The sequence below is a fragment of the Paenibacillus sp. AN1007 genome, assembly GCF_040702995.1.
Lineage (GTDB): Bacteria > Bacillota > Bacilli > Paenibacillales > Paenibacillaceae > Paenibacillus.
Map to the genome: position 1 here is coordinate 3,821,759 of NZ_CP159992.1, position 57,671 is coordinate 3,879,429.

The 57,671-nt window shown below is 47.1% G+C and carries 44 protein-coding genes and 3 pseudogenes (1 of these 47 cut by a window edge); 10 read left to right on the plus strand and 37 right to left on the minus strand.

The genetic code is table 11. The annotated features are described in order from the left end of the window. On the minus strand, window positions 1–847 hold the 5' portion of the coding sequence (locus ABXS70_RS16940) for an MFS transporter (protein ID WP_366289362.1). 494 nt of this gene lie to the left of the window's left edge; 847 of the gene's 1,341 nt are visible here — the first part of the coding sequence; the start codon lies at window positions 845–847; its stop codon lies off the left edge, out of view. A 256-nt stretch (window positions 848–1,103) separates the two neighbouring features. Between ABXS70_RS16940 and yhbH the strand changes: the two genes are divergently transcribed. Together yhbH and ABXS70_RS16950 are read left to right on the plus strand one after the other, a co-directional pair. Continuing rightward, window positions 1,104–2,270, plus strand: coding sequence for a sporulation protein YhbH (gene yhbH, locus ABXS70_RS16945; protein WP_342555132.1), 1,167 nt, complete (start codon window positions 1,104–1,106; stop codon window positions 2,268–2,270). After that, entirely contained in the window at window positions 2,267–3,703 is a 1,437-nt protein-coding gene (locus ABXS70_RS16950; RefSeq protein ID WP_366289366.1) for a SpoVR family protein, read from the plus strand. Before yhbH ends, ABXS70_RS16950 begins: the two co-directional genes overlap by 4 nt. 96 nt (window positions 3,704–3,799) lie before the next feature. Here ABXS70_RS16950 and ABXS70_RS16955 read toward each other — a convergent pair whose 3' ends face one another. The 7 genes from ABXS70_RS16955 to ABXS70_RS16985 all read right to left on the minus strand — a co-directional run bounded on the left by ABXS70_RS16955 (window position 3,800) and on the right by ABXS70_RS16985 (window position 15,222). Next, window positions 3,800–4,081, minus strand: coding sequence for a type II toxin-antitoxin system RelE/ParE family toxin (locus tag ABXS70_RS16955; protein ID WP_342555130.1), 282 nt, complete (start codon window positions 4,079–4,081; stop codon window positions 3,800–3,802). After that, window positions 4,082–4,315, minus strand: coding sequence for a hypothetical protein (locus tag ABXS70_RS16960; protein WP_342555129.1), 234 nt, complete (start codon window positions 4,313–4,315; stop codon window positions 4,082–4,084). Window positions 4,316–4,503: 188 nt separating this feature from the next. Next, window positions 4,504–6,987 (minus strand): EAL domain-containing protein, encoded by a 2,484-nt coding sequence (locus tag ABXS70_RS16965; RefSeq protein ID WP_366289370.1) that lies wholly within the window; start codon window positions 6,985–6,987, stop codon window positions 4,504–4,506. Between the two features lie 293 nt (window positions 6,988–7,280). Then, window positions 7,281–10,541: an endo-1,4-beta-xylanase gene (locus tag ABXS70_RS16970; RefSeq protein ID WP_366289373.1), complete on the minus strand. Its 3,261-nt coding sequence runs from the start codon at window positions 10,539–10,541 to the stop codon at window positions 7,281–7,283. 374 nt (window positions 10,542–10,915) lie between these two features. Next, window positions 10,916–11,947: a LacI family DNA-binding transcriptional regulator gene (locus tag ABXS70_RS16975; protein WP_342555126.1), complete on the minus strand. Its 1,032-nt coding sequence runs from the start codon at window positions 11,945–11,947 to the stop codon at window positions 10,916–10,918. Between the two features lie 129 nt (window positions 11,948–12,076). Then, the gene (locus ABXS70_RS16980) at window positions 12,077–13,090 is read right to left on the minus strand and encodes a globin-coupled sensor protein (protein ID WP_342555125.1); all 1,014 of its coding nucleotides are present in this window, start codon (window positions 13,088–13,090) and stop codon (window positions 12,077–12,079) included. Between the two features lie 236 nt (window positions 13,091–13,326). After that, on the minus strand, window positions 13,327–15,222 hold the full coding sequence (locus ABXS70_RS16985; RefSeq protein ID WP_342555124.1) for a PrkA family serine protein kinase: 1,896 nt from the start codon (window positions 15,220–15,222) through the stop codon (window positions 13,327–13,329). Between the two features lie 359 nt (window positions 15,223–15,581). Here ABXS70_RS16985 and ABXS70_RS16990 point away from each other — a divergent pair, with 359 nt between their 5' ends. Then, window positions 15,582–16,457 (plus strand): DUF2161 family putative PD-(D/E)XK-type phosphodiesterase, encoded by an 876-nt coding sequence (locus ABXS70_RS16990; RefSeq protein WP_342555123.1) that lies wholly within the window; start codon window positions 15,582–15,584, stop codon window positions 16,455–16,457. A gap of 231 nt (window positions 16,458–16,688) precedes the next feature. On the opposite strand, the pseudogene tnpA reads toward ABXS70_RS16990, so the two are convergent. The 4 genes and pseudogenes from tnpA to ABXS70_RS17010 all read right to left on the minus strand — a co-directional run bounded on the left by tnpA (window position 16,689) and on the right by ABXS70_RS17010 (window position 20,258). Then, window positions 16,689–17,162 (minus strand): annotated as a pseudogene (gene tnpA / locus ABXS70_RS16995) (IS200/IS605 family transposase). Between the two features lie 207 nt (window positions 17,163–17,369). Beyond that, window positions 17,370–17,996 (minus strand): FMN-dependent NADH-azoreductase, encoded by a 627-nt coding sequence (locus tag ABXS70_RS17000; protein WP_111271463.1) that lies wholly within the window; start codon window positions 17,994–17,996, stop codon window positions 17,370–17,372. A gap of 197 nt (window positions 17,997–18,193) precedes the next feature. After that, window positions 18,194–19,417: a PLP-dependent aminotransferase family protein gene (locus ABXS70_RS17005; RefSeq protein ID WP_342555121.1), complete on the minus strand. Its 1,224-nt coding sequence runs from the start codon at window positions 19,415–19,417 to the stop codon at window positions 18,194–18,196. A 184-nt stretch (window positions 19,418–19,601) separates the two neighbouring features. Further along, window positions 19,602–20,258 carry a response regulator transcription factor gene (locus ABXS70_RS17010; protein ID WP_342555120.1) on the minus strand — a complete coding sequence of 219 codons (657 nt, stop codon included), beginning with the start codon at window positions 20,256–20,258 and terminating at the stop codon, window positions 19,602–19,604. A gap of 443 nt (window positions 20,259–20,701) precedes the next feature. Between ABXS70_RS17010 and ABXS70_RS17015 the strand changes: the two genes are divergently transcribed. Continuing rightward, window positions 20,702–21,112, plus strand: a complete 411-nt coding sequence (locus tag ABXS70_RS17015; RefSeq protein ID WP_342555119.1) for a hypothetical protein — start codon at window positions 20,702–20,704, stop codon at window positions 21,110–21,112. Beyond that, the gene (locus tag ABXS70_RS17020; RefSeq protein ID WP_366289381.1) at window positions 21,109–22,173 is read left to right on the plus strand and encodes a phosphodiester glycosidase family protein; all 1,065 of its coding nucleotides are present in this window, start codon (window positions 21,109–21,111) and stop codon (window positions 22,171–22,173) included. The genes ABXS70_RS17015 and ABXS70_RS17020 overlap by 4 nt, the downstream gene beginning before the upstream one ends. Before the next feature lie 337 nt (window positions 22,174–22,510). Here ABXS70_RS17020 and ABXS70_RS17025 read toward each other — a convergent pair whose 3' ends face one another. The 6 genes from ABXS70_RS17025 to ABXS70_RS17050 all read right to left on the minus strand — a co-directional run bounded on the left by ABXS70_RS17025 (window position 22,511) and on the right by ABXS70_RS17050 (window position 30,254). Then, window positions 22,511–23,533: a LacI family DNA-binding transcriptional regulator gene (locus ABXS70_RS17025; RefSeq protein WP_366289384.1), complete on the minus strand. Its 1,023-nt coding sequence runs from the start codon at window positions 23,531–23,533 to the stop codon at window positions 22,511–22,513. Window positions 23,534–23,626: 93 nt separating this feature from the next. Next, window positions 23,627–25,774, minus strand: a complete 2,148-nt coding sequence (bglX, locus tag ABXS70_RS17030) for a beta-glucosidase BglX (protein WP_342556287.1) — start codon at window positions 25,772–25,774, stop codon at window positions 23,627–23,629. Window positions 25,775–25,934: 160 nt separating this feature from the next. Then, on the minus strand, window positions 25,935–27,539 hold the full coding sequence (locus ABXS70_RS17035; RefSeq protein WP_342555116.1) for an ABC transporter substrate-binding protein: 1,605 nt from the start codon (window positions 27,537–27,539) through the stop codon (window positions 25,935–25,937). A 58-nt stretch (window positions 27,540–27,597) separates the two neighbouring features. After that, a complete protein-coding gene (locus ABXS70_RS17040; protein ID WP_342555115.1) occupies window positions 27,598–28,500 on the minus strand; it encodes a carbohydrate ABC transporter permease in 903 nt (300 codons plus the stop codon). A gap of 18 nt (window positions 28,501–28,518) precedes the next feature. Then, window positions 28,519–29,478: an ABC transporter permease subunit gene (locus ABXS70_RS17045; protein WP_342555114.1), complete on the minus strand. Its 960-nt coding sequence runs from the start codon at window positions 29,476–29,478 to the stop codon at window positions 28,519–28,521. Between the two features lie 11 nt (window positions 29,479–29,489). After that, the gene (locus ABXS70_RS17050) at window positions 29,490–30,254 is read right to left on the minus strand and encodes an alpha/beta hydrolase family protein (protein ID WP_342555113.1); all 765 of its coding nucleotides are present in this window, start codon (window positions 30,252–30,254) and stop codon (window positions 29,490–29,492) included. Window positions 30,255–30,733: 479 nt separating this feature from the next. Here ABXS70_RS17050 and ABXS70_RS17055 point away from each other — a divergent pair, with 479 nt between their 5' ends. Continuing rightward, window positions 30,734–31,645, plus strand: a complete 912-nt coding sequence (locus ABXS70_RS17055; RefSeq protein ID WP_366289390.1) for a serine hydrolase — start codon at window positions 30,734–30,736, stop codon at window positions 31,643–31,645. A 64-nt stretch (window positions 31,646–31,709) separates the two neighbouring features. On the opposite strand, the gene ABXS70_RS17060 is transcribed toward ABXS70_RS17055, so the two are convergent. From ABXS70_RS17060 to ABXS70_RS17135, 16 genes are all read right to left on the minus strand, one after another. Further along, on the minus strand, window positions 31,710–31,955 hold the full coding sequence (locus ABXS70_RS17060; protein WP_342555111.1) for an AbrB/MazE/SpoVT family DNA-binding domain-containing protein: 246 nt from the start codon (window positions 31,953–31,955) through the stop codon (window positions 31,710–31,712). Window positions 31,956–32,124: 169 nt separating this feature from the next. After that, complete coding sequence (trmL, locus tag ABXS70_RS17065) at window positions 32,125–32,589, minus strand: tRNA (uridine(34)/cytosine(34)/5-carboxymethylaminomethyluridine(34)-2'-O)-methyltransferase TrmL (RefSeq protein WP_366289394.1); 465 nt, start codon at window positions 32,587–32,589, stop codon at window positions 32,125–32,127. Window positions 32,590–32,746: 157 nt separating this feature from the next. Next, window positions 32,747–33,835 carry a 3-phosphoserine/phosphohydroxythreonine transaminase gene (gene serC / locus ABXS70_RS17070; protein ID WP_366289397.1) on the minus strand — a complete coding sequence of 363 codons (1,089 nt, stop codon included), beginning with the start codon at window positions 33,833–33,835 and terminating at the stop codon, window positions 32,747–32,749. 236 nt (window positions 33,836–34,071) lie between these two features. After that, the gene (glnA, locus tag ABXS70_RS17075; RefSeq protein WP_342555108.1) at window positions 34,072–35,496 is read right to left on the minus strand and encodes a type I glutamate--ammonia ligase; all 1,425 of its coding nucleotides are present in this window, start codon (window positions 35,494–35,496) and stop codon (window positions 34,072–34,074) included. Window positions 35,497–35,912: 416 nt separating this feature from the next. Continuing rightward, window positions 35,913–36,977 carry a 3-deoxy-7-phosphoheptulonate synthase gene (aroF, locus tag ABXS70_RS17080; RefSeq protein WP_366289401.1) on the minus strand — a complete coding sequence of 355 codons (1,065 nt, stop codon included), beginning with the start codon at window positions 36,975–36,977 and terminating at the stop codon, window positions 35,913–35,915. Window positions 36,978–37,256: 279 nt separating this feature from the next. Continuing rightward, window positions 37,257–38,210: a 4-hydroxy-3-methylbut-2-enyl diphosphate reductase gene (locus ABXS70_RS17085; protein WP_342555106.1), complete on the minus strand. Its 954-nt coding sequence runs from the start codon at window positions 38,208–38,210 to the stop codon at window positions 37,257–37,259. A 66-nt stretch (window positions 38,211–38,276) separates the two neighbouring features. Then, window positions 38,277–39,746: a HAMP domain-containing sensor histidine kinase gene (locus ABXS70_RS17090; RefSeq protein ID WP_342555105.1), complete on the minus strand. Its 1,470-nt coding sequence runs from the start codon at window positions 39,744–39,746 to the stop codon at window positions 38,277–38,279. Between the two features lies 1 nt (window position 39,747). Beyond that, the gene (locus ABXS70_RS17095; RefSeq protein WP_342555104.1) at window positions 39,748–40,437 is read right to left on the minus strand and encodes a response regulator transcription factor; all 690 of its coding nucleotides are present in this window, start codon (window positions 40,435–40,437) and stop codon (window positions 39,748–39,750) included. Between the two features lie 223 nt (window positions 40,438–40,660). Then, window positions 40,661–42,316 carry a trypsin-like peptidase domain-containing protein gene (locus ABXS70_RS17100; RefSeq protein ID WP_342555103.1) on the minus strand — a complete coding sequence of 552 codons (1,656 nt, stop codon included), beginning with the start codon at window positions 42,314–42,316 and terminating at the stop codon, window positions 40,661–40,663. A gap of 149 nt (window positions 42,317–42,465) precedes the next feature. Further along, entirely contained in the window at window positions 42,466–43,128 is a 663-nt protein-coding gene (locus tag ABXS70_RS17105) for a response regulator transcription factor (RefSeq protein WP_342555102.1), read from the minus strand. Continuing rightward, on the minus strand, window positions 43,125–44,162 hold the full coding sequence (locus ABXS70_RS17110) for a sensor histidine kinase (protein WP_342555101.1): 1,038 nt from the start codon (window positions 44,160–44,162) through the stop codon (window positions 43,125–43,127). The genes ABXS70_RS17105 and ABXS70_RS17110 overlap by 4 nt, the downstream gene beginning before the upstream one ends. Window positions 44,163–44,165: 3 nt before the next feature. Beyond that, window positions 44,166–45,200 (minus strand): cell wall-active antibiotics response protein LiaF, encoded by a 1,035-nt coding sequence (liaF, locus tag ABXS70_RS17115; protein WP_342555100.1) that lies wholly within the window; start codon window positions 45,198–45,200, stop codon window positions 44,166–44,168. A 232-nt stretch (window positions 45,201–45,432) separates the two neighbouring features. After that, complete coding sequence (locus tag ABXS70_RS17120) at window positions 45,433–45,642, minus strand: hypothetical protein (RefSeq protein ID WP_342555099.1); 210 nt, start codon at window positions 45,640–45,642, stop codon at window positions 45,433–45,435. 113 nt (window positions 45,643–45,755) lie between these two features. After that, window positions 45,756–46,553, minus strand: a complete 798-nt coding sequence (locus ABXS70_RS17125) for a 3D domain-containing protein (RefSeq protein WP_342555098.1) — start codon at window positions 46,551–46,553, stop codon at window positions 45,756–45,758. A 168-nt stretch (window positions 46,554–46,721) separates the two neighbouring features. Continuing rightward, complete coding sequence (gene thrS / locus ABXS70_RS17130) at window positions 46,722–48,659, minus strand: threonine--tRNA ligase (RefSeq protein WP_342555097.1); 1,938 nt, start codon at window positions 48,657–48,659, stop codon at window positions 46,722–46,724. A 429-nt stretch (window positions 48,660–49,088) separates the two neighbouring features. Beyond that, window positions 49,089–50,033 carry a putative sporulation protein YtxC gene (locus ABXS70_RS17135; RefSeq protein ID WP_342555096.1) on the minus strand — a complete coding sequence of 315 codons (945 nt, stop codon included), beginning with the start codon at window positions 50,031–50,033 and terminating at the stop codon, window positions 49,089–49,091. Between the two features lie 338 nt (window positions 50,034–50,371). On the opposite strand from ABXS70_RS17135, the gene ABXS70_RS17140 reads away from it, so the two are divergent. The 4 genes from ABXS70_RS17140 (at window position 50,372) to ABXS70_RS17155 (ending at window position 53,890) form a co-directional block, all read left to right on the plus strand. Then, window positions 50,372–50,782 (plus strand): hypothetical protein, encoded by a 411-nt coding sequence (locus ABXS70_RS17140; protein ID WP_342555095.1) that lies wholly within the window; start codon window positions 50,372–50,374, stop codon window positions 50,780–50,782. A gap of 346 nt (window positions 50,783–51,128) precedes the next feature. After that, window positions 51,129–51,623 carry a cation:proton antiporter regulatory subunit gene (locus ABXS70_RS17145; RefSeq protein ID WP_342555094.1) on the plus strand — a complete coding sequence of 165 codons (495 nt, stop codon included), beginning with the start codon at window positions 51,129–51,131 and terminating at the stop codon, window positions 51,621–51,623. Between the two features lie 4 nt (window positions 51,624–51,627). Further along, complete coding sequence (locus ABXS70_RS17150) at window positions 51,628–52,866, plus strand: cation:proton antiporter (RefSeq protein ID WP_342555093.1); 1,239 nt, start codon at window positions 51,628–51,630, stop codon at window positions 52,864–52,866. A 118-nt stretch (window positions 52,867–52,984) separates the two neighbouring features. Then, a complete protein-coding gene (locus ABXS70_RS17155; RefSeq protein WP_342555092.1) occupies window positions 52,985–53,890 on the plus strand; it encodes a YitT family protein in 906 nt (301 codons plus the stop codon). Window positions 53,891–54,017: 127 nt separating this feature from the next. On the opposite strand, the pseudogene ABXS70_RS17160 reads toward ABXS70_RS17155, so the two are convergent. From ABXS70_RS17160 to mqnC, 3 genes and pseudogenes are all read right to left on the minus strand, one after another. Further along, window positions 54,018–55,032: pseudogene (locus tag ABXS70_RS17160) on the minus strand (zinc-binding alcohol dehydrogenase family protein). Further along, on the minus strand, window positions 55,032–56,006 hold the full coding sequence (locus ABXS70_RS17165) for an aldo/keto reductase (protein WP_366289414.1): 975 nt from the start codon (window positions 56,004–56,006) through the stop codon (window positions 55,032–55,034). Before ABXS70_RS17165 ends, ABXS70_RS17160 begins: the two are co-directional and overlap by 1 nt. 267 nt (window positions 56,007–56,273) lie before the next feature. Then, window positions 56,274–57,411: pseudogene (mqnC, locus tag ABXS70_RS17170) on the minus strand (cyclic dehypoxanthinyl futalosine synthase). Window positions 57,412–57,671 lie beyond the last annotated feature (260 nt).

Sequence of the window (57,671 nt, forward strand, 5' to 3'; positions counted from 1 at the left end):
CGATAAATTGGGTCAGCAGCAGCGCCAGCATCAAATCAGTGGTGCCAATGCCAATGCTTGCCCCATAAATGGTTGCCATCAAAATAATCGTGTTGATCCCGTCATTAAAAAACCAGAACGCGATCAGCATGCGAAGCAGCTGCGGAAAACGCCGGATCTGCCCGAAGGTTTGCTGCAGTCTGCGTAAGCCAACCTTAGCATAATCGGTCCAGGATGCAGGCAGATCAGCCGATGCTGGCCGTCTCGGGGCATGGCGGAAGATGGGGAGAGAAAAAAGCAGCCACCACAGCGAAACGGAGATGAATGCCAGTCTCGTACCTGCAAGTGTACTCGGCATGCCAAACCAGCCCGGCTGCTGAATCATCAACAGATTGATTGCAAGCAGCAGTCCTCCGCCGATATAACCATAGGCATAACCTTTGGAGGACACCATATCTCTCCGCTCCGCAGGAACCAGATCGGGCAGCATTGCATCATAGAACGTATTTCCGCCAGCAAATCCAATCGTGGACAACACAAGCAGGATAGATGCAAGCAGCCAGTCTCCTTCACCAATGACACTGAATCCGAGTGTCGCCATAATTCCAACGATCGCAAATACACGTAGAAAGTCCCCTTTTCGTCCCGACAAATCAGCCAGTGTGCCGAGCAGCGGAGTTAACAGCGCCACACATAACATGCCAATCGAATGCGTATAAGCAAGGTAAGAGGCTGCGGTGTCCTTATCCACTGTTGCGGCAGCAACAGAAGCATAGAATACAGGCAGCACTGCTGCCAGTACGGTTGTTGCATAAGCCGAATTGGCCCAGTCATACATAATCCAGGCTTTTACTGCACGTTTATCCACATGTAATCCGTCCTTTACACGCATCAGGTGAGATGCTCAGAATCAGTCCATTTTCTCTATTGTAAAGGAAAGAACTCACATTAGATCATGATTTTTGTAAATTTTCGGCATATGCCTCTTCTCAGCCTATGGTTAGGCCAATCGAGTGGAATTCATTCATTTTAGTTGAGATCGCATCACATATCGTCCCCGCCCGTGAATATACTTAATTACCGACAGGCCAAACTGTGCCGCGTAATCAATGGGGGGTGCCTACATGTCAAATTCACACCAGCCTTACTCGTTCGTCGTATCCCGGGAAGATTGGTCGCTTCACCGCAAAGGGTACCAGGACCAGCAGCGCCATCAGCAAAAGGTGAAAGATGTCATTAAGCAGAATCTGCCTGATCTGATTACCGAAGAAAATATTATCATGTCCGATGGACAACAAATCATTAAGGTACCGATCCGCAGTCTGGATGAGTACCGTTTTGTGTATAACTACCAGAAACAAAAACATGTCGGTCAAGGAGACGGAGACAGCCAGGTAGGTGATGTTATTGGCCGCGATCCTGCTTCACAGAAGCCGGGCAAGGGTGAAAAAGCCGGTGATCAGCCGGGTCACGATATTGTAGAAGCCGAGATCAGCATCGAGGAATTGGAAGATATTTTGTTTGCCGAGCTTGAATTACCGGACTTGAAACAAAAAGATAAGGATCTGATCGAGACACATACGGTGGTCTTCAACGATATTCGCAAAAAAGGCATGCAGTCCAACATTGACAAGAAACGTACGATTTTGGAGAACCTTCGCCGCAATGCAACAACGGGTAATCCCGGCATACACCATATCAGTCCGGATGATCTCCGTTACAAGACGTGGGAAGATAAGATTATTCCCCAGTCCAATGCTGTCATTATTGCCATGATGGATACGTCAGGATCGATGGGCTCTTTTGAAAAATACTGTGCGCGAAGCTTTTTTTTCTGGATGACCCGTTTCCTGCGCCGCCAGTATGAGAAGGTCGAAATTGTGTTCCTCGCCCATCATACGGAAGCCAAAGAAGTCACGGAAGAGGAATTTTTCACTCGCGGCGAGAGCGGCGGCACGATCTGCTCCTCTGTATATATGAAGGCACTGGATATTATTGATCGCCGCTATCCGCCTTCCAGCTACAACATCTACCCATTTCATTTCTCGGATGGGGATAACCTGACATCGGATAATGAGCGCTGCGTGAAGCTGATCGGCGAATTAATGAAACGCAGCAATATGTTTGGGTACGGTGAAGTGAACCAGTACAACCGCAGCAGCACGCTTATGTCCGCCTATCGCCACATTAAGATGGATCAGTTTATGTATTACGTCATCAAGGAAAAAGGTGAAGTCTACAAAGCACTGCGCAGCTTTTTTCAAAAAAGAGAAGGAGGCAGCCTGGGATGACCGATGAAATCCGCGAACTGGAATATGCCATTGCTGAAATTATGGAGATTGCCGATGGATTCGGCCTCGACTATTACCCGATGCGCTACGAGATCTGCCCGTCGGATATCATTTACACCTTTGGTGCGTACGGCATGCCCACAAGGTTCAGTCACTGGAGTTTCGGCAAAACCTTTCACAAGATGAAAATGCAGTATGATTTCGGTCTGAGTAAAATTTATGAACTCGTCATCAACTCCAATCCCTGTTACGCCTTCCTGCTGGACGGCAACTCTCTGATCCAAAACAAATTAATCGTCGCCCACGTGCTGGCCCACTGCGATTTTTTCAAAAATAACGCTCGCTTCTCCAAATCCAACCGCAACATGGTGGAAAGCATGGCTGCTACGGCGGACCGGATCAGCAACTATGAGATGGAGTATGGCACAGAGGCGGTCGAATCGTTTATTGATGCCGTGATCGCCATTCAGGAGCATGTAGACCCGCAGCTGATCAAACCCCGCCATCTGGATAAACAGCGTTATATGGAGATGAAAATCCGTGAGCAGCGCGGCGAAAAACCACCCAAACCGGAAGGTCAATATGACGATCTCTGGTCTCTCGACAATCTGCAGACCGAGGAGAAACCCGCGGACAGCGTGCAGGTGCATCATTTCCCACCCGAGCCGGAAAAAGACATTATGTGGTTTATTCAGGAGTTCTCCGAGGTGCTCACCGACTGGCAGCGGGATATTATGAGTATGATGCGGGAAGAGATGCTCTATTTCTGGCCGCAGATGGAAACCAAGATCATGAACGAAGGCTGGGCCTCCTACTGGCACCAGCGTATTATACGCGAATTGGACCTGAGCAGTGAGGATACGATCGAGTTTGCCAAGCTGAATTCTTCCGTTGTACAGCCGTCCAAACAGAGTCTGAATCCGTACTATCTGGGGCTAAAAATTTTCGAGGACATCGAACACCGCTGGGATCATCCGACACGAGAAGAGCAGGAACGATGGGGACGTCAGCCCGGACAGGGCCGCGCCAAAATGTTCGAGGTCCGCGAGTTCGACTCGGATACCTCCTTCATCCGCAACTACATGACCAAAAAGTTAACCGAGGACCTCGACCTCTATGTGTTCGAGAAAAAAGGGCCGGACTGGAAAATCACCGATAAGTCCTGGGAAAACATCCGCGATCAGCTTGTATTCTCCCGCATTAACGGCGGTTCTCCGTATCTGGTCGTACAGGACGCAGACTATCTGCGCACCGGAGAACTCGTGTTGAAGCACCAGTATGAAGGCATCGAGCTGGATCTGAAATATATGGAGCGCACGCTTCCGTATCTGTACCGCCTATGGGGACGTACGGTGCATGTCGAGACCCGTGTGGAGGATAAACCGATCTGGTTCACGTACGACGGCAAGAAACATCATCGCAAGTTTTTATAGACACAAGCAGTCATACTTTTATAATCAAAAAGAGGCAAGTTCCAGATACTACTCAGGAACTTGCCTCTTGGCCGTTTATACATGATTTTCCGAAGACTAGAATCTATATTTGCGATTCATCGCACCATGCTTAAAAGACGTAATTACATAGCGTTCACCGCTTTCCATTACTTTGTAAGACACAACGTAACGATCCACGATACAATAATATGTATTGTGGTACTCACGGGATGGCATTAATGTACCCATGGTAACCACCTTTTGTTCCACTCTACGAATCAAATTAACCTTATACTCCATCGTTTCTTGATCTGTAAAATGTTCACTCTTGATCTGACGAAGTCGGTTCATCGCCGTTGCGGTCCATTGAACCATCAATTACAGCTCACCACGCTTCACCAGTTCAATCAGGTCATCTGTTGAATACAGCTTGCCTTGCTCGATGTCTTTCTCGGATGCTTCAATCATTTGTCTTATTTCCGGATCAAAATCCAACTCATCCACCGGGTTATACACTTCATATTCCAGGCCTGCAATACGAATAAATTCCTTATGATCTTTCTTATAGGATTCAATGACGGTGCCATCAGGAGCTTTCAGACTAAAGTTCATTCCTTGCAACCTCCTTTGATGAAATTACAACATCTTCTCGCGAAATATTTAATCTGATTATAGCATATAACCAAGTAAGAACTAATTCATACACTGTGATAATCCTGCATTTAATCATTTTTCATTTGTATCTTAGAACAAAAAAGAGGCAAGTTCCAGATACAATCCGGAACTTGCCTCTTGACCGTTTAAACCGAATGAAACACCGTGTTACGTTCCCCCAGCAAACGCAGGGGTACAAAGAAATTGTTTTCCACTTCGCTTGCCGGTAGAGGCCTACTGAAATAATATCCTTGAATCTCCCTGCAGTCATTCTGCATTAGAATATCAAGCTGTCCTTTCGTTTCAATGCCTTCGGCGATCACTTCCATCTTGAGATTCTGGGCCATCGAGATAATTGTAGCTACAATGGCCTGATCACTGTGACTTTCGGTAATATCCGTGACAAAGGAACGATCAATCTTGAGTTTGTGAATCGGGAAGTGTTTGAGATAGCTCAGCGAGCTGTATCCCGTGCCGAAATCATCCAGACTGATCTTCACACCCAGAGCAGACAGCTCGTTCAGAATGGCCGTGGAGACCGCTGCATCCATCATCATGCTCTCCGTAATCTCCAGCTCCAGATATTTGGCTTCCAGCCCTGTCTCGCTTAACGCGTTCTGAACCTGCTCCACCAGGTTCGACTGGTGGAATTGCTGGCTGGACAAGTTCACAGACACCGGTATGAGTGGCCCGCCGCTGGCATGCCACAGCTTCATCTGCCTGCAGGCTTCACGAAGCGTCCAGTTGCCAATCTCATAGATCAAGCCTGTCTCCTCGGCCAGCGGGATAAATACATTCGGTGCAAGCAGTCCTTTAAGCGGGTGTCTCCAGCGAATCAGGGCTTCGACGCCAATCATTCGGCTGTCCTGCGTGCGAATCTGGGGTTGATAGTACAGCACCATCTCATTGCGCTCCAGTGCTTTCCGCAGATAGCCTTCCAGCTCAATTCGTTCATAGAGTTCCGAGTCAAGCTGCGCGGTATAGAACTGGTACCCGTTCTTGCCATTTTTCTTCACTTCATACATGGCAGAGTCCGCATGTTTAATCAGGGCATCTGTCCCCGCCCCATGTTCAGGATACATGGCAATACCGATGCTGGCTGTAACGTAAAAATCATTTTCCTTCAAACGATACGGCTGCTGTATCGATTCAACGATTTTTTCCGCAAGCTGAATGATTCGCTTCTCGTTCGCCTGGTCCCCGGTGACCACCATGGTGAACTCATCTCCGCCCATTCGAGCCAGTGTGACATCAGCGGCAGCCTGAGGATGGGAAGCTTCAATGGTGCTTACAATTCGGTCGCTGACTTCCTTCAAGAATACGTCTCCAATCGAATGACCGAGAGAATCATTAATCATCTTGAAACGGTCGATATCCATAACCATAACCGCAAATCTGGCTTGTTTTCTCCCGCAGACATGGATCGTTTCAGCCAGCACTTCATCCAGCTTGCGACGATTAGGCAGTCCGGTGAGCGGGTCGTGCAGCGCCTGATGACGTATCTTTTCCTGAGCCTGTGCCTCTTCCGTAATATCTTTAATCAGAATATGGCTTCCAACATGCGTTTCATCAATAATAACCGGAATGACGGCAATGCTTAGGTCGAGAAGTTCATTCTGTCCATTTTTCATTTTGGCCATATAAAGTCTCTGTTCCAGTTCCTGATTGTCCCACTCGTGAACGGTATGCTTATTCGCACACTGTACATTAATCTGCTCTACGATCTCGCCAACCGGACGGTTGATCATCTTTTTCTCGGAATATCCCGTTATGGTGGTGACTGCAGCGTTGATGCCTTTAATGATCCCATCTCTGTCCACAGAGATGATAGCATCCGAATGATTATGGTACAGCGCTTGATACCACTGTTCGTTCTCACGAATACGCTGATCCTTCTGAGACATCCGCTGATTGATGAAATTACCAAATATGGTGAGTCCAATCGCAATAAATGAACCTGCTGTAATCAGATAAGCAAGAACCTCTGCCTCCATTTGTCTGCTCAAGCTCTCAGGAATCACCGCAGTTTGATGGAAATCTGCGGCGGCCATCCCGGTATAGTGCATGCCTGTAATGCCCAGACCCATAATAAATCCGCTGCCAATTTTGTAAACCCAATCGCGCTTCGAGTCCCGGCGGTTAAAATAAAACATAAGCCACAGTGCGGCAAACGAAGCAACGGCTGCAATAAGAATCGATAAAGATACAAGAGCAGGCTTGTACGTCACAGTAATTGACATCGCCGCCATTCCTACGTAATGCATGGAGGTAATGCCTGTTGTCATCAGCAGCCCCGCAATCACGAGCCTGCTGATTTTATTGGACTGACGGCCGGCGAAATCCAGTGCTACCCCCGATGCAGCAATTGCAAGCAAAACGGACAAAATGACTTGATCTGTGGAATAAGAAACGTGCATAGGCAGCACAAAAGCAAGCATGCCAACAAAGTGCATCGACCAGATGCCAAGCCCCATGGAGACTGCCCCGCATACGACCCACAGGTGACGTGCCTTTCCACTCGTCAAAGATACACGGCCTGCAAGATCAAGTGCCGCATAAGAGGCTAGCGATGCAATGATATAGGATAAAATAACAAGTTGTAGATTGTACGTGCCATGTATGTGCTCCACTCACTCTGTCCTTTCAGTCGGGCGATCTCCGTATGTATGTTAAAAGTAAAAAAGAAGCGAGTGCGCTGTCTGGATGACAGGCACTCCCTCCGTATCATTTGACTTTGCGACCAGCGACTTAGTCATAAACCATTCGGCATACATTAGAAACCCGCTTATGATGAATGTCTATAGTCTAAACGTCCCAGCCCTATAAATCAACACTTATTTCCAGAAACACAGCTTGTTTAAACCTGACTTCCTCATTTGAAGTGTTTCATTAAACGCCTGAATCCGGTGCATCGTCGGCCGCTTTATTTTTTCACCAGCAGCAGACTGCCAAACCCAGATGTGTCGCGATATGAATTGCCCGAAGGATCACTCCACATGAACACACTGCTGCGCTTGCCATCCCCTGCACCGTCATCATTCACCTGCAGATCAAAACCAATCCACCTGCTCTGCTTGGAGCTGACATTCTCGAGTGGAATAGCTGCCTCGATCACATACCCGTCCTTGGTCAGACGAGCACTCGATTTGAACTGCTCCTTGCGGGCATTGCCTCCATAGGAAATTTCATTGTCGAAGTTCACCCGGTATTGGGCGTCATCGTCCTCATAACTGCTCGTTTGGTTTTTGTTCAGATCAATGAACAACTCAATGGAGTCCTGTTCATGTGCATTCGCACTTTTTTTGCTGAGCAGCGGATCTGTGACTTGAGCAAGTACGTAGAGATATTTCTCATCCCAGAGCAGCTTCGCCTTGGCCTTAGCACCAGAATCTCCTGCGACCTTAACATCCGTTGAGATCGTTACAGCTTTTTTCCACTGCTTATCTTCTTTACCGTCCACTACCGGAGTTCCGTACGTAACTTTTACCTGTTTCAATACAGGGCCCAATTTGAGCTTGCCCCGGCTTTCCTTTTTCTGCGGCTGCTGATTATTTGTATCGTTCCAGACAATGATTGAAGTTTTACCGTCAGCTTGTTTATCCGTAATGCGGAAATCCAGAGACAGTACTTTGCCTTCGGTCAGATCAGCTGAGGAGAAGGGCAGGGATGCATACACAACATATCCCGATTTATTCTCTTTCACCTGATACAGCTTCTGATCTTTGCCTTTGCCGCCATCCCGGTTAAAGATATAATGCCCGTCCTTTGGCGTACTGGTTTTCTTGCCGGATGTCAGCTCTTCCGGACTGACAAAGACCTCTACCTGGTCACCCTTGAAAAGTGTGGCATCTTTTACGTCAATACGCAGGTTCAGTTTTTTGCCATCCCATAACGTCTTCACTTCACCTGTAGTGCCTGCTGTGCCTTCAATGACATGCGAGAATGGCTGTGCCTTGACAGCTCCCCATAGAATATCCTCCTGTCCTTTGCGATCAGGCAGGGATACTTTCGACTGAGCTGCTGTCCACTCATTTCGATATACAGGCAGGGAGGCCGGGTCCACCAGTGCCCAGTAAGCCGGTTTGGCTTTCAGCTTGCGATCAAACAGAAGTGGTGCATCCTTTCTTCCTTTGACAGGGAAATCATCCAACCAAGTACCGTCGTCGGCAAGTCCCCATAACGTCACACTGTCCATAACACCACGATCGTCAAACTCTTTGAACAGGTCAAACAGCGCACGATAACGATACGCCTGCTCCAGCATCATCTCATCCGTTACAGGTTTCTCCTGCTCGGAGTTTCCGGAATAGATCGACATATCCAGCTCTGTCACTTGAATATGAACGCCCAGAGCTGCAGCCCGGTTGAATGCTTCACGAATTTGTTTCACATCCGGTCCGTACATAGACACATGCATCTGAAATCCGATGGCATCAATCGGTGTACCTTTGGCCAGCAGCTTCTCTACAAGCTTGACCATATCGTTCATTTTGCTGACACTGCCCTCAATACCGTAATCATTGATCACCAATACCGCATCAGGATCAGCCTCGCGAGCGTAACGGAAAGCCAGTTCAATGTAATCACTGTCATCGCCGTCGCCATCTACATCACCAATAATATCCCGCCATTTCGAATTGCTCGCCTGATCACGCAGACCGCCGCCGTCCGAAATGACTTCATTGACAACATCCCACGTGTGCACTTTGCCTTTGTAGCGGCTCACAATCGTTTGGATATGTGTTTTCATGCGCTTCAGAAGCTGCTCACGCGTAGCAGGCTTCGATGGATCATTCGGATCCGTAAAGAACCAGTCCGGCACTTGACTGTGCCACAGCAGCGTATGACCTCTTACCTCCATATCGTTCGCCGCAGCAAAGTTAACCAGTCGATCCGCTTCAGACCAGACAAAGTTGCCTTCTGTTGGCTGCATTGCATCCATTTTCATAAAGTTGCCTGCAGTAATACTCTTGAAATGTTTCTTGAGCAGATCCGAGTGTGGGTCCTGTGGATCGAGAGCTGTCTGGTCAATCGCCGCACCCAGCGCATAAGACGTACCCAGCGTTTTAGCCAAGTCCGGAATATCCTGCTCAATCGCAATCGCTTCTGTCGCTGTAATCTGCACATCATCGATATAGAACGGAATGGTATCTGTTTCGGTCACTTCCGAAGACTGCTTCCAAGGTGTTTCGGCGTACATCCGCAATCCGCTTACACCTGTACTTTCTGCCGGCACGATGATATCTGCTTCGATTTTTTTCCACTGGCCTTTGTTCAGCGTAGTGGAAGCAAAAGTGGCATACTCCAGCTTAGCCGCATCACCGTTAAACTCCTTTTCCAGAGAGCCGTTGATCACCTGTGATGCTGGTCCTTCATCATACATTGCCCAGAAGGAGACATGAACTGTACTTCCCTTTTGCAAGTAAGGCAGCACCTCTACCAGCGGTCCGTGGTAAGTTTCCGTTCGGGAGGAGGTTTTCAAACTGCGGTTACTATTGTGTCCGATGCCGCTGACTACCTCCAGCTTCTCCGTACCGCGAGGCTTCCATTTTCCGATATTCCCATCTTCAAAATCAGCGTTAAACAAAGCTTTGCCCGGTTCTCCTGGTATACCCGGGTTCTCTGGGGCAGGCTTCACAAGCCGGATCTGGAACTCATCTAAAAAGTATGCAGCAGCTGCATCTGTGCTCTCCAGATACAGCTGCAGTCCGCTTCCCTGCTCATAGCTGTACTGACCCTGCAGCTTCACCCACTTTTGATCGGTTACCTGCTCGGCTGCGTTAACCTGATCGTACTGCGTATCCCCGCTGCCATCACGGCGTTCTACGGTGAATTTCAGATCAGCCGGTGCTGAACCTGCAGTCAGTTTCACATAACCGGAGATTTCTACAACTGCATTTTTGTTTACCACGTCTGTTAATGATAGGGAGGGTCCATTCCAGGCTTCCGTACGGCCTGTGGTTTGAAGGGAGTGTTTCCCTTGATAAGCCTGATCTCCATTCACTTCTACCTTCGCTGCCCCCCGGGCTGTCCAGCCTTGAGTCGTACCGTCTTCAAACGAATGAGACAACAGAATATCACCTGCATTTGCTGCGCTTGCCTTCCCTTCTCCTGCTCCGATTCCTGGAAGCAAGCTCAAGATCATCACGGCTGCCAAGCATAACCTCAACCATTTTCCCCGCACGTAAACTCCTCCTTGTCAATTTCATCATCCATCCTGTAACGCAGTCAAACATCAGGCATTTCACGACACACTTCTGCATGCATGGATTTCCTCTGCTGGTCTGTTCGCTGGCAGCTGCTCACGCTGCTGCACGGATGGGATCAGGAACATTCAATGCACGGTCCTTAACCTCCTCAAGTGAGCCTTATAGCGCCCTGGAGAACCTGCTTCACACCAAAAGTAAGCGGTTACATAATCAAATTTATGTCATTGTACCTTTAACTGTAAATATGGAAATTTAGTGTCCAACCCCCTCTTTTTATACTTCTGACTGTTAACGATGCCTTTTTCACTCCAACTTCACGTTATATTCTGGCACTAAAAAAAAGCACAGCCTAAGGCTGTGCAGGTACTTCCTGATCCGCTTCATTTACTGGCGCCGTTGTCTGGCGGATAATTAAATTTGATGGCTCCGTCACGACAGGCGGTGTATAAGATGGATTCTCAACCATAGCAATCAGATATTCAATGGCTCGAATACCAATATTGTAAATATTCTGATTCACCGTGGTCAAACCTGGCTTAAACACTTCTGCATAATACGTGTTGTCGAATCCGACTACAGAAATATCTTCCGGCACCCGGAAGCCATGTTTCTCAATCTCATGGATTGCGCCAAAGGCAGACATATCTGATGCACAGATTACTCCTGTAGGCTGTTCCCGCAGCGCCAACAAACGACGCGCTGCCTTCGCACCCCCATCAAAGGAATAGTCACAGACTTCCAGATAGATCGTTGCATACGGAATGCCGCATAGACGCAGCCCCTCCTTGTACCCATCCAGACGCAGATTGGCTACAGCAGGTCCCAGCGTACCTGAGATATAAGCAATCTTGCGATGCCCCAGCTCATAGAGATGTTTGACTGCCATCGCGACGCCGTTAACATTATCTGTTGTAATATATCCTGCACGTTTGCCGAACAGGTCAGTATCAATAAACATCGTCGGAATCTCTGCAGTGACCAATTCCTGAATACTTTTATTTTCCCGCCCTTCCCCGAAAACAACAACGCCATCCACGTTTCGGCTGCGGCAGTGCTTGATGAATGAATATGTAGGGTCATCAAATCGTGTTGATAATCGAACTAGATCATAACCGCTGTTTTCCAAAGCTGTTTTGATGCCTTCAAGTAATTCCGATACAAACGGGTTCGTAAACGGAACGGTAAGCAGCACACCCACTGTCCATGAACGGCGTTTAACCAGTCCACGTGCGACAACATTGGGTTGATATTTTAATAGTTCGATGGCTGTATTCACTTTTTTACGTGTTTTTTCGCTAACATCCGGGTAATCATTCAACACTTTGGAAACGGTTGCAACTGATACGCCCGCCTCTTTGGCCACATCATGAATAGAAGCCATCTAATCACCTCAACCTCTTTATGAATCCCCTGTCTCCGGTTATATTGTCTATAACATCGGCAGGTTTGTCTACCCATTATAGCTTATTACAGCCCGAAACGGTATGGGAGGTTCATGCGGACTCGGAGCTTACTTATCCTGCTGCTGTTCGAGTTTTTTCAAGTCCGCTGCAAGCCTCTCCATAGCCGTCGCAAAAACGGCAAGCTCGGACGAACGTGAAGCCTGACTCCGTGCTCCGCTCGATGTGCGGGTAGATTCATGCTGTACTTTCCTTAATTTTTCCATGATTTGATCCAGGTTGGACTGGATTTTACTCTGCGCTTCTCTGGAGCTTGCCGCCAGTTTACGCACCTCGCTTGCGACCACTTCAAATCCACGTCCAAACTCTCCAGCATGCGCTGCTTCAATGGCAGCGTTCAAGCCGACAAGATGACTTTGATCAGAAATTTCACGAATCAGCTCACCCATTTTTTCGATCTGCTGCATTTCTCCAGTCAATTCTTCCAGCAGCATATGCGCCTGATCCTGAGAAACGGCTGTTTCCTTCGCTACAGCGGAGATGGACACTGCATTTTCATTTAATTCTGTAATCATACCCGTAAGCTCTTGGGTAATCTTCGTGATGGCCTGCAGTGTATGATCCTGATCCGCAGCAAGCTCCTCAAGCTGCTCTTTTTCCTGCTTTTCATAAGCTTCCAAAACCAGCTGCGAGTCCAGGTTGAACATTTTGCTCAGTGCATGTATAACGGGATGCCACGAAGCCGGAATGAGCTGCTGAAATATGTTCGTGGCAATATCCAGATAAACCATGTAAGCGCCCAGATAATAGTTAGCCGTTAGTCCAATGCGTGAATGTACCAGCCCAATGGTAATCCGCTGTTCAATATAGGCATCGTCGACAATCCCGTCCGTCATGGATAACCAGTACATCCGCTGCGTTTCCTTCAGCCGGTCAATATTGGAGAAACGGTCTATCAGTTCCATTAACTCAGGATACCTGCCGATGTGTTCATAGAAGTGATCAACCACTTCCTCAACGACTTTCTTGAAGACAGGCCGATGATCAGCAAGCAGTCTTAAATCCCCTACATCCAGCCCCACGTAATCCAGTTGTTTCTGTCTTTCTGCTGAAATACTGCTCATATCAGATCAGATCAACTCCTTATCCACTTTTACTGCAAAATTAAAAAGATTTTAATTGATTATAGACTAAAATACCTAATCAAACATATACCCTAAGAACTATTTACCGTAGAACTAATCCTATTTTTGTTAATATTTGTTCATTTTTGATCTTTTCAATATAAAAAGGCCCTGAATATGCTGTGAAGGAGCCTCACAACAAATCTTCAGGACCTGATTCGGAATGGTGCGGCAGGTTAGCGGTTAAGCAAACTTCCCACGTATCTTAACAATTCATTGGCGCTTGCAGCTGTATATCCATGTTCTTCAATGAGACGTTTGATGACTTCATTCATTCGCTTCAATTGTGTAGCATCCGGTGTTTTCGTAGAGGTCGTAATCTTGACAATATCTTTGAGATCCGCAAACAATTTCTTCTCGATGGCTTCCCGCAGCCGATCATGGCTGCTGTATTCAAACTTGCGCTCCTTGCGGGAGTATGCCGAGATTCGAATCAAAATCTCTTCCCTGAACGCTTTTTTTGCATTCTCCGAGATGCCGATCTGCTCCTCAATGGAGCGCATCAGCCGCTCATCCGGGTCCATCTCCTCATCTGTAAGCGGATCACGGATTTTCGACCAGTTGCAGAAGGCTTCAATGTTATCCAGATAATTTTCGAACAGCGTTTTGGCGGATTCTTCAAATGAGTAAACAAAAGCTTTCTGTACTTCCTTCTTCGCCAGTTCATCATACTCTTTACGTGCAAGAGCGATAAAGTTTAAATACCGCTCGCGCTCTTCCTTCGTAATGGAAGCATGCTGATCCAGCCCATCCTTGATGGCACGCAGAATATCCAGCGCGTTAATGCATTGAAGGTTTTGCTTAATCAAAGCACTGGATATCCGGTTAATGACGTACCGAGGATCAATACCGGACATGCCCTCATCCAAATATTCATTTTGCATTTCGCGCAGATCGGCTTCCTTGTACCCCTCAACCTCTTCGCCGTCGTACATCCGCATTTTTTTCACCAGGTCCATGCCTTGTTTTTTTGTTTCCTTCAATCGGGTAAGTATGGAAAAAATAGCTGCTGTTCGCAGCGCATGCGGTGCGATGTGCACGTGTTTCATATCACTTTGCTGAATAAGCTTGGCGTAAATTTTCTCTTCTTCCGATACCTTCAGGTTATAAGGTATGGGCATGACAATCATCCGCGACTGCAAAGCCTCATTTTTCTTATTGGATATAAAAGACTTATACTCGGATTCATTTGTGTGTGCCACGATCATCTCATCCGCACTGATCAGCGCGAAGCGGCCCGCTTTAAAATTCCCTTCCTGCGTCAGGGATAACAGGTTCCACAGAAATTTCTCATCACATTTCAGCATCTCCTGGAATTCCATCAAACCACGGTTGGCCTTGTTCAGCTCCCCGTCAAAACGATACGCGCGCGGATCCGATTCCGATCCAAACTCGGTAATTGTTGAGAAATCGATGCTGCCTGTCAGGTCAGCGATATCCTGTGATTTCGGGTCTGACGGACTGAATGTACCAATCCCCACCCGGTTATCTTCAGAGATAATGACCCGTTCCACCGGAACTTTACTGATATCGCCACCGTACTCCGTGCGCAGTCTCATCTGGCAGGATGGGCACAGATTGCCTTCGATACGCACACCAATCTCTTTCTCCACCTCTGCTCGAAGCTCCAGTGGGATGAGATGAAGCGGCTCCTCATGCATCGGGCATCCTTCAATGGCGTAAACTGCCCCTTTCTCCGTTCGTGAAAATTGTTCCAGCCCACGCTTCAGCAGCGTCACCAGCGTAGACTTCCCTCCGCTGACAGGCCCCATCAGCAGCAAAATCCGCTTGCGTACATCCAGACGGCGTGCAGCCGAATGGAAATATTCTTCCACCAGCTTCTCAATGGAACGATCCAGTCCGAAGATCTCTTGCTCGAAAAATTTGTACCGCTTGTGCCCCCCGACCTCTTCTACCCCAAACGATTCAATCATCTGATACACTCGTGCGTGAGCCGTCATTGCTGGAGTCGGGTCCTCCCTCAGCAGGGCAATATAATCTTCAAATGTTCCGTTCCATGACAAACGGTCACTCTCTGCCCGATATTCCGCAACACGTTCAAAAATATTCATGCTTGGTACCTCCCATGGCTCCTTTAGTGTGATTGTCAACCATTCCGAATGGTATGAAGAAATCAATAGAATTGCAGCTCCTGCTTGAATACCCTTCTGCGGTCGGCTTCGTCCCGCCAGCCTTGTTCCAAATGTCTTGTATGGATGTGAAAAGTGTATTACATACCTATGCGGCAACTTGGATAAGTTGACCTCTTTTTTTCAAACCTTCGCGCTGAATTTTACGTACGCACTGTTCTATCAGACATCTTCTGGCCTCAGAAAAAAAAGCATGAATATGCTATAATAAAGGTTCTATCCAAGGAAACCGGACAACGCAATGAAAACAGACAAACAACTTCAAGAGAGGAGCGGAGAGCATGGCTGTACAGTATGAAACGGAGCTGTATTCCCCCGTCAAAACTTTTTTTGAACAGCGCGGATTCGATGTCAAGGCAGAGGTGAAGCACTGTGACCTAGTCGGAGTCAGCGCGGATCAGACTGAACCCCTTATTGTAGAGATGAAAAAAACGTTTAACCTGTCTCTGCTCCTGCAGGGCATGCAGCGCCTCAAGCTCAGCCCGCTCGTATACTTGGCGGTAGAGCGTAACCGAACCAAGCGCGGAGCCGTCAATCAGCGCTGGGGCGAACTAACCGCACTGTGCAGCCAGCTTGGTCTCGGGCTGCTGACGGTCACCTTTTACAAAACCAAACCACCTCTGATTGATGTACTTTGCGACCCTGCGGTGTACTCGGCTGCTGGCAAAGCCGTACCCTCCGCTCGAAAAAGCGGTATACGCCGGCAGCGTTTGCTTAAGGAGTTTGATGAACGGAGCGGAGATTACAATACAGGCGGCAGTACAGGCCGGCAGCTGATGACGGCTTATCGCGAAAAAGCGATACGTGTCGCAGCAGCCTTGAGGTCGAGCGGTGAATCTTCCCCGGCAGCACTTGCCCGGCAGACAGGTGTAGGCACAGCGGCATCCATTTTGCAAAAAAATTATTACGGCTGGTTTGAACGTGTCTCCCGCGGAAAGTACATGTTAACCGTTAAAGGGATTGAGGCATTATCCGAGCATGTATTTGTAATGCAGGATCAGGGTTTGATGACCGGGGAGGTTGACGAATGGACGGAACAGGATGGGGTCAACGGACAGGATATGAACTCGGATGAACTCGAGCATGCAGCGGATGAAGAGCTTGCCCTGGTCGCTGAAGTCACCGAACAATATCTCCTGAACACAACCAAAAACTAAATCGATATGATGAACTATAGGGAACTGCTCTGGAGTCACCATCCTCCAATGTGAACGTACAGCTTGATGCTCACAATGTCATACAGCACAATCAGGACCACCCGTCCAACGGGTGGTTTTCTCTTGGGGTATAACCCCCTGTTGCCAAACTGCGCCTAAAGACGCTAGCCTGACAGCAGGGCTGTTCAGGCTCAGTGTAATTTGTCTCTTTCACTTACCAGTAAACTGGTTTTACTTCTTTTTGCTTCGATTACTGCTGAATGGATCTTCGTATTCTTTTACACTCAGCTTATCTACCGCCTGATCATGTGCTTCTTGCTCACGAATATACTTTCTTACGGTTGCTTCATTTAGACCCACTGTGCTCACATAGTACCCTTCGGCCCAAAATTTTCAATTTCCGTATTTATACTTAAGCTGGGCATGTTTTTCGAAGATCATGAGCGAACTTTTTCCCTTTAGATATCCCATAAACGTGGAGACCGCAATTTTTGGAGGGATGGCTACTAACATATGGACATGATCGGGCATCATGTGACCTTCTATGATTTCGACTCCTTTGTACTTGCACAAACGTTTAAAGATTTCGATTAAATCTCTTCTCACTTGATTATAGATTTCTTTCCGTCTATACTTCGGGGTGAACACAATGTGGTACTTACACATCCACTTTGTGTGAGCTAGGCTGTAGCTCTTGGTTGCCATGAATGACCATTCCTTTCTTTTTGAGCCTGAACATCTCAATTGTATTGGAATGGTCATAATGGTCAAACCCTTCATCCCTCCACCCGCATAGCGGGTGGTTTTTTGTTTCGCGCGTTTCACGCACTCAACTGGCTAAAGCCATAAAAAAAACGCCTGTCATCTCCTGGGGAGACGACGGGCGTTCTCTTTAAATCGAAATGGAAAAGCTTAGAAGCTTGCTGCCACTTCTTTAGCCAATTTCAAACCAGCTTCTACGATCTCTTGGGAACGATCAGGTGAAGCATTGTGACCTTCAACTACAACAACTTCAGGGTTTTGAATGCCCCAGAAGCCAAGTACGTTCGTTACATAACGAACAGACATTTCAGCAGATGCCATAGGCTCTACGGAATATACGCTGCCGCGTGCGTTAAGCAGTGCAACTTTTTTGTCGCCTACCAGACCTACAGGGCCTTCAGCAGTGTATTTGAACATTTTGCCTGCTTGGCTCAGGTAAGAAATGTAGTTCACCAGTGGTGCTGGAACAGTGAAGTTCCACAGCGGGAATGCAAATACCACTTTATCAGCCGCCAGGAATTGATCCTGCAGTTGTGCAGCCAGTGCTGCTGCTTTTTGCTCTTCTGGTGTTGCTTCGATACCGTTAGCTGCTTTGTAACCACCAGTGATTACAGTGTTACCGTAGTAAGGAAGATCCGTATTGTAGAGATCCAGCTCAGTGATTGTATCGCCTGGGTGGGACTCTTTGTATGCGCTCAGGAATGCATCGTACAATTGAACACTAACTGCTTGATCCGCAGGACGGTCATTAGCTTTAATAAAAAGAACGTTAGACATGTTGAAATTTCCCCCAATAATTAAAATGTATGAGTGCGTATCCCGAACTCGCAACTGCTGCTGCCCAGTATAAAGAAACCAACAACTCATTAATACATATTATATATAAAAATGTTAGTGGATGCAATAAGGTAATCTAGGTTATCTATATATTTAAAATTCGAATCGAATAACTACGTATACAATCTTCTCTTCTTCTAGCTCCGTGCTGTAAATTCCGAGATAGCTTCGCTAATGAGATTCATGCCAAGCAGCAGCTCATCACGGCCCGGATGGCTGAAATTCAACCGAATGTATCGTTGATCCAGCGTGCCTGTAGAACATAGCGTTCCGGGCAGAAAAGATACCCCTTTTACTAAAGCTGCCTTGAGCAATGCCTCACTGTTCAATCCTTCAGGCAGCTGCACCCACAGATACATTCCCCCTTGAGGGATATGATAGCTGCACCCTTTCCAGCCAGGTCTTTTCAATAATTCTAACATCAATTTAAGTCTTATTTTGTACTCTTTGTTCAGCATGGACAAATGGTCACTCCACCGGAAAGGAGACTGTGCGAGCAGTTGATACAGCAGCCGTTGGTTCATCGGACTGGACTGTCCATCTGCAATTCGCTTAACGGATGTCATCGCCTGGATCAATGCCGGGTGGCCTGCCGCCCATCCCGTGCGGAGGGCGGGTGCAACCGTTTTGCTGAAAGAGCCAATATGCAGAACATGTCCACCCTGATCCGCGGTATCCAGTGCAAAGAGTGAAGGGTATTTTCGATAGAACGCAGACGGCTCCAAACCGTCAAAATGAAGCTCTCCATAGGAGTCATCCTCGACAAGCAGGACTCCATAACGAGAACACAAGTCAAGTACGGCTTCTCTCCGTTCCATGCTCCACAGAATGCCGGTAGGGTTAGAAAAGCTGGGTGCAGCAAAAAGCAGCTTCGGCCTCACCTGCTGCATGTGCTGTTCCAACAAATCCGGCAGAATGCCGTCCTGATCTCCCAAGACGGGTACAATGGCCGCTCCCTGCATTTCCAGTACTTCAAGACAGCCAGGAGAGGTAGGATGCTCTACAAGCACAGAGTCTCCCGGCTCCAGCAGCAGACGCATCACGAGATCAATGGCCTGCTGGGTACCTGTGGTCAGCAGAATCTGGTCGGACACAGTCCGTATACCTTTGCGAACATTCCAATCGTTGTTCAGCCATTCCCTTAGCGGGGCATATCCTGCGGGCTCACCATACTGCAGAGCAGAAGGACCTGAACTGAAAACAGACAGTGCCGCTTCCTCCAGCAATTGAAAAGGAAACAGTTCCTCCGCAGGCAGTTCTTCAGCGAGTGAAATGAAATACTCCTTGCCGGACATCTCACGGATATCCCTCAATGGTGAAGACAAAAGCCTGTTGGTTCGGGAAGCAAAGAAATATTTCATGGATAGATCCCCCTTCATCTCTATTCCGAAACTGTTCTCGCAGCCGCCCTACAACCTATTCCAGATGAACAACAAATATAACTGGAAGCATGCCTGATTTATGACCTGTCTGGACCAATCTGATTTCGACCTGTTAGGAACTATTTTAGTTCGACCTGCCAGCCAGGGCCGGTGGAAGCAATAATCAGGACACTGTCTTGGACTGCCTTGCATGCAGGGCATAACGTTCGATGGCCTGCGCTCTGCTGCTTACTTCCAGCTTCACATAGATTTTACGCAAATAATTATCAATTGAGCGTCTGCTCACATTGATCTCACTCGCTATTTTATCATAGGTTACCCCTTGAACAATTCTTTCCATAATAAAAGTTTCTGTTTCTGTTAATTCAATCAGACTTTCTTCTGCCTGCGAATCGGTAGGCTGGCCCCAATCTGTACTGTGCAGCCACGACATCGGGATGGAAACATAGCCCTCCCGCAGCCCGGAGATGAGATGAATCAGTTGACTTGGAGAAGCCTGTTTCGATAACATACCGCTTGCTCCAATGCTCATTAGATGGCGGAAGAGCTTGACGTTATCTTCATCTGTCAAAATAACAATATGTGTTTCATTCGACAGCTCTTTTATTTGAGCGATGTATTGATCTGCCTGTCCCTCTGGAAGACGATAATCCATGAGAATCAGATCGGGCTTGTGCATAGTCACAAGTTCGAGGCCTTCCGTTCCGGTTGAAGTCATACCACGCACCGTCAGATCCTTCTGCTCTTCCAAAATTAATTTTGTACCCAGCATGCTGGTGGGGTGGATATCTACGATGACCACCTGCCATACTTTTTTCATTGCGGTTCCCCCTGTTATGTATTGGGCAGTTGACTTCTGTTCCTCATCTACATTCTTTACGCAGTTTATGCGACAGTCCGAGTATAGATGAAGCAAGGGTCGGATTATGTCGAATAACAAAAGAATACAGGACCCAGACGCTCAAAAGCTCTGTTTTATAACTGTATCTCACGCTAACGACGGCAAAACGGCCCTCTTTCCATGCCTGAAATGATCAAAACCTAGTATAAATTTCCTGCATTTCTATCTAAAAAAGTCGAAAGACTCGCCCAAAGTTCCTACTTATTGCATCTATAAGAAATTGTATCCTAGGACTTCCTTCCGATGCAATCTCTTTTTAAGCTATTATTTAAAGAATTTCATTTTTGCGTAATGAATTGCAGCATGGTAGAATGAGGATTGGAATTTTTTTAACCATAATCTATCAAACCAGGAGTGATGTTATGAAACTATCCGACCCGTCTTCTGACATCCATCACACCCGGAGCGCCAAAGGCAGGATCAGATCATCGGTCAAGTGGTTTCTGGTCATGTGGATTGTTCTTATTGCATTAGGTGTTACAGGTACCTACTATTATAGTAACCACCTCCAGCAGCAGATGATCAACCAGCTTCAGGTTCATACACAGCAACAGATAGACGCACTCAAAACCGATTATGAAAAGCAGCTGACAACGATATCATCGGAAGTCGAAGCACTGCAGGGACAAGTCCAGTCTTTCAATGAACTGTTGACGTTCACTAAGGATAATGCAAGCAGCAAAACGGATAACAGCAATAAATTGTATACGCAGCTGAGCGAAGTGAAAAAGCAGCTCGATGCTCTCCAGAAAAAGATGGACTTGCTCAAATGATTACACCCGTGAAACAGGTTAATCGTTTTTTTATGCTTGCACTGGCTCCTTTTATAGGATTAATTATATGCATGCTGCTGTTTCGTCCCGAGCTTGAGACCGGAAACGTGCTTCCCGCTGCTTTGCCTGAAGATCGGGTAACCGCTCAGACCCAGGCCATCAGCAGGGAACTTGCCGGAGCAAAAGATGCTGCGGTTCAAACTTCTTCTTCTATTAAAAGAACAACGCAGCTGTATAACAAAACCACCAGCACCATGTCAACCATAGTACAGAAGGCTGCGGTTCAGGCTTCACGTCCGGAAACCATCTACAACAAACGAATTACATCCAAACTCGGTATTCCTTTCGAGCGTGTGGATAGCGACCGGATCACCATTGAAATGTACCATGTTAATCCCGGGACCTACACAGGATATGCCATGAAGATCAAACTGAAGGATCCCAGCGCCATGCAGATGGCCATGAGCAGTGAGCCTGGACGTTCGGAGACAACGATGCAGGCCGTGAAACGGAGCGGAGCCATTGCCGGAATTAATGCCGGCGGATTCGCTGACAGCGGCGGTAAACGATATCCTCTCAGTACAACGGTCATGGACGGTAAGTACGTAAATGGTTTTCAAGCCAGTTTCAAAGACCTGTTCTTTGTTGGCCTTAATGATGCCGGCAAGCTGGTTGGAGGCAAATTTTTTGATAAAAGCACACTGGATCGTTTACGCCCCCAATTCGGAGCAACATTTGTACCGATCCTTATGAAAAATGGACAGAAAACGATTATTCCAGACAAATGGAAAGTATCACCGAAACGGGCACCAAGAACCGTCATTGGAAACTACAAAGACGATCAATTACTTATTATTGTTGTCGACGGATATAACGAAAGCGGAAGCTCTGGTGCCACGCTTGAAGAGATGCAGGGCAGATTGCTCAAACTGGGCGTAATCGATGCCTATAACCTCGATGGCGGCGGTTCCTCATCGCTAATTCTGAATAACCGGGTAATGAATAGACCTTCGGATGGCAGCTTGAGACCGGTGCCCACCCACTTTTTATTTTACAAATGATGGGATGAGGCATTCCTTTTCTAGTTAATATGGTTATAATAGAAGTAAATGAGCTTGTGCAGGAGGTGCGAAGTGTATGTCGTTTTCACTGACATTCTGGATTATTGCTGTTGTATTAACACTGTTTATCACAGGCATTCTCACTTCATCCTACAACCATGACAAAACAAAAGGCCTGTAAAAAGCGAAGCCTCTCTCTGGAGAGGCTTTTTTTCATCTTCTCGCATACAGCAAAAGACAAGTCTCAAAAGAATGATTCATTCCTCCAAAGCTTGTCTCTTGCTGTAGCGTTTGATTTTGCAGATAAGCAGCAGGTAAGGTTGTGAAACAAATGGCTTCAATAGCTTGCTGCACGTTCATTTGGCATGGAAAGTATGGAGGTAGGATCAGCATGATTTGGTCCCTTCACCGACTCTCCTTCCACCAAAGTGACATATATCCGCTCATGATCGACCGGTTCTCCAGCGATAATTTTAATTAACTGCTCAGCCGCAAGCGCGCCCCACTTTCGTTTGGAGTAATCGATGCTTGCCAGCTTTGGCTGCACGTAGTTGCTCAGCTCAATATGATCGAAGCCAATGACATCGATCTGCTCTCCCACCTGAAGGTCACTATCTGCAAGACGGTCACATAAGCCGATAGCCATCTCATCATTAAGACAAAATACCGCTGCCGGTCCGTTATACGTCTGTATAATGTGATCCGCAGCTCGTTCTCCTCCGCTTTTCTCGAAATCTCCCGCGATTTCGATCCATTCGACATCCGCCTCACGCTCTGCAACCTGCCTTACCGCCTTCAAACGCTGTACGGAGTCAAACGATCCTTCCGGACCTGTAACTACATAGATTTTTTTGTGTCCCTGTTCAATCAAATATTCCATCGCCAGTGTAGCGCCAGCCTTGTTATCCAGCAGTACCTGATTAATGTTTGCATGTTTCAGCTCACGGTCGAGCACTACAATTTTATGTCCCCGATCGGCATACTGCATCAGTTCCTCACTAGCAAAGGTATGATCGAGAATAATGGCGCCATCGATCATTCTTTCGGGCAGCATCCGATGGGACTGTTTACCGCTGCATACAATGAGATCGTACCCTTGGGCATTGCACACCGCCTTCATCCCGCTTAACAAGTCGCCATACACATCACCGCTGAAATCCGTGAGAAACACACCCAAAATCCGTGACTCTCTCTTTTTTAATGTTCGTGCAGCTGCATTGGGAACATAGTTCAGCTCTTTGGCAATGGCCAAAATTTTGGAACTCGTCTCATCGGTCACTTTGCTGCTTCCATTCAGCGCGTATGATACGGTCGAGATGGAAACTCCCGCCTTTTTGGCGATATCCTTGATACTGACCATATTCTTCGCTCCTCTGTTATGTGGATCAGGCCTTTCCTTACGAAAGACCTGATTATATTAAGTAATGGTATCTGTTTGTAAACTAAGTTCTGTTTAAACCAGTCTGAATGTACGGCTTTGTGTGTCTCTGCTGTTGGGTCCAACCAAAACATGAAACTCTCCGCGATCACTCCGATGGCTCAGATCAGAATGATGATAGCGCAGCTGCTCTTCATGTAATGTAAACACTGCTGTGCCGGTCTCGCCTGGGGCCAGGGACAACCTCACATAATCTTTCAGCTCACGCATAGGACGAACCACTTCACCGCTTACATCCCGAACGTACAATTGCACAGTCTCCACACCAGCACGATCTCCTGTATTGGTTACACTCAACTGAACCGTCAGAGAATCATTCGCAGTCATCTCCTGACCCGACACTTCAATCTCTCCATAAGCGAATGTGGTATAGGAAAGACCGTATCCAAATGGGAATAACGGTTCATTCGGACTGTCGATATATTGGGAAACATAACGATTCTCGGTATTATCCGGGTTGATTGGGCGCCCCGTATTGAAATGATTGTAATATACCGGTACCTGCCCAACCGATTGCGGGAAGGACATCGTCAGTCTGGCAGATGGATTAACCGCACCCGTGAGTACATCCGCAATGGCTGCTCCGCCTTCGCTTCCCGGGAACCAGGCTTCAAGTACAGCATGCGATTCCGCAATAACTCCGTTCAGATCGAGCGGACGGCCATTGAAAATAACACTCGCAATCGGTTTACCTACGGCCTGCAGTGCCTGCACCAGCTGAAGCTGCGCGGCTGGCAGACGAATGTCAGTGCGTGAGCCGCCTTCACCGCTCATCTCTGAATCTTCGCCCAATGCAAGCACAATGACATCAGACTGACTTGCAGCTTCAAGCGCTTCGGCAATCTGTTCTTTCGTGATGGTGTGCACATAACTGCCCTGCGCCATACGAACCGTACCTTGCGGTAAACGTTCTTGAAGCGCTGTACCCAGCTTCACCGCATCTGCTTTAACGCCTTCACAGGACCACCATCCGAGAATATCCTCACTGTCGGCGAACGGTCCGATCAATGCCACGTTCGCATCAAGTCGGAGTGGAAGGACCTGATTTTCATTTTTCAGCAGCACTGCAGATTTCGCAGCAATTTCCCGCGATACTTCACGGTGCTCCTTGGAGAAGACAACTTCACGCTCGCGAACAGGATCAGCGGCGCGGAAGGGGTTATCAAACAGCCCCAGCTTGTCTTTGAGCTGCAGCACCCGCAGCACGGCTTCATCTACAAGATGTTCCTCCACTTCACCCTTTTGAACCAGTTCAGGCAGATGTTTAACATAGCATGGAGTCATCATCTCCATGTCCACACCCGCGCGGATCGCGCGATAAGCAGCTTCACGATCATCCTCAGCTGCACCATGCGCAATCATCTCCCGGATCGAAGCCCAGTCAGAGATCAATACGCCATCGAAGCCCCATTCATCACGCAAAATGCCGCGCATTAACTTCTCATTCCCGCTGGCTGGAATACCGTCTACCGTGTTGAATGAAGTCATCACCATCTCCACACCAGCATCCAGTGCTGCCTTATATGCCGGTAAATAATATTCACGCAGCTGCCGTTCTGACATATCTACCGTGTTGTAATCACGCCCGCCTTCCGCGGCACCATATGCCGCAAAATGTTTGACACAGGCTGCCAGACGATCCAGCTCTTCTGTCAGGTTATCCCCTTGATATCCACGTACAAAAGCAGCGGCAAACAGGCTGTTCAGATACGGATCTTCACCTGTCGTTTCCATGACTCGACCCCACCGCGGATCACGAACCAGGTCCACCATCGGTGCAAAGGTTACATGCAGACCGGATACAGCGGATTCACGCGCGGCAATCTCCGCACTTTTCTCCGCAAGCTCCAGATCCCACGAGCAGCCGATCGCCAGCGGAATGGGGAAAATGGTTTTGAAGCCATGAACCACGTCTGCCATGAACAGCAGCGGGATGCCAAGACGGCTGTTTTTCATATAGGCCTGCTGTACATCCATAATGGCCTGTGCACCGGATAAACCTAAAATCGATCCACTTGCACGTACAGATGATTCCGTGATGCCCATTTCTTCCATCGGACCTGTAATCTGGCCCTGTGTATCTGTTCCTTCATAGAAATTGGCCGTCAGCTGCAGCAGCTGGGCCACCTTCTCCTCCAGCGTCATTTGATTCACCAAATCCATCAACTGCTGATTGTTCACTTAACCATCCTCCACTTCTACTGCATTTGTATTGAAAGAAAGAACCCGGCTGCGTTCGGGGAGAGACCGCGCACCGGGTTCAAACGGACGGGAGACAGAACGCTCCTGCCATCCCCATTCTGTTCTTTAGTGTTTTACGTTTTTACTTGAACTTCTCGTTCAGTTCATCCAGGTATGGTTGAACCAGAGACATTTTGCTATTAACCCACTCTTTCCAGTTGGCTTCCAAATCTCCACCTTTGAGGATCAAGTTGGCGTATTCGTTTTGATAATCGAAAGAAGCTTGGCTCTTCGCTTTGGAATCGTACAGGTTCACATCCCAATCGTATGGTGCCAACGATTTTCCTTCTGTACCCAATTTCGCTTTCTCTTGGAACAATTCTACTGCTCTATCACGGTAATCTTTTTTGATTGCAGGGTTTACAACACTGAAGTCATCGCCAAGAAGATAAAGTCCTTCAAAACGTGCAGGATATTTGTCTTCCAGTACAGTTCCCTCTGGCAGCAAGCTTACCAGCTCTTTGTTGTCATCGTATTTCCAGTCCTTGCCTTCAAAGCCCATGTTGATAAGCAGTTGTCCTTCTTTAGTTGCAGAGTAATCGATCAGATCCATGATCCGTTCGAATTTCTCATCACTGATGTTCGGGTTGAAAATCAGTGCAGACCAGAAGTTCGCTTGCTCCATGTTGCGGTATTTACCATCATCACCAAGAACGATCGCTGTGTGAACGAGGTCATCACTGTTCACGCCAAGGTTCTTTTTCATATCGGAATCCAGACCTTGTCTGTAAGAAGCGAGTCCACCAAGACTTGTTACAGCCGCAGTACCTGTTACTTTGAAGTTGTTTTGTCCTTCATTGTTTTTCCAAGTGTAGAACTCAGGGTTAAGCAGTCCATCTTTGTACGCTTTTTGCATCAATTTCAGACCTGTCAGTGTTTCTGGATCTGCAGGACCCCAATGGAACTGACCATCTTCACCTTTGTAGAAAGGAACGTCTGTAATTGCATGAACATTGTTAGGCATGATGATGTTTGTCATCGCATCGGCAGCATTGTAAGACAATGGCACCAGTTTATTGCCCACTTTGCCTGGATCTTTTTCTTTTACCAGTTCAGCAAACTGATTCAATTCGGAAGTTGTGTAAGCATCCTTCAGTTCGAAACCAACGGCTTTTGCCCAGTCTTTACGAAGAGCGATAACACCGATTTGGTTCGTCAGCGGATCTGCCGGTTTGTTTTCAAAATAGATTGGTCTAGGAAGCACATACGTACCGCCTGTCAGTTCTTCCAACTTATCACCAAGTCCTGTCAGTTTGTAAGCCGCAGCAACGTTTGGCCAGCGCTCTTTCCAATCATCCGGGAATTTGTAGAACAAACCTTGATCGATGTTGTTGATTGCATCGCCATGTACATAGTTCCACACCGCTACATCCGGCAGGTCGCCAGAGTTGATCCACAGACGAAGCTTCTCGCCCCAAGAATCCCAGTCAATGTAGTTGTAGTCCCATTTTATGTTGAATTTGTCTTCCCAGAATTTATGGAACTCATTGTCCATATTTCCGTTCTTCACTTCGGTCAGATTCGCTACAGAAATGGTCAGGTTATCTTTGTAATTTCCTTCCGCATCCTTTTCGTTTCCACCATCTGAACCTTTGCTGCTGTTGGAACAAGCGGATACCACCAACATCAAGAGACAGAGTGTGATCGCAAATAACGATTTGACTGACAACTTTTTGCCCGTTTTCATGCTTTTACCCCCATGTTTTTTAGTCGAATTTCTTTTGCATTGAAATCCTATGTGTATATCAGGTCTTGATAGCCCCTGTTAATACCCCTTTGGCAAAGTGCTTTTGCAGCATTGGGAAGAAACACATAATTGGTACCATTGTTACAAAGACCGCAGCCATCTTCATACCCATGGAGAAGCTGCTCAGCTTGACTGCATCGACACTGGATGCATTGGAAGCATTGGTCGTTGATGTGACAATGATGTTGCGCAGCACGTTCTGCAGCGGTAACTGATCTGCTTTTCGCAGGAAGATCATCGCATCATACCAGCTGTTCCAGTAGGCTACCCCGTAGAAAAGTGTGATGGTTGCCATAATTGGTGTTGCCAGCGGAAGAACGACGGAGAACAAAATTCTCCACTCTCCTGCACCATCCAGCCGTGCTGATTCCATCAGCGATTCAGGCAGGGTGTAGAAGTAGTTCATCATCAGAATCATGTTAAAGGCACTGAAGCTTCCCGCCAGAATAACGGACCATAACGTTCCTGTAAGATGCAAAGATTTCATAATCAGGTACAGAGGAACGATCCCTCCGTTAAAGATCATGGTGAACAGCACCAGGAAAAAGAGAAACTTTTTGAACGGAAAATTGCTGCGGCTCAGACCGTAAGCCATACTTGTTGTCAGGAACAAGCTGAGCGGCAAACCAATAACCAGCAAAATCAATGTATTTTTGTAACCAGACATAATACTTCCGTTAGCGAACAGTGCTCGGTAGGAATCCAGCGTGAACTCTTTCGGGAACATCAGGAACGGATTTTCCGCATACTCTTTCTGCGTTGCAAACGAGATCATGACGACATTCCAGAACGGAATCAGGATCATCAGCGCAAGCACTAACAAAATAGCAAATATTACGTAATCGAGAATCGTCATTCGTTCGGTGCCGATTTTCGGTTTTCTTCCAGCTTTTTTGCTCATCTCATTTCTCCCCCTCTCTTATCGGAACAAACCGTCTCCGCCAAGCCACTTGGCAAATCTGTCAGCCAGAAGCAGCAGCACCATATTCACCAGGGAACGGAACAAGCTGACCGCTGTCGAGAATGAAAAGTCGGTTGAGGACTGGAACGTAATCCGATAAATATACACATCGAGTACTTCTGATACATTTTTCGTTGCCGCGTTCGCCAAGTTGAAAATCTGGTCGAAACCGGAGGACATCAATCCGCCTACGGACAAAATAAACATGACTGTAATCGTTGGAAGAATATTGGGCAGCGTAATACGAAACATCTGCTGCATCCGGGATGCACCGTCAATCTGTGCAGATTCGTATTGGTCCTGATCGATACCTGAGATCGCTGCCAGGAAGATAATCGCGCCCCAACCGCTTGATTTCCAGATATCCGTCAGCAGCAGCATGGGAACGAAGTTTGATTCAGATCCAAGGAAATTAATGGTTGGCAGTCCAAGCAATCCAAGTGCACTGTTCACCAAGCCGTCGTAGGCAAGCACGTTGATGACTACCCCGGATACGATGATCCAGGACAAAAAGTGCGGGAACGTCAGAACCGTTTGAAACCACTTTTTCCCTCTGCGCATCCGCAGCTCATTCAGCAGCAGTGCCAGAATAATCGGGAACGGGAACTGAATAATCAGTTTCAGAATGTTAATGTAAAGCGTCCGCCATACGGCATCAATAAAGGATGGATCACGGAAGACGTATTTGAAATTTTCAAATCCGCTCCATGGACTTCCCCAGATTCCAAGATTCGCTTTGTAATCTTTGAATGCCAGTGACAGGCCGCCCATTGGCATATAAGCAAACAGGATCAGCCAGACAAGACCCGGAACAAGCAGGGTATACGTCATTCGGTGCTTCCAGATTTCAGTCCAGAGCGACTTGCCTTTCATGTTTGCCTTCAGCTTTTTGCTAGGTCCTTCGGCTGCAGGTTTCAATTTGCATCTCCTCACTCTACTATGGTGTTGTCGTTGAAAAGAAAATCAAACATCGTTTTCAGATGCTGCTCCCAAAATCTCCATTCATGTGTGCCGGGCGTCTCTACATACCGAAAATCAAATGCAGTTCCCCGCATGTACTCGGCATAATCCCGATTCATCTCCACGAAAGGATCGTGGTCTCCGCAGCAGCTCAGTATGCTCGGCAGAGATTTTCCCTGCTCCAGCAGTCTGGCTGACAATGCGTAAATATCCTGATCAGCCGTTACCTGTAACCGTTCCCCAAAAACCGCTTTCATTTCCTTGACCATGCCTTCTGGCATATGAGGATCACGAAGACGAGCCTGAATATTGGTTACACCGGATAAAGACGCCACCTTACTATACTGCTCAGGATAAGTCAGCCCACATTTCAATGCTCCATATCCACCCATGGACAAACCAGCAACGTACGTTTTGGATGGATCGGAATTCAGCTGTAACAGCCGTCCGCATATGTCGGGTAGTTCCTTCGTGATGTAGTGGAAGTAATTCAGGCCGTATTCCATATCGGTGTAGTAACTGCGATTTGCTTCCGGCATGATGACGGTACAGCCGTACTGGGCTGCGTACATCTCAATCGTAGTCAGACGCTGCCAGGTACTCGCATTATCTCCTGCCCCGTGGAGCAGATATAGTGTACCGCCTGAAGTCTCTCCGGAGTCACTGGACACCACGTGTATGCTGGTGTTCATACATAATGTGGGCGATCCGGTTTCGATCGTTATGTGCGCCATTTTCGTAACCCCTTTCATCATGCTGCTTTTGTACTGCGGATTGCTTACTTTTCTTCTCTGTGTTCCGTTTCTTCTTCTCTCATGCTCCCCGTAACCAGCTCTGTTATCGAAACGATTCTCTCGAATCGTTTCAAAACTACCTAACGTTGATTTACTTAGAGTTGAAATATCAACATTTTACTTGGAAGCGATTTCTTCGAATCGTTTCGAATAAATCATAATCCCGATGAGTAAATCCTGTCAATAACCTTTTTACAATTTTCGCGTTATTTTATCAAAAAAGTGACCTGAGCGTTTCAATTTTGATCCAAAAGACACTTTTATTGTGAACATATTAAGGTTTAACCATTCGTTTTTGCACCCGAATTGACATCAAAACAAGATTATATTAGCATGAGTTCTAATTTTCCATTAAAATTACGGAAACGTTTCACCAGATTGAATTCTTTCAGGCGAACACCTGAAATTGGAGGGTTATCATGTCTGTTAAACTCAAAGGATTTATAGACACAATCACAGTCAAGCAGCTCAATGTGCATTCTGTGCGTGTACTGCAGCATGGACAGCTGCTGGACGAGTGGCATCAGAATGGTGATTACCGCCGTGTACAGCATTCTGTCAGCAAATCCTTTACCAGTATGGCCGTCGGACTGGCCGTTCAGGAAGGACTCATCCATCTCGACAACACATTGGGAGACTTCTTCCCTTATGATCAGTCACAGCCTGTCCAATCCCCGCTTCCTTCTCCGCGGGAACTTAAACTGCGGGATCTTCTTCGCATGTCTTCGGGCCACGACTCCCCGCCTCTCTGGGCTGACGAGCGGGAATCGCTGCAGGAAAAGGATTGGGCAAAGCATTACATGTCTTTATCACTGGACCGAATGCCCGGAGAACACTTTACTTACAGCAGCGGCGATACGTTTATGATTTCGGCTATGCTGCAAAAGGCCGTCGGCCAGACAGTTAAAGATTACCTCATTCCACGTCTTTTTGAACCACTGGGCATGCATCATATTGAATGGGAGACTTCTCCACTTGGCATTACACTTGGATGTGCAGGTCTTTGGCTGAACAATGAGGAATTAAGCCGTTTTGGACAATTTCTGCTTCAGGAGGGCCGGTGGAATGACCAACAGCTGGTCCCTTCAGAATGGATCGAAGCAGCTGTGCATGAGCAGATCAAAACAACAGGCGACGGGGATTGGGGACAAGGATACGGTTACCAATTCTGGATGTGCTCGCATGATGCTTATCGCGCAGATGGAGCTTTCGGTCAATTTTGCATCGTGCTGCCTTCCAGAGAAGCGGTCATCAGCATAAACAGCCAGGAGGAAAATATGCAGGGCATTCTCAACGCCGTTTGGGATCAGATTTTGCCTGAGCTTGCTTAGTGATCACTAAAAGCAAAAAAACGCCATGAAGTTTAGAACTCCATGGCGTTTTTTTGCTTATTTTTTATGAAAGCTGAGTCATTTCTTCCAAGCATTGTGCGCATATGTAACGCTCTTTAAAGTCATTGACTTCTTCCATCGATCCGCAGAAAATACATTTCGGGCGGTATCTTTCCAAAATAATATGATCCCCTTGAACTAAAATTTCTACAGGATCTCCTTCATTCATTTGATACCTTTTGCGCAAAGATTTAGGCAATACGATCCTACCCAATTGGTCAACTTTGCGAACTACTCCAGCTGGCTTCATAGCTACGGCACACCTCTCCTATCTTACTCTGAATTTCTAGGTACATTAGTACTATATCTAATGATTCGCCAAAATTTTGTCGAATCCTGCTGGAAATAAACATTTTTTGTCCTTTTTTTTGAAAAATGTTTTTTTAGCGAATTCTAACCGTCTTTTTACGCGTATTTAATTAATCCAACCCTGGAAAATCCAGCTGACGCAGCGCTTCATATACAATAATTGCTGCTGAATTGGAAAGATTTAATGAACGAACATCACCACTCATTGGCATTTTCATACACGTTTCGGGATTGGCAGCAATGAGTTCAGGCGGAAGTCCTTTCGTTTCTTTACCGAATACAAGAAAATCTCCATCTTGAAACTCGAAATCAGTATACTTGTTTTTGGCTTTCGTTGTTGCGTAGAAAAAACGTCCCTCCGGATACTTCTCTTGAACCTCAGCAAACGAATCGTGATATTCTATATGGACCGCATGCCAATAATCCAGCCCTGCGCGCTTCAGTGTGGCATCATCTGTACGGAATCCCAAGGGGCGCACGAGATGCAGATGGGTGCCTGTCGCAGCACAAGTCCGAGAAATGTTGCCTGTGTTAGCCGGGATCTCCGGCTCAACAAGAACGATGTGTAATGCCATATGTGTTTGATCTCCTTTTAATTACATGTCAGATGTACAGCAATCCTCTAATTCTAAAGAAAAGCCCTCCACACGTCAATGTGGAAGGCTTTGCCACAGCAGCAGTACAGCTCGTTACATCAGCTTCACTACTGCCCATCTGGTCAAATTTGTGAGATTAACCGTTCGTCTGTTGGAAGTGGTTCATAAAGTCAGTAAGCGCCTTAACACTATCGTAAGGGGCCGCGTTATAGATGGAAGCACGAAGCCCCCCCACACTGCGATGTCCCTTCAGACCTACAAAGCCTTCCTGCTCAGAAGCTTTAATAAACTTCTTCTCCAGTTCCTCGGAAGCGAGCCGGAACGTAACATTCATTAAAGAGCGGTCTTCTGGTGCAACGCAGCCGCGGTAGAAATCTCCGGAGGAGTCGATTGTATTGTAGAGCAGCTCCGCTTTTTTAATATTCTTTTGTTCCACGCCAGTCAGGCCGCCTTGTTCTTCAATCCACTTCAAAACTTCGTTTACCATATATACCGAGAAAGATGGCGGTGTATTATACAGGGAATTGTTATCCACATGTGTACTGTAACGCAGCATGGTCGGGATGGTTTTAGGGGATTCACTCACCAGCTCCTCCCGTGCGATCACAACGGTAATGCCCGAAGGTCCGAGGTTTTTCTGTGCACCTGCATAGATCATTCCGAACTGATTCAGATCAAACGGTTTGCAGAAAATATCACTCGACATGTCCGCAATCAGCGGTACTGATCCGGTATCGGGGAATGATTTGAACTGTGTACCTTCAATCGTTTCATTAGATGTCAAATGCACATAAGCCGTACGTTCAGGCAAGCTGAGATTCGAAACATCCGGTAATTTCATGAATTTATCGGATTCCGATGAGGCAGAGATCTGTGTCTCACCAACGAGCTTCGCTTCAGACAGAGCCTTTTTGGCCCAGCTGCCTGTCATAATGTAACTTGCTGTCTGGCCTGCCCCAAGCAGGTTCATCGGCACCATGGCAAACTGTGTGCTTGCACCGCCCTGCAGGAAAAGAACTTTATAGCCTTTTGGACTTCCCAGCAGCGACAGCAGGCGCTCCTGAGCTTCATTATGTACAGACTCGTACACGGCCCCGCGGTGGGACATCTCCATAATCGACATACCCGTATTACGAAAATCTACAAATTCCGCCTGAGCACGCTCCAGTACTTCTAGTGGCAGCGCCGCTGGTCCTGCATTAAAGTTATACGCTCTCTTTGTCAAAAAATCCCCCACCCTTTCCATCCTTAACTGACATATGAAGTAAATATTATCGCTATGATATCAGTATTCCCTCACTGCTTCAAGGGAAATATGCACTGAATTATCATTCCAGGCCATCAAATTCCTTTATCACCCTAAAAAGTTAAAGCGATACACTGTTTCCTTCAAGGAAAAGCCTCCGAGAACGAATCCCGGAGGCTTGGTGCTGGAACCGCTTTGGTTCCGGCTTCGACGGATTAGCAGTCGAAGTAGAGGCTGTATTCATGCGGATGAATGCGAATTGCAACGGCTTTAGCTTCATCACGTTTGAGGTTGATGTAGTTATCGATAAATTCTTTGGTGAACACGCCGCCTTCAGTCAAGAACTCGTGGTCAGCTGCAAGTGCATCCAGCGCTTCTTCGAGGGAAGCCGGTACACTGCGGATGTTTTCTTTGTCTGCATCAGACAGGTCGTAGATATTTTTATCGAGTGGACCATATCCAAGTTCAGTTGGGTTGATTTTGCGTTTGATTCCGTCCAGACCCGCCATCAACATTGCGGAGAATGCCAAGTAAGGATTAGCTGTGGAGTCCGGTGTACGGAACTCGATCCGGCAGCCTTTAGGTGTTACAGCCGCTACCGGGATACGCACAGCTGCGGAACGGTTACCTTTGGAATAAACCAAGTTAACAGGTGCTTCATAACCAGGAACCAGACGTTTGAACGAGTTCGTGCTTGGGTTCGTCAAAGCGATTAGTGCCGGAGCGTGGTAGAGAATACCTCCAATGTAGTGCAGAGCCATTTCGCTCAGGTTAGCATAACCACCTTTGTCATAGAACAATGGGGAATCGCCATCGAAGATGGATTGGTGAACGTGCATTCCGCTTCCGTTATCGCCAAACAATGGTTTTGGCATGAATGTTGCTACTTTGCCATATTGACGTGCCGTGTTGTGCACGATGTATTTATAAACAAGCAGGTTATCTGCTGTTTTCTTCAACGTATCAAAACGGAAGTTGATTTCAGCTTGACCGGCAGTCGCTACTTCATGGTGATGACGCTCGATGGACAAACCAGCTTCTTCCAACAAACGACACATTTCGCTGCGGATATCTTGTTGGGTATCCACTGGAGCTACTGGAACATATCCGCCTTTAGTGCGAACTTTGAAGCCCAGGTTGCCGCCTTCTTCTTTGCGGTTTGTGTTCCATGATGCTTCTTCGGAATCTACGAAGTAAGAAGAGCTGTTCGTGCCGCTCTCATAACGAACATCGTCAAAGATGAAGAACTCGGACTCTGGTGCGAAGAACGCTGCAGTACCTACGCCGCTTTCTTTCAGGAAAGCTTCGGCTTTAACTGCGATGCTGCGCGGGTCACGCTCATAACGCTCGCCATCCGGCGTGAAAATGTCACACATAACATTCAATGTAGGGTGTGCAGTGAACGGATCGACATAAGTCGCTTCAGGGTCAGGCATCATAACCATATCGGACTCTTCAATACCGCGGAAACCTTGGATAGAAGAACCATCAAACGCTACTCCATTTACGAACGTGTCTGCATCAACAGCCGAAGCTGGCAAAGAGATATGATGCGCACGACCAGCCAAATCTACAAAACGAAAATCTACCCACTCGATGTTGTTCTCTTGAATTGATTTCAATACGTTTTCAACCGACATGTATTCGTCCTCCCAAATATTCCGAACATTAAACAACCCCACGAAGAAAATGTCTATATATTCGAATTTTTTTCTGTCGTCATTATAAAATCTGAAATATGACATCGTCAATACTTATGTAAGGTATTTTTTGCGAGCATGTCAGATATACTTACATTTTATAATAACTATAAATGCATATAACAACGAACTTATTTAACATTTGATTGATTTAATGCGGTGAAGCGACCCCCGAAATAACCTAAATCATGGAAAAACATAACATCATAAATGTTTCTTATCACCTTTGATTAATAAATATGTTCATCTATGCAAAATAGACGAAAAACCGGACATCTCCTCCAATTGTTCACAAAGAACGAATCAGAGAAAATGTCCGGTTTTTAAAAAAAATCTCATTCTTATGCTGCGTCAATTTAAACGCCTGCACGTGCCGGGAAAAATGCCGCAGGCTGTTTAGCTGTGTTAAACGTTTTGCCAACGATTGGAGCTAACTTCTCCAAATCCTGCAGCAAATTCGCGAACTGGTCAGGGAACAGGGACTGCACACCGTCTCCAGTCATGGAGTTATCAGGATCTGTATGCATCTCAATGATCAAACCGTTTGCTCCTGCAGCTACTGAGGCTTTGGTCATCGGTTCTACCAATTCACGACGTCCTGTACCATGGCTCGGGTCGGAAATGACGGGCAGATGGCTCAGAGACTGCAGGACAGGGATCGCCGACAGGTCAAGTGTATTACGAGTGTATTGTTCAAATGTACGGATACCGCGTTCACACAGCATCACATTTGGATTCCCACCTGCCAGAATGTACTCCGCTGCGTTAAGCAGTTCATCATATGTGGCACTAAATCCGCGTTTCAAAAGTACCGGTTTACCGCACTCACCCAATTTGCGCAGCAAGTCGAAGTTCTGCATGTTGCGTGTACCTACCTGCAGAATGTCCGCGTATTCCGTACAAATATCTACGTATTCCGGCGTCATGACTTCTGTAATTGTGAGCAGGTTATGCTTCTGTCCCGCTTCCGCCATCATGATCAAACCTTCCACACCCGTACCCTGGAAACTGTAAGGTCCTGTGCGAGGCTTAAAGGCACCTCCACGAAGCACCTGCCCGCCAGCTGCTTTCACGAGGCCAGCAATTTCATCGATCTGTGCTGCAGATTCAACCGCGCAAGGACCGCCCATAACCACAAGCTCTTTTCCGCCGATGTCTACACCTTTGATCGAGATCACTGTATCTTCCGGATGGAAGTCACGACTTGCGAGCTTATAGGATTTCGAAATCTTCACAACATTCTCGACACCCTTCATCTGGCGCAGGTGTTCCTGCATTTTAGGTTCCACTTTACCAATCAAGCCAATGATCGTACGGTCCTCTCCGCGCGATACATGCGCCTGCAGCCCTTCCTTTGCAATAACGCTGACGATATCCTGAATCTGATCCTCCGAGGTATTCTTGCCTGCAATAACGATCATAATATTTCCCCATCCTTCCTTGTATAAGAGCACTCGTTTACTTCGTGCCTCTGAATGTTTAGTTATTGGTTGATTGTGCCGTCAAATCCTGTCGCACTTAAACGCTTGTTCGCTTTTAAGCTTTTAATCATTAAAGCAAATATATCACAGCTCCCTCCTTCCGTCAAGAAGCGCCGTCAATGATTCACGCTTTAGACAAAATAAAAATAAAAAAATCCCGCTGCGCAGTTATCCAAAAAGGGATCTGCACAGCAGGATATTTCCTGTTCATTTGTGAAATTAGGTTGTACGGGTCTTCTCTCTAACCGGAGGCAGCAGCTTGCTCATGTTAACGGTACGTTTGATTTCCCACGTTTCCGGCTGATCATGCTCATACTGCTCCAGATACTGGATAACTTCCTTCGTAATTGGTGTGGGTGTTGAAGCACCTGAAGTAACCGCTACCTTCTGTACACCTTTCAACCAGTCTTGTTGAATCTCGGATACGTCCGAAATACGATATGCCGTTACACCTGCAATCTCCTCCGACACTTGAGCCAGACGGTTCGAGTTATTGCTGCGCGGATCACCCACGACGATGACAAGATCCGATTGACCCGCCTGTTCAGCAACGGCCTCCTGACGTACCTGTGTAGCGAGACATATTTCATTATGAATTTCCGCACCCGGAAACTTCTCCAGCAGCCGGCTCATAATGTGTTTGATATCCCATTGACTCATCGTAGTCTGATTGGTAATCAAAATTTTGCCCGCAGGCACACGCAGGTCTTCGATCTCTTCTTCCTTCTCGATCAGATGCACATGGCCCGGCGCAACACCAATCGCCCCTTCAGGTTCAGGGTGATTTTTCTTACCGATATAGATGATCTCATATCCTTCGGCTGTTTTCTCCCGGATCAGATCATGGGTCTTGGTCACATCTGGACAAGTCGCGTCCACTGTAGTGAGACCTTTCTCCCGAGCCAGCTTGCGCACCTCTGGTGATACACCATGTGCTGTGAAAATAATTGTGCCGCTCTCCACCTGATTCAGAATCTCCATCCGATTCGGACCGTCCAGTGTAATAATGCCCTCATCTTCAAAAGAATCCGTCACATGTTTGTTATGCACAATCATTCCTAATATATAAATAGGCCGTGGTAGATCCAGGTTGCGTGCCGCCTGACGCGCAAGCACCATGGCGTCCACAACTCCGTAACAATATCCCCGCGGTGAAATTCGCAGTACTTCCACTTGGTTGCCACCCGCTTTCTTTTCGGCGTACAGCCGATGTAATTGCAGTCCTCATTTATTATACCTTTATTCGATAGGCGGGGCAAAGACAACCGGAAGCCAGATGATAAAAGTGGTTCCTTCTCCACGTCTCGTCACAACTTCTACAGAACCATTATGCTCCTCGATGATCCATTTCGCAATGGAAAGTCCCAGCCCAATACCCGGTGTCGCTCCGCGAGACTCATCTGCCCGGTAGAAACGGTCGAAAATAAACGGCACCTCGTCCCGTTCCATGCCAATTCCGGTATCACTGATCCGCAGTCCAACCTGTCCTTTGTAGAGCAATGCATCCAGTGTAACCGAGCCTTCCGGTGTGTACTTAAACGCATTCTCGATAAAAATAAACAGCATCTGCTGCAAATAATCTTTGCTCCCATTCACGTAGATGCCATTCAGGATCGAAAAATCACCAGGCAGCCAGTCAGCTTGGCGATCCAAAAACTGCGCTCTGCGCGCCACTTCCTGCACCAAAATCTGAAGCGGAGTGGGATTAAGCTCAATTTTCTGCCCTGTATCCGCTCTGGCTAGTGACAGCATATCACTAATGAGCCTGCTCATTCGCTTACCTTCATCTGCCATATCTTCGATCGCCTCCAAAGACATCTGTTTGACTGTTTCTTCATCCAGATTCGGGCGATCGCCACTCTCTTGATCCCACAGTTTCTTCAGGAAATCCACATTCCCTCGAATCGTGGTCAGCGGTGTCCGCAGCTCATGGGAAGCATCGGATACAAATCGGCGCTGCGCTGCATTGGTCTCCTCCAATCCGCGGAAAGACAGTTCCGTACGCTCCAGCATGCTGTTCACCGTTTCAATTAAACGGCCAATCTCATCTTTCGGACCGGTGTACTGAATCCGGACGCTGAGATCGTCCCCGGACTGTATTTTATTTGCCGCATCAATCACATTAACCAAAGGGCGCATGGACTTGCGGGCAAGAATCAAACCTGACGTTATCGCCAGAGCCATAGCGACAAGCCATCCAAACACAAGGATGTTCCGCAGCGCTTCCAGCAGACGCTCCTGTGAATTCACAACAGTCCCCACTTGAAGAACGCCTTTAACGCTAGTTACCCCATTGATTTTAATAATGATGGGGTCCTGATTCACCATGAACGGTGTTCCATTCACATAGAGCTTTGTCATTCCCGGTTCTCGAAGCAAACGTTCGGCATTCATAACCGGAAATTCCAAACCTACTTTTTCCATATTGTTGGATCGGTTGTTGTTTCCCGTCTCATAATCGAATAACTGAATGTAGATTTGGGAACCCTGCAGTTCAATCTCTGTAAATGGATCTAGGTTCAGATTCAGTTGGTTGAGAAAGTTCAGATTAATCTGACTCAGAATCTTGCTGCTTTTCTCTGCAAGTTGATGTTCAACTTCCTGATATGAATTAAAGTAAACAAAAGCATAAATGACAACACCCCAAAAAATCAGCACCGCTGCCAGAATTCCGGAATACCATGCGGTTAGCCTTAACCGAATGGACATGTTATGAGTCACCTCTTAAAATGTAGCCGGCTCCCCGGATCGTCTGAATCAAACGTTTGCCGCCATGCTCTTCCGTTTTCTGTCTCAGCATCGCAATATAGACCTCCAGCACGTTAGACTCTCCGCTGTAGTCATATCCCCAAATTTTATCCATAATCAGATCACGGGACAGCACCCGTCTTGGATTCTGCATAAACAGATTAAGCAGTTCGAACTCTTTCGCCGTCAGCTCCAGACGTTTACCATCACGCAGCACCTCACGTGAATCGTTGTCCAGAATGATGTCTTCATACACCAGTCGATTATCCGTCACAGTAGCGATATCCGCCTTGCGGCGCAGCAGCGCACGGACACGGGCGAGCAGTTCCTCCAGTGCAAACGGCTTCACCAAATAGTCGTCAGCGCCGGTATCCAGTCCGGTTACTCTGCTCTGAACCTCATCTTTGGCAGTCAGCATCAGTACAGGCACTTTGCTGCCCGCTTCTCTTAATCTGCGGCACACTTCAAAGCCGTCAATTTGCGGCATCATGACATCCAGAACTACAATATCCGGCTCCTTGTCCATCAGCTTGCTGAGGCCCTCTGCTCCGTTAGAAGCCGTCTGTACCTCGTATCCTTCAAATGCCAGGCCTCGGCGCAGCATAGACACAATTTTTTCGTCGTCATCTACAATTAAAATAGTTGAGCGCATGGTCTTTCTCCTTTACCCTAACGTTGTATTCCCATTGTAACAGGCCAAAGCCCGATTCGCATCTTCTCCATCTTGAGCAGCAAAGTCCGAATCATTGAGCAGCAAAGTCCCAACCAAAATATAGGGAGCAGCGTTCCAACTGCATCATAGAAATACAGTGCAAAAAACGGAAGGGCCTTCACCCTTCCGTTCTCAGCTTTTCGGCTGCATCGCGTCTTACAGCTTATTGCTGCTGTGTTTGTGTTGTATTGAAATCATTTTTGTTGCCAATCTTTACTTTTACATCCATTTTTTTACCGTCACGAACGACATTGAGCGTAATTTCACCGCCGACTTTCTGTGTCTTGATGAAATTAATGAGGTCCTGACTGGTTGCATACGGCGTGCCATTTACACCTGTAATAATGTCATAGGGTCTCAAATCAGCCAAATAAGCTGGTGATTGGTAGACCGTACTCGCTACAACTGAACCTTCCGTAATATTGGTTCCCATTTGTTTAGCAACTTCAGGTGTAAGATTCATAAGTGAAGCTCCAATAAACGGTACAGGTTCTTTAGGAACGTCCTTATTCTCTTTCAAATATTTCACGGCCTCAGAGATTACGCTGGACGGAATCGCAAAACCGATCCCCTGTGCGTCTGCGCTTACTGCAACGTTCATACCGATAACCTCACCGTTCAGGTTAAGAAGAGGGCCGCCAGAGTTACCCGGGTTAATGGAAGCATCGGTCTGCAGCAGGTGGCTGTATTCACGTGTTTTACGTGTTTCCTGATCCGGAATGCTGATCGAACGTTCTTTGGCACTGAGGACACCCGCAGTTACCGTATGTTCAAACCCTTCCGGGTTACCAATCGCTACGAGCCATTCACCAACCTGGGTGTTGTTGGAGTCGCCCAGCGGCGCTACAGGGAAATCTTTATCTCCGCTGTTTTTCTCAATTTTCAAAACGGCAAGGTCAAGGTCAAAACTGCTTCCCAGCAATTTGGCTTCATAAGGCTTGCTGTTATTCTCAAGTGTTACCTGAATGACGTCAGCTCCTTGAACAACGTGCTGGTTCGTGAGGATGTAACCTTCTTTATCGAAAATAAATCCGGAGCCAATCCCCATAGGTACGAGCTGATTGCCTGCTTGAGGCTGCTGACCTTGTCCTGGTTCCTGCTCTTCATTTCCACCAGGCCCGCCAAGCCCGCCGCCGAAGAAATATTGATACAGTGGATCACTTGTATTGGCTCCGCCCTGTCCTGCACCACTGCGCGAAGACTGTTTCGCCAAGGTTTCAATCTTGACTACGGCCGGACTTGCCTGTTTCACTACAGAGGATACATCCTCTTTACCCGTTGGCAGCAGAGATGCCGTTACGTTATTGCCGCCGCCTGTATTACTCGGAGTTTCCTGGGCAGCTGTTTCGGCTCCATTGTTCACTAACGCAGCCTGCGGCGTGAACATATTCGTTCGATCTGCTGTGTACATAAGCAGGGTGATAACCACCATACCAGCGATAAACGAGAATAAAAGGGATCTTACAGAAGACCGTGGTCTTTGATTGTTATAGTTCCAGTTTCCATTGTTTTTGCTGCCATTCCCCTGATCTCCGCCATGACCTGAACCACGACCGCCAGATACACCGCCTGCTGCATCAGAAGTTTCGCTGCTGTAGTACGCAGGCACTGGCTTCACGGGATCGGGTCTTGTGATTTCTACGTTTCCTTCTTGGCGTGCCCCGTTGGAGCCAGCTGTATCTTCCTGATTCACGGACTGAAAAGGTCCATAAGAATAATAATACGAGGAGTCTTCATTTCCGGCAGGATTGCGATTCTCAGCTGCGCTGGTTTCCTTTTCCTCATCTTGTCGGTTCGATCTATAATTACGTTCGTCCATGCCTCTCTACCTCCCAATCTCTTATTCGCAAGAGATATTCTTTAACTGTCTTTATTTTGTACTTTAAACCTTAACCGTACCTTAAAAACAATTAAAAAGGAGATAAAAGCATGAAATAATTGCTGTTTTTTCCCGGCACAGCAGTATTTTCAGCTCGGTTTCTTCACCCAGCCCTGACGATGGGCATAGATGGCCAGCTGCGTCCGATCGTCCATTTCACATTTCATCAGCAGGTTGCTTACATGGGTTTTCACCGTTTTGATACTGATATGTAATTCTTCTCCGATATCTTTGTTGTTTTTCCCCTCCGCAATGAGTAAAAGGACTTCCTTCTCGCGATCTGTTAGTCCCGATTCGCTTTCTCTCGCCGTCCGCTGCCGAATCCCTCGCGTTAACGCCTGTGACACATCTCCCGTCATCACCGGCATACCTCGGTTTGCTCCCTGAAGGGCATAGATTAGCTCTTCAGCGGATACGGTTTTCAGCACATAACTAACCGCTCCTGCCTCAATAGCTTGAACAACAAGATCATCCTCAAGAAAACTGGTCAGCATTACAATTTTCATGCCCGGAAATTCGGACATAATAGCTTGGGTCGCCTCAGCTCCATTCATCACCGGCATCATCAGATCCATGAGAATCAAGTCAGGCTTATCCGTGTCTTTCATCTGACGAAGCTGTTCCAGCGCTTGCTGTCCGTTGCCCGCTTCTGCCATCACATGAAAAGCAGGCTCCAGCATTAGATATGTCTTCAAGCCCATCCGTACCATATCATGGTCATCCACAATCATTACGTTTACTTTGCCGTTCATTCCGTTTCCTCCTCTGACACCTTCTGAAATTTCGGTATAAGCACCCGTACTGTCGTTCCCGCCCCGGGTTTGGAAATAATCTGCACTTGACCGCCAAGCTTCTCTGCACGCTCACGCATCGTCGACAATCCGTACGAACCCGGACGGTCTGCCTGCTGCAGGAAACCCTGTCCGTCATCACTGATGCTCATGCTGATCTGATGCTCCGATTCCCGAATGGACAGGCTGACCAGCCCGGCTTCGGCATGTTTGACTACGTTCGCCACCGCTTCCTGAATAATAAGAAACAGCTGGTGCTCAATGGCATCCGAGACTCCGCCATCCAGCTCCAGCTCTTTCACGCCTTTCAAACCATTTTGCCTGCAGTAATCCGGAAACCAGCTGTCCAGTGCACCGGCCAGATCACGTCCTTCCAGTTCCACTGGACGAAGCTGGGCAATTAACCCGCGCATTTGGCGCTGCGCCGTGTGTGACATCTGAATTAACTGATCCAGCACATTACGGCCATGTTCAGGATTCATCTCCAGCAGGCGTGGAAGGGACGAAGCTGACATATGCATGGCGAACAGCTGCTGACTTACTGTGTCATGCAGATCTCTTGCCATACGTTTGCGTTCTTCGATGACGGCACGTTCCGAAGCCTGCTCTTTCTCAATAACCTCCTGCTCGCCAAGCCGCTGAAGGAGCCTCATTTTTTTCTCAATCGACTCCATCATTACATTAAATTCCTGATAGACCCGACCGAATGAAGCATCATCAGCCTCCGGCATACGTACCGCCAAATTCCCCTTGGATACCTTAAGCATATTCAGATCCAGCAGATCAATCTTGCGCTGAATGCGCAGTGCAGCAATATAACCAGTGACAACGGTCCCCAGAACAACAATACCAATGTATGTCCATGCCTTATTACGATGAGAACCCGTAAGAACATCACCGTACAGCAGATAAAAACCACCCAGTGCAATCAGTCCGGTTAGCACAAAATACGTCATCAGTTCCCACTTGTTTGCTTTGAGAAGCGTTCGAATCATGCGTTAACCCACCTTATTGACTTTGATGTCACCGATAAACACACTGACGATAATTCGCACTTTCTTGCCTGCTTCGCGATAGTGTGGAGTCTCTTCCTGCGCGTTTCCTATAAAACCTCCGCGTTTAGTATCCAGAAGCTTCATATCGCCGATAAAAGAGGTTGTGCTTAACGAGACGCCCAGATCCATGTCCTCAGGAACAAACACTTTGACATCTCCGATAAAATGTGAAATGACAATTTTGGTCTCACCATACGGAATTTGTGCCTTGGTCAAATCAATGATCGTATCGCCAATAAACGAAGAGATATTCATCGGTTTCAGCGTAAACACTTCTTTACCCATATGAAAATCACCAATGAACGTCGATTTATTCAATGTTTTGCCATAGCCCTGCTCGTACCCGTTGTTGTTGAAATGACCATATCCTTCAAAGTTCTGATCATTGGAGTTTTTATTATACTTTGTATGAGGCTGACCATACGTTTCACCGTTTGCATTCTGATGAGATTGCTTCTCGGCGTGAAAAGACTGATGCTTGCCTGAGGATGGCTCCTGCTTCGGCTTGCCAAACGTTTTCTCAAACTCTTCATCGAACGAAGAAGGCATCTCCAGATCCTGAGGTGACAAAGGTTCGTATGGCTTCTCAGGTGGAGGCGGCGTTACGCTGTCTTGATGTTTCCGATTCCGGTGCCCTGGGCCAATTAATACATACAACCCTCCACCAATCAGCAGTACGGGAATCAGATAACGGATAAATTCACCCAGTGAGTAGTCGTACCCAATCACACCCAAGTTACGCGCCAGAAAGAATCCACCTATGGCAAGCGCGATGACCGGTCCAACAGCAGCATATCCTCCACTGCGCCGGATTTCCGTCAACCCTTTTACGCCCCACCAGATTAAAAACACCGGCCAATACGTTCTAAACACATATCCTATATCAATGTCATATCCCAATTGCCTGAGCAAGATCAGTGCACCGATAGCGATAAGAGGTATCCCAACCCACCAACGGTCCCGCGTAGATCGTTTCATCACTCATGTCTCCTTTGTCTTTATTGTATATCCAGTGTACATCAGACATGCCAAGGTTAACAGCGCCGACAGGTTGAATTCGACTCGGTCTCGAGACTGAGGCTTGAGGATAATTATGTAATTTATTATTTTGTAAAAAACATAAAAACACCCCGGAGGTCGCTCCGGGGTGTCTGGATCATCATTCTTTGCTTTCATTCTGCATGGTTTGTTTCTTCCATGCTGCTTGAACTTACTTTTTCATTTTTCCTGCACGGCCAGTTTGGCCTGTGTTTTCTACACCAAACTCGGCATTATATTTTTCATCAGGTGTTTGATAATTGTCCTGTACTTTGTTTTGACCGGATTGCTTCACTTTAGAAGCTGCACTTCCATTCTCCTGACCAAACTCAGCATCATACTTCTCGTTAGGCGTTTGATAACCTTGGGATTTCTTTGCCACAACGAATCACCTCTCTCTTCATATTTACACTGCTTGCTGCAGTGCGGGGTTCGTCCCCAGTCAATATTATGTGAAGAGAGGCTTTTTGTTATGCAGACATAACATTCCATCATTTAGATGGCTTTATCGAGCCAGGAGTCCGGCACTGTTTTATAGACATTGATCGCTTTAGACAGCTCAGCCAGCATCTTTTCGGTACATTTCCCTGCGCCCTGCTTGATTACCTGAACCTCAACGTCCTTCTTGCCCCATTCTTTATACACCTGCTTGGTTGTCGGAAAATACAGATCGATCTTGTTACCTTTGATGGCTGAGCCCGTGTCAGCGACGATACCGTAACCGTACCCCGGAATATACAAAATAGACCCCATCGGAAACAGCTTTGGATCCGCTGCAATCGTAGAAACCGTTTCTTTGTCACGCCGAACCTTTACTCCGGAATACGTAATACCGTACTGGGGATGCTTGGGCGTCTTGCCTGTAGACTCAATCCCTGCCGTATATCCTGTCGCAGTGACCTTCTGTGTCTCCAGAATCTGTTCCGATCGTGGAGCCAGTACGGGCATGGCAGGATCAGCAGACTTATTCACCCGTTTCTCGGGCAGTTCAGGTTTCGGCAGAACGATCGGCTGCGGAGACCACATAAATGCCATATAAACCAAAGTGGTCCATTGAGCCTCACCCGTGTATATAGGTGCAGCCGGGTTCAAGCCAGCTGTCTGCTCTGTTTTGACGATATCGGTCAGATCATTTTTATCATCTGCTTCTTCTTCGACATGCAGTATATTTCGTTCCTCTTCAAATATATAGGCCTTGGCCTCATTGGTACTCATTAGGATTCCGGCAAACATCAAGCAGCACATGATGATTAACTTTTGGTTTTCATTGAATTTTAAAAGATGCTTTTTCATAGTATAACCTCCCCCTCACTTGCAAAGGGTTACCAAAAAGCATTCGTTCTATACCTTGTATCAGGTAACGGACTGCAAAACAAGCAGTAAAAAACCGCCTGAAAACGATGGATTCCTCCAATGTTCCCAGACGGTTTCATTCAACTATTTTACAAACAGCGTTCTATATTAGACTTGTCTTGAAGCAATTTCCTCTTTCAATTGGGCAGTAATTTCATCAACGAGCTTCATGCCGAGATCACCTTCACCGCGTTTACGTACGGATACCGATGCCGCATTTTTCTCGTTTTCACCCACAACGAACATATAAGGCATTTTCTCAAGCTGTGCTTCACGGATTTTATAACCCAGTTTCTCGTTGCGAAGATCGGCTTCAGCCGCAATTCCTGCACGTTTCAGCTTTGCTTCCACCTCACGCGCATAATCGTCATAGTTGCCGGATACCGGAATAACTTTGGCTTGAACTGGAGACAGCCAGAGCGGGAATGCTCCTGCAAAGTTCTCGAGCAAAAATGCAGTAAAACGTTCCATTGTGCTGATTACACCGCGATGAATTACGACTGGGCGGTGCTTCTGTCCATCATCACCGACATATTCCAGCTCGAAGCGCTCAGGAAGCAGGAAGTCCAGCTGCACGGTAGACAATGTTTCTTCTTTGCCCAGTGCTGTTTTAATCTGTACGTCAAGCTTCGGACCGTAAAATGCAGCTTCCCCTTCAGCTTCATAGAACGGTAAATCCAGCTCTTCCACAACTTCACGCAGCATGCGCTGGGACATTTCCCACATCTCATCGTTCTGGAAGTATTTCTCCGTATCCTGCGGATCACGGTAAGACAGGCGGAACCGATATTCGTGGATACCGAAATCTTTATATACAGTCTGGATCAATTCGATAACCCGTGCAAATTCTTCTTTGATCTGATCCGGGCGTGCGAAGATATGCGAGTCATTCAGCGTCATCGCACGCACACGGTGAAGACCTGTCAAAGCGCCTGACATTTCGTAACGATGCATCATCCCCAGCTCGGCGATACGAATCGGCAGATCACGATAGCTGTGCATGCTGGATTTGTACACCATCATATGGTGAGGACAGTTCATCGGACGAAGAACCAACTCTTCGTTGTCCATAACCATTTTCGGGAACATATCTTCTTGGTAGTGCTCCCAGTGTCCGGATGTTTTGTACAGCTCCACATTGCCGAGAACCGGCGTATACACATGCTGGTAACCGAGACTTTCTTCAAGATCGACGATGTAACGTTCCAATGTACGGCGCAGTTTCGCACCGTTAGGCAGCCAGATCGGCAGACCTTGTCCTACCAGTTGGGAGAACGTGAACATTTCCAGCTCTTTACCAAGTTTGCGATGGTCACGTTTGCGTGCTTCCTCAAGGAAATGCAAGTGCTCGTCCAGCTGAGCTTTTTTCACAAATGCTGTACCGTATACACGCTGCAGCATTTTGTTTTTGCTGTCTCCACGCCAGTATGCACCCGCTACGTTCATCAGTTTGAATACTTTAATTTTGCTTGTAGATGGAACGTGCGGTCCACGGCACAAGTCGAAAAATTCGCCCTGTTCATAGATCGTGATCACGCTATCTTCCGGTAAAGCATTGATCAACTCAAGTTTGTATGGGTCGCCAACTTCGTTAAAAATGTTGATAGCCTCCTCGCGGCTGACTTCCTTGCGCACGATCGGCAGATTTTCATTGATGATGCGTTCCATTTCTTTCTCAATCTTCTGCAGATCCTCCGGGTTGAGCGGATGTTCGAGGTCCATATCATAGTAGAAACCATCCTCGATAACCGGCCCTACGCCCAGATGCACCTCTTTGTTTCCGTACAAACGTTTAACCGCCTGAGCCAGCAAGTGCGCTGTACTGTGACGCATCACCTCAAGACCTTCAGGAGAATCCAGCGTTACAATTTCGACCAAAGCTCCTTCATGAATTGGAGTAGATAGATCTACCACGATACCATCCAGCTTGCCTGCTGCGGCATTTTTGCGAAGTCCGCTGCTGATCGAAGCGGCTACATCCTCAATACTGCTGCCATCTGCATACTCACGCACCGAACCATCCGGTAGTTTAATGTTCACTGCCATTTGTCTCATTCCTCCTGTAAAATAAAACTGATCCATTCTCATCAACCGCACGGACTGATCATCTATTGCGCCTTCTGCTGCCTACGAGGTCAACAGAAACAACGCAAAAAACACCCGTCCCGGTAAAGGGACGAGTGTTATACTCGTGGTTCCACCCTAATTCAGCTGATTATTCCCAATCACAGGAATACAGCCCTCATTGGCATGTCGGTAACGGGCATGACCCGGCAGATCCTTACTCATAAAACCTTCCGTCATCTTAGATGGTGGGATTATGCGGCTTTATTTTCAAAATTGCAGCTACAAAGGGGTAAACCATACGTGATATCCGGAGGAAATTTCAGCCCAGGTTCCTCTCTCTGCACCGATCAAACGTGCGGTTCTTGTCTTTGTCATCGCTTTTGTTTCTCAATTTATTCATATCTTAGATCAACAGTTATTATAATTGCCCAAATCGCCTGCGTCAAGACCTGTCAGCAATCCTGAGCGCAGCACTTCGCATTCGGGACATTGGTGGCATATCTGTACCTTATCCTCAAAAATCTGGCATATTGTTGAAATGATAGGCAGCTCGGGTGTACTCGTGTGCAGCATCACTTTTTCAGGAGATATGGAGATGAGTGTACTCACGATCATATCTTCAATATCCATTTCCAGTTCCAATCCCGGCATCTCCACTACAACCTGTTCATCCTTCTGCACAGGCAGCAGATTCAGTCCCGCATCAAGCACCTGAAATTCATGCTTGCCTTTGTGAATCAGATGGATCAAAGGAACTTTTGCTTCCTGAAAGAAAACAAAGTACTTGAGAAGCCCCATAAACTCTTCATACTGGCGGTCCATCCAGAATTCATCCAGAGCGTATTCCACCAATTCCTGCAGTTCCTGTTTGTAGCTGCGCAGCCGGAAATTCAGGATGCCTTCCAGATGAAAAAAGTGAACTTCCTCCAAATCCTGCCGTAAACCTCTCGCTAAAGATGCACGTCGGCGTTCTCGAAGGCCCGGCTGACCCAAATCACCGTTGATCAGCAGCGGCATGCAGATTCGGTGAACCTTTTCAACCTCATGTTCGTCCATAACAGAACAAGTTTTGGCAATCATATCCTCTACCAGTCTGTGCTCCTGCGTCTCCATAATAAAATCGGCTATACCAAGCGATAACAGATCGCTGATGCGGGGAAGCCACTGCTGGAAATCTTCGTGATTCTCATTCCCTCTACACATCCAGCCTGCCCTGCCATCCTTATGTTTGAAGGTGAGCCGGAAGCCTCTTTTGCTTATATGTAAACCTTTGGTTTTTTCCTTGATGCATCGGTGAAAATGCGCTGCTTCCTCCTGTCCAGACACATCGGTCCATACTGCAAACAGTTCCATAAGAATCACTCCTTTCTTCCTCTTCAAAGTATATGGCAAGGCCAATGGGGATATACGAAGCGGTTTGATGGAAAGGGTGTCATGATTTCTCAGCATAAAAGGAAAGGGTTGGAAAATACTTTAAGGAATTGGAGGATACTTTGAAGAGGAATTGGAGGGTACTTTGAGGAAGGCTTTGGAGGATATTTTAATGAATGGTTTGCAAAGCTTCGAGCAGCATTTTTTTGCAGAACTCATAATAGAAGGTTTAGTGAACTTTGAATGAATGGTTTGGAGTTAAGACAAAAATGTGTTATTATTTTTATAACAGTATGTTCACGGAAGGGGGGAAGCCAACAATGAGACAACAACCGAGACTGCTTCATCACATGATTATTATCATTTTGTGCGTCTTTCAGGCGCTGTGCTTCCCGATCCCAATGCAGACGGAGTCTGCAGTTGGTGTATCCGTTGATGCCACTTCGAATAAAGAAGGGCTTGAAGTACTGTCCCAAATACCCGAGTCTCAGCAGAAACCTGTCATTCGCAAAAACACGCAAGTGATGTCTAAGCTGGCTGCAGTGAAGCAGACCAAGCCTGTATTTCTTGTCCTCGCATTGTTAATCGTGCTGCGAATACCCACAGCAGGTCTGTCTTTTAAACCGTGGTATTGTCTATTCAAACGCAGATTATTTCTGCTTCCAATTAAATTTACCAGTATGTATTTATCCCTCTCTCCGATGGCACCCAAATACGCCTGTGCTCGATAAGAGCTTGTTTGCTGTATTTGCAAGGCTGCCTGCGCATAGAGCTACCTCCTCGTTATGGACGGTGTTCTCATGCATAACTTATAACCCTTTACGTAAACGTTAGTTTTGAAATATCTTGGTTTGGGCGTTTTGTTTGCTGCACTTTATTTTGCTGTTTTTTATTTTGTTGTACTTTATTTTGCATACTTTTCTCTATTTCACATTATATATTTGGCTGTGTCAGGAATTACTGGCTCTGTTTCCCCGCACCATTTGATGTTCCGCCCTGAGCAGCAGATGACCTGATTACGGGAAGATAAGCCTCCCTTCTATGGCCAGCCTCAATCACTAAGGAGGCATACTATCCATGGATGTACGCGAAACAGACCTGCCGGGAATCGGCAAAAAATTTCAAATTGAAACGAGCAGCGGTGATAAAATCGTTATTATTATTCACGATGATGGCCGCCGGGAGATGTATCACTTTGAATATGATGATCCAGATCAAAGCATCTCCATGATTACACTGGATGACAATGAAGCAAGACAAATTGCCGCCATCGTTGGCGGATTAACTTACAAACCGAAACAGCTTGAAAATATTGAAGTCACTTTTGACGACCTGATTATCGAATGGTATAAAATCGAAACCTCGTTCGGATGCATCGGCAAATCCATTGGTGAATTGAATGTACGTCAAAACTCTGGCGCAACGGTCATTGCCGTTGTGGAGAAAAATCATAAAAAACACATCAGCCCAGGTCCGGAGGTTGTGATCAGCGCAGAATCTACCGTAGTTGCCGTTGGCGAACGCAACCAGCAGAAGCTTTTCAAGTCCCTCCTCCTGACAGGAAGGGGGTAACTCGATGGATCATTTGATTTTTGAAGTAGGTCTGGCCTTGGTGCTCATCGCAGCAGCCGGCCTTTTATCCGCAAAACTTAGATTTTCGGTTGTTCCGTTCTACATTCTGATCGGGATGGCCGTAGGACCACACGCCATGCAAATCTGGCATCTGGACTTCCGATTTATCGAAAGTCAGCCGTTCATCGACTTTATGGGTCGCATCGGTATTCTGTTTCTGTTGTTTTATCTGGGACTGGAGTTTTCAGTTGGCCGCTTGGTCAAATCCGGTCGCTCCATCGTTGTCGGCGGCTCGATCTACATCGGGATTAACTTTACACTGGGATTAGTGTTCGGTTTTGCCGCCGATTTCCCGGCAGCTGAAGCATTGGTCATCGCAGGGATTACGACAATCTCTTCCAGTGCCATTGTAGCCAAGGTGCTCGTTGATTTGAAACGTACAGCCAATCCGGAGACCGAGATGATTTTGGGTATTATCATGTTCGAGGATGTGTTCCTCGCTGTATATATCTCCATCCTGTCCGGACTGGTGCTCAGTGATTCATCCTCCATCGGAGGCGTGATCATGTCCGCCCTGATTGCTCTCGGTTTCATGCTTGTAGTCATCATTGTCGGACGTAAAGCTACACCGCTGCTGAATAAACTGCTCAAAATTCGTTCCAATGAATTATTCTCACTTGTTGTTTTCGGGGCACTGTTCCTGGTAGCCGGCTTCTCTGAAACCATCCACGTTGCCGAAGCAATCGGAGCTTTGCTGGTTGGTCTTGTACTGGCGGAAACGGAGCATGCTAAACGGATTGAACATCTGATTCTGCCGTTCCGTGACTTCTTTGGAGCTGTCTTCTTCTTCAGCTTCGGACTGTCGATTGATCCATTGTCTCTCGGCGGAGATGCCGTATGGCTGGCATTGATTGCTGTACTGATTACGCTGTTCGGTAACTTCCTGGCCGGTATGCTGGCTGGACGCAGCGCAGGACTTTCGCCAAAAGCATCTGCCAATATTGGATTAACCATAGTATCCCGCGGCGAATTTTCGATCATTATGGCCAACATGGGTAAAGCCGGCGGACTGTTACCACTGCTCCAGCCATTTGCCGCACTGTATGTATTGATTCTGGCCATTCTTGGGCCGCTGTTAACCAAAGAGTCCAAGCACGTATTTAATATTCTGAACAAAATATTTAAGTTCAAAGATCCGCGTAAAAAGAAAGAGGAACCAAAGGTTCTGCAGAAAGAAGGATAAAACATGTCCGTGCAGAGCAGACATGTAATTGTATCAAGCCATTAAGCGGCTGCATGCTGAACTTTCTGTGAAGAACCCAGGGAGAATGGCTCGAAGCCGCACATAAGGAGGATGACCTGTGAAAGCACCTCTGATATCGGCTAATCCGGTGCCGCGTACTGCCAAGGGCAGCATATCGCCTTCCCGCCGCTGGTTGAATCTGATTCTGGTTATTATTGGCGGAGTACTGGCCTCCGTGGGACTAGAATTATTTCTACACCCCAATAAAATTATTATTGGCGGGATGACGGGAATCTCTTCCCTTTTCGCACATTGGACTGAGCTTCGAATCGGTTTGTTCCTGTTTTTATTCAATGTTCCGTTTATATTTCTATCCTACAAGATTGTGAAGAAAAAGTTTGTACTGGTTACTGTTCTGGGTCTGGTTGTCTTTTCGATTAGTGCCATTGTGCTGCATCCCATGCCGCCGCTCGTCGAGCATCCTCTGGCTGCTGCCATGTTTGGTGGATTATGTCTGGGGCTCGGGATCGGGCTTGTCGTACGGTATGGTGGGACACTGGATACGCTGGAAATCGGTGATCCGTCCTCCCGGCCGCCTGAACGTGTTTTTAGCGGGAAACGGATGCTTATCGAAAAAATAATCATGCTGCTTAACTTGATCATACTGACAGCTGCTGGTGTTGTTTTTGGCTGGGATCAGGCCATGTATTCTGTCATCGCTTATCTGATTGCCTACGAAATGGTGTATCTTGCCTTCCGGGGATTCTCTCCCAAACGCAAAATATGCATTCTGACTACTCAAAGCGCTCAAGTTGAAAAAGCTGTACGCAGCCGTCTGCGCAGGGAGCCGGGAAGGTTCGAAGGTGCTTTCGAACCTTCCCCAACCGCAGGATCTGAAACCTGGATCGGACAGATTCCAGGAACTCTTTATTACGAAGTGCATTTCCTGGAGATGATCTGGTTGAAGTCGATCGTTCGGCACATCGATCCGCATGCGGGCATTGTATCGAACCCAGAAAAATGAAATGGCTAGAATCTAAACGATAACAAAACGCTCTCTTCCCTGATGAATCTATGGATTAATCTCCATTGTTCATCGCTTCGGAAGAGAGCGTCTCTCATTTATACATGAAACTGTAATTGTACAAAAACTATAACTCTACAATCGCTTTGACCACTTGCGATTCAGGTAACAGCCACTCATCCATTGAGGTGGGCAGCTCATCGAATGCTGCTCGATGTGTAACATAACCATCCATGCTTAATTTTTTGCTGCGCAGCGTAGACAGCACCTGTTCAAAATCTTCACGCGTTGCATTCCGGCTCCCAAGCATGCTCATCTCACGTTTGTGAAATTCGGGATCATGAAATGTGATATCCGCTTTTACCAACCCAACAAAAATCAACTGCCCACCGTGCGCTACATACGGGATGGCCCCGTTCATGGAATACACATTACCTGTCGCATCAAATACAGCTGTCGCATAATCACCACAAGTGATCTCGGATACTCGTCTGCAGCGCCGATTCATCTGCCTGTACCATCTCGTCTGCTCCCGCCCACGTTCGACTGAGTTCCAGCCTGTCCACATTACGGTCTACTGCAATAACATAGGCTCCTGCTTCTTTAGCAAAAGCCATAACGCCAAGTCCAATCGGTCCGGCTCCAATCACAACAACACGCTCTCCTGGTTGAAGTGCTGCTCTGCGCACAGCGTGTGCTCCAATGCTGAGAGGTTCCACCATAGCTGTCTCATCTAAGGTTAAACCTTCTGCTTTGAGCAGATGAGTGACAGGTACGGTGATCCGCTCCCTCATCCCACCGTCCACATGAACGCCCATCACCTGCATAGAAGCACAGCAGTTTGTCTTGCCTGAACGACAGGCGATGCAGTGGCCGCAGTGCAGATAAGGGATAACAGCCACTTGATCTCCTACCTGTAGGCCAGCCTCATTGGGACCAATCTCCTCGATGATGCCTGCAAGTTCATGACCCAACACACGGGGATACGTAAAGAACGGCTGATTGCCCTTGTAGGCATGCAGATCCGTACCACAGATGCCAATTCGCTGAATTGCAACCATTGCCTCTCCTTCAGCTCTTACCGGCTGTGGAAGTTCCTTCAGCACCAAACGATTAATTTCTTCACATACCACAGCTCTCATTATTGCTGTTCCCCCTTAGACGAATTTGGCGTTATACTGCTGTGCACATTATATTCAGGGCGTCCACTAGGCCAGGTTTCATTGTTTAGTGGAGCCAGAATGTGCAGCACCTCTTCCAGCAGCTTCTGATCTAATGGCTCTTCGACCCAGGCGGCATTATTCATAATATTTTGCTGACTTGCACTGCTCACCAGTGTTGTCGGGATTTGTTCATTTGCTGTGGAAAATTGTACTGCCAGCTTGGCAATATTACTGCCTTGTTCCTCGCAAAAACGAGCAGCTTTCAAACAAAGTTCCTTAACCCGATCACCCGCTGGGTGCCAGTCGGGCGTTCCCCGGGTACTTAATAATCCCATGGAGAGTGGGGAAGCGTTTACAAGACCAACCCCTTTTTCCTCAAGCAGCGGAAGAAGCGACAACAATGACGTATCGTTTAATGCGTAATGACAATAAGAAATAATAGCATCTGCATCAAGCTGGGGCAGCATTTTTTCAAACAAAGGCAGCGGCAGCCCGCAAATGCCAGCATAACGGATCACGCCCTGCTCTTTCAGATCTAATAGCGTTGGAAAAGCTTCTTCAATGATAATTTCAGGTGCCACAAACTCGATATCATGCAGGAATAAAATATCAATGTAGTCCGTATGCAGCCTTCCCATGCTCTCCTGCACACTATCCAGAATACGCTTACGGGAAAAATCAAACTCGTTTTCGCCATAACGTCCCGCTTTGGTCGATAACGTATACGAGCTGCGCGGCAAAGTACGAACAGCCTCACCAAGTACCGTCTCTGCCTTAGTTAATCCGTAGTAAGGTGATACGTCTATATAATTCATGCCCGCATCTATCGCCGCATGAACGGTACGAATGCCTTCATCCCGGTCAATATCTCGAAATACAGAACCTAGCGAGGATGCGCCAAAACTTAAAACGGGTACGTCTAGTGCTGTCTTTCCAAGTTTTCTTGTCTTCATCGATTCGTTCCTCCCAACAGGTTTGACTGCACAACTGTCCCTCCATTGTATCAGTTAAAAATCTATATAACATATCGCCAAATGCGTAATATGTACTGTTTGATGATCTGAAACAAACTGCAGCTGCAGTTCAGTACAACATCAAAAAGGGATGAACCAGGTGTTTTCCTGATTCATCCCGATCTCATATCACGAACGCTCATTCATTCTCATAGAAAATAGAAAACATTCATCCTTAACGTGAACACTTAGATATCATAAGTAATATTAGTTCTGCATGACGAAATCTTTAGGTACACTGCTCTCTTCATCAAACATGCGCAGAATCTCATAACGTGTATTGCGCTGTGCCGGAATGTAACCAGACTCGCGTATCAGGCGAAGAATAGATTCGATGTTTACTTTGTACGTCGCTCCTGCGGAGGATACAACGTTCTCTTCAATCATCGTACTGCCGAAGTCATTACAGCCGAATTCGAGCGACTTCTTACCAATTTCAGGACCCATCGTTACCCACGAGGATTGGATGTTCTTGATATTATCCAGCACCAGGCGGCTGATCGCTACCGTTTTCAGATATTCTTCTGGCGTTTGACGCTCCAGCTTGAGATTCGTATTATCCGGCTGGAAAGTCCACGGAATAAATGCGAGGAAACCTTCGGAATCATATTTGTTCTCAATACATTCATCCTGAGCTTCACGCACACGCATCAGATGCAGCGCACGTTCTTCCATAGATTCACCCAGACCAATAACCATTGTCGCAGTGGTATTCATCCCGATCCGGTGAGCTGTCTGCATGACGTCCATCCAGTCGCGCCATGAACCTTTCAGACGGCTGATTTTGCGGCGTGTACGGTCATCAAGAATCTCGGCTCCGCCACCAGGGAGGGAGTCCAGTCCAGCTTCATGAATGGCACGTACAACCTCTTCGAGCGTAAGGCCGTCGGATACTTCAACCATTTTCATAATCTCGGCTGGTGAGAAGGAGTGCATCGTGATATTCGGAAAACGCTCCTTGATTGCTTTCAGCAGGTCCGTATAATAACTGAAAGGCAGGTTAGGATTTGTTCCACCCTGCATCAAAATCTCGGTTCCGTTGACATCTTCGGTTTCCTTGATCTTCTGGAAAATCACTTCATCCGGCAGCACATAACCTTCTTCAGAACCAGGTCTGCGGTAAAAAGCACAAAAACGGCAGTATACGTCGCACACGTTCGTGTAGTTAACGTTACGCCCAATGACAAAGGTTCTGTATGGCTCAGGGTGCATACGTTTCATAATTACATTGGCTGCTTGCCCCGATTTTATCCACTTCATCAGATTCAAATAACTGAATCGTGTCTTCCAAGTCCAAACGTTCGCCCCGAAGGGCTTTATCTAAGATACGGTCTACCGTACTCATTGTAAAAAAGCCTCCCTCGTAAAGAGAAAATAATACGACATTCCGCCCGGCTTGATATAAAAGCAAGTCTTGGCTGCAGCATCGCATTTCTGTACTTTACATATCGTAACACAGGTTACATGTGAAAAAAAGCACCTTATGCAAAGGTGCTTCAAAAACGAATTAAAATTTTTACATATAAAATCAGTTATATTTAAAGCATTTGGGGATTGCCACCGCTCTCCAGGGTTATCTTGACGTCAGAATAACTCGTGTGAAAA

Coding starts and splice junctions, on each gene's coding strand:
- yhbH (WP_342555132.1), top strand. CDS start 1,104: ATGTCAAATTCACACCAGCCTTACTCGTTCGTCGTATCCCGGGAAGAT.
- ABXS70_RS16950 (WP_366289366.1), top strand. CDS start 2,267: ATGACCGATGAAATCCGCGAACTGGAATATGCCATTGCTGAAATTATG.
- ABXS70_RS16960 (WP_342555129.1), bottom strand. CDS start 4,315: ATGAACTTTAGTCTGAAAGCTCCTGATGGCACCGTCATTGAATCCTAT.
- ABXS70_RS16975 (WP_342555126.1), bottom strand. CDS start 11,947: ATGGCTTCTATTCATGATGTGGCCAAAGAGGCGGGCGTATCAGTTGCA.
- ABXS70_RS16980 (WP_342555125.1), bottom strand. CDS start 13,090: ATGAGCAGTATTTCAGCAGAAAGACAGAAACAACTGGATTACGTGGGG.
- ABXS70_RS16985 (WP_342555124.1), bottom strand. CDS start 15,222: ATGAATATTTTTGAACGTGTTGCGGAATATCGGGCAGAGAGTGACCGT.
- ABXS70_RS16990 (WP_342555123.1), top strand. CDS start 15,582: ATGGCTGTACAGTATGAAACGGAGCTGTATTCCCCCGTCAAAACTTTT.
- ABXS70_RS17000 (WP_111271463.1), bottom strand. CDS start 17,996: ATGTCTAACGTTCTTTTTATTAAAGCTAATGACCGTCCTGCGGATCAA.
- ABXS70_RS17005 (WP_342555121.1), bottom strand. CDS start 19,417: ATGAAATATTTCTTTGCTTCCCGAACCAACAGGCTTTTGTCTTCACCA.
- ABXS70_RS17010 (WP_342555120.1), bottom strand. CDS start 20,258: ATGAAAAAAGTATGGCAGGTGGTCATCGTAGATATCCACCCCACCAGC.
- ABXS70_RS17015 (WP_342555119.1), top strand. CDS start 20,702: ATGAAACTATCCGACCCGTCTTCTGACATCCATCACACCCGGAGCGCC.
- ABXS70_RS17020 (WP_366289381.1), top strand. CDS start 21,109: ATGATTACACCCGTGAAACAGGTTAATCGTTTTTTTATGCTTGCACTG.
- ABXS70_RS17025 (WP_366289384.1), bottom strand. CDS start 23,533: ATGGTCAGTATCAAGGATATCGCCAAAAAGGCGGGAGTTTCCATCTCG.
- bglX (WP_342556287.1), bottom strand. CDS start 25,774: ATGGATTTGGTGAATCAAATGACGCTGGAGGAGAAGGTGGCCCAGCTG.
- ABXS70_RS17035 (WP_342555116.1), bottom strand. CDS start 27,539: ATGAAAACGGGCAAAAAGTTGTCAGTCAAATCGTTATTTGCGATCACA.
- ABXS70_RS17040 (WP_342555115.1), bottom strand. CDS start 28,500: ATGAGCAAAAAAGCTGGAAGAAAACCGAAAATCGGCACCGAACGAATG.
- ABXS70_RS17050 (WP_342555113.1), bottom strand. CDS start 30,254: ATGGCGCACATAACGATCGAAACCGGATCGCCCACATTATGTATGAAC.
- ABXS70_RS17055 (WP_366289390.1), top strand. CDS start 30,734: ATGTCTGTTAAACTCAAAGGATTTATAGACACAATCACAGTCAAGCAG.
- ABXS70_RS17060 (WP_342555111.1), bottom strand. CDS start 31,955: ATGAAGCCAGCTGGAGTAGTTCGCAAAGTTGACCAATTGGGTAGGATC.
- trmL (WP_366289394.1), bottom strand. CDS start 32,589: ATGGCATTACACATCGTTCTTGTTGAGCCGGAGATCCCGGCTAACACA.
- glnA (WP_342555108.1), bottom strand. CDS start 35,496: ATGTCGGTTGAAAACGTATTGAAATCAATTCAAGAGAACAACATCGAG.
- aroF (WP_366289401.1), bottom strand. CDS start 36,977: ATGATCGTTATTGCAGGCAAGAATACCTCGGAGGATCAGATTCAGGAT.
- ABXS70_RS17090 (WP_342555105.1), bottom strand. CDS start 39,746: ATGTCCATTCGGTTAAGGCTAACCGCATGGTATTCCGGAATTCTGGCA.
- ABXS70_RS17095 (WP_342555104.1), bottom strand. CDS start 40,437: ATGCGCTCAACTATTTTAATTGTAGATGACGACGAAAAAATTGTGTCT.
- ABXS70_RS17100 (WP_342555103.1), bottom strand. CDS start 42,316: ATGGACGAACGTAATTATAGATCGAACCGACAAGATGAGGAAAAGGAA.
- ABXS70_RS17105 (WP_342555102.1), bottom strand. CDS start 43,128: ATGAACGGCAAAGTAAACGTAATGATTGTGGATGACCATGATATGGTA.
- ABXS70_RS17110 (WP_342555101.1), bottom strand. CDS start 44,162: ATGATTCGAACGCTTCTCAAAGCAAACAAGTGGGAACTGATGACGTAT.
- liaF (WP_342555100.1), bottom strand. CDS start 45,200: ATGAAACGATCTACGCGGGACCGTTGGTGGGTTGGGATACCTCTTATC.
- ABXS70_RS17125 (WP_342555098.1), bottom strand. CDS start 46,553: ATGAAAAAGCATCTTTTAAAATTCAATGAAAACCAAAAGTTAATCATC.
- thrS (WP_342555097.1), bottom strand. CDS start 48,659: ATGGCAGTGAACATTAAACTACCGGATGGTTCGGTGCGTGAGTATGCA.
- ABXS70_RS17135 (WP_342555096.1), bottom strand. CDS start 50,033: ATGGAACTGTTTGCAGTATGGACCGATGTGTCTGGACAGGAGGAAGCA.
- ABXS70_RS17140 (WP_342555095.1), top strand. CDS start 50,372: ATGAGACAACAACCGAGACTGCTTCATCACATGATTATTATCATTTTG.
- ABXS70_RS17145 (WP_342555094.1), top strand. CDS start 51,129: ATGGATGTACGCGAAACAGACCTGCCGGGAATCGGCAAAAAATTTCAA.
- ABXS70_RS17150 (WP_342555093.1), top strand. CDS start 51,628: ATGGATCATTTGATTTTTGAAGTAGGTCTGGCCTTGGTGCTCATCGCA.
- ABXS70_RS17165 (WP_366289414.1), bottom strand. CDS start 56,006: ATGAAGACAAGAAAACTTGGAAAGACAGCACTAGACGTACCCGTTTTA.